Below are 57,671 nucleotides of genomic sequence, written 5' to 3'. Positions count from 1 at the left end.
GACTAAGTCTAAAGCTCGATCTGAATTAAAATTAGTTTTGATATGATTGGCTAGCTGTTGTGCTAATTCTTCTAAAGCAGCATCACCATTATTTGGTACTAGGTCAACATCGTATACATCACGACCCTGTTGCTTTAAGTAAGAACTCATTTTGCGGAAAACTTTACCCGTGTCCCAAATTCCATGCACAAGCAATACAGGATTGCGTTGCTTTTGTCCAGTATTCATTTAGATAATTACACTTACTTAAACAGAGTTAAAGTTAACTGCTTAACATCTTAATACTTAAGCAGTTTTAGACGAAATTGATGTTAATCCAAGAATTTAATATTTTTCTATTTGAATTGTACTTCTGCAGCTGTAACTCTGAAGCAGTTCGATTAAATTTTCATTGACAACTGAATGACTACTTTTAGACAACTGAATAAATATCAATACGGAGATAACAAAAGTAACAGTTAACTTTTGTTAAGGAACCTTTCATAATCTTGCTCAGAGCCACTAGGAAATTTAATAATTAAATCTGTATATGTACGGGTTATAAATTCCTAGACTGGGAAGTTTAGCAATTTTTACTCCATACTTAGATCGCTATCTACAGATGAACTCTGACTATTTTTTAATTAGTCAACAGTTGTCATCCAAGCTGGGTGTCGTAGAAAATGGGTTAGTGGGTGGATTCTTGATAAAAGGTAACATTGTTCCATAATTTTTTTCATAATTATGGTGGGTTCTTTAGGTTTAGAGGGTAGGAGAATCTCTGATGAGTAAAATTTTAGATTTAGTTACTGGAATTCTTCCAGGAAAAAATAAAGATAATGGTTACTACTTAGAATTGAAGGAAGATGAAGTAAAGTCTCCAGCAACTTCAAAGGTAGCTAAGTCACAGCCAGAGTCATCAAATGGTGTAGCACCTGTAAAACCAACTGCAGAAACTAGTGTAGCTCCAGACACATCTGCATCTAATGGCAACACTGCAGAAAAGAAAGAAGCTGAGCCAAAATCTAAGAAAGTATCAATTAAAGAGCGGAGAAAAGCAGAAAAGGCGAAAAAATCTCAGTCAGAAAATTCGCCACAGACTACTTCTACTGCACCTGCTCGAACTGTTAAGCCACAGGAACCTGTGGAAACTAACTTTTCAACAAAATATTTGATGCCAAATAGTACAAATGGTCGACGACGTCCTGGGGCAAATATGAATTCCTTTTTGGAAATGGCGCGTACCGTCAAAACTCCTATTGTTAAATAGTTGGGTTTATTGTTTGTAGAACTGAGTATATTTAATTCAGCTTTAAAAACTTAAATATTGATGGTAAAAAATCTGTATTTCATAGATTTAGAGCTGAAACCATCATTAAAAACAAAATTTATGATGAGGGAAGCCTGGTTACTTAAGTGACCGGGTTTTTATGTTTAGCCAAATAAATCTTTTTCCCAATACTCTGATGGTTTTTTATAAAACTTAGAAATATCAAGTCATACAATGTGTTACAATCGTAATTCAAAAGCTGATTGTAACTCTGTTGGTATTGAGATGACACGAATAGAGCTTGCCTATCCCAAAATTCCAGACAGTAAAAACTGTCCTCTAAAGAAATGTATAGCTTTTGAGAAATATGATGGTACTAATCTCCATTGGGTATGGGAAACTGAACTTGGGTGGTATGCTTTTGGTACCCGTCGTAACAGGTTTGACTTAGATGATATGGGTATTGCAGAATTCAATAATGCCCATCCAGGTTTAGAAGAAGCTCCTGACATATTCAAAAAAGACTTTGCGAGCCAGTTAGAAGATATATTTCGACAAAATCAGCAATATCGCTATCCTGAAATTACCGTATTTACAGAGTTTTTTGGTTCTAACTCATTTGCGGGAATGCACAGAAAGGAGGATCCAAAACAAATCATTCTCTTTGATGTACAAGTTGATAAAAATATTATTATGCCCGACCGATTTGTCCAGGACTTTAGTGAGCTAAAGATTCCACGAGTTATTTATCGTGGTAAGCTCACTGGCAAGTTTATTGATGATGTTCGCCAAGGAAAATATAGTGTTAATGAAGGTGTTGTGTGTAAGGGAGGTAGCGACCCAGATAATTTATGGATGGTAAAAGTCAAAACTAATGATTATATGCGGAGATTGCAACAAGCATTCAAGCACGATTGGGAAGCATATTGGGAATAAGAAAAATATAGTAAATATTAACTAACTATAAATTTATAGGAAAAATAATTTCATTTTTATTAATACTGGTTTTCGGTACTGTTGTTATAGTCAGATTAACTCGGCGGAGAATATTTATTAATCATAGCAAGTGCTTTCAAAGGATTTAATAACTAATTTGAAATAGTTGATGCTCCTGCTGACATTAAATCCTTAAATTAAATTAAATTAAATTAAATTAAATTGAATATTCAAGGCTAACCTTTGAAAATTATTTAAGTACGTTAGTAAGAAAAATCATAACTTGTTTGTAATAGCGCTTTAGCGCTAAAGCGCGACTACTAACCAAATACAGATATTTTATATTTATTTACATAGTTTACTTTTTTTTCGCCTACTTACTTATTTAGTAAAATATTTCTTCAGCAACATTTATATTACTGAGAGTTTTTAACAAAAGCTAATCCACTATATAACTGAAATGCTGCATCCCAATTAGTTTTTTCCCGCCTGATTAAATTTATGTGGGGCTGAATTTTATTTAGTAATTCTGCTCGGTCAAGTATATTTTCTGCAAAGGTATTAAAATCTGAACAAATTTGAATCTTCTGTAATTTTTTTTCCAGAGATGTAAGTAAATTATTCCAGTTGATTCTAATTGTATTTTGGCTGTTTTGAGGAGCTATATTTATGCCTTGTTGATATTCATAGCCATTATCATAAAGTCGCAAAATACAATTTCGGTTGGGAAGGTGTAAATCATAAAATTGAAAATAATCCTGAGTTTGAGTTTTGCGTTCCAATTTACCCCGCACATCTCGATCTACAACCTCTTCAAAGACTGGTAATAGCCCCTTAACACATTGTTTGACTTCTGACCAATCAAAACTAAGGGAACCAAGTTGATTTTCTCGATCACGACAAACAACAGTAGCTTTTGAATCTAATTGAGTAAAATAATTAACTTGAAAAACTTGTATTTTCTGAATATCTGTTAGTTTTGCCCAAAAACAAGGTATTGTGGCATTCAATAATTGTTGACCATAAAATTTTAATTCTCCCACCATCCCGCTACGGTATAAGCGCCATCCACGACTCGGTAATAATAATCTGGCACTATAAGCATCTATTTGCATGATTTGAGCAAATTTTTGCGCTGCTTGAGTTTTTATTTCGTTGCTGAGAGCTTCTAAGACTAATACTCCTTGTTCGGTGTTATCTGGCTTAGATGTAGCTTCAGCTATGGCTTCTTTTCTTTTTTGTTCCCGAATTTTTTCTAGCCTTTGTAAGGCTTCACGAGCAGCAATAACTATTTTCGCACCCACTGTATGTCTGAGTAATTGTCGATAAACCTTTTCTGCTTCTTGGTATTTCTCTGTGACTTCATACAGTTGTCCCAAGTGAAAAAGTACCCAAGGATCTTCTGGTGACTCTTTGAGAAGTTTTTTGATTAATTTAGCTGCGGTACGATAATCTTTGGTTTTGAATGCGTCAGTAACTTGCTTTATCATACTCTTAGCACCAAAATAGCTGGTTTATAGATAGATATTAGATGATATGCCTAAAATTTAACATCAACATTTTCTATTGCAATAGATTCTAATGCAGCAGCTACTACAGATAAAGCAAAAATTGGTGCAGTCACAGATCTTAAAATTCTTTTTCCCAAAGAAACTGTTTGAAAGCCAGCTTCAGTTGCTAATTCTATTTCTTTTTCTGTCCATCCCCCTTCTGGTCCAGTTGCAAGCCAGATTTGACAAGGTTTTTCTTGCTCAATGGCATATTTTTGACCGGAAATATAAGCTAGCAAGTGAGGAGAATCACTGCGGGCTGTACAAATATATTTTTTATGTTGAGCGGCAGAGTTTTCTGAATCTGGGAACAATGATAAGCTTTGGTCAAAGTTTACTGGCTCAAGAATATTAGGAACAAAAGTTCGTTCTGACTGTTCAGAAGCTTCCTGAGCTATTTTTTGCCAGCGTTGAAATTTTTGAGGGCTGGGTTTAAGTAAAGTTCTCTTACTGATTACTGGAGCAATACAGCTTACTCCCAATTCAGTACAACAACGTACTATCTCGTCAAATCCATTTTTTGGTAAAGCTGAGATGAGTGTAACTGAAATAGATAATTCTTGATTTTCGACCTCTAGTTTTTCTAATACCCGTGCTTCTTCGCCTCTAAGTTGTGTTAACCACCATTGACCCTCACCATCCATGGCGATGAATTTACTACCCTCTCCTAAGCGCAGCACGCGATAGAGATAATGTTTTTGTTTTGCTGTCAGTACAATCTGTTCTTGTTGTTTTTGGAATGGTGCGATCGCAATCCTTTGCAGTTGTCTCATGCAGTCTTGGGAGGGTATTTCAAGAGAGGGAAGTGTGGGTAGTTTAGGAGTGTGGAAAGAGGATTTGTGATTTTTAAGCGTATGATTTTCAATTTTAGGTTTAATTTTAGGGGCACACCGCAGTGCGCCCCTAGATAGTAATATTTTTTGCCAAAAAATCTAGTTAAAAATTTTAGCAGAAAGTTGTTAGCAAAAAGCTGTTAGCAAAGAGCTTTCAAGGGAGATATATCAACATTTAATGTTCAAATATTCTACGACTGCTTCATTGACTAAATCAGTCATTGACTTACCCTGAGAATTAGCAATCTCTTTGAGATGGGTGTAAATCTCATTGCGTACAGTTATTCTGTGACTGGGCTTGCGTTTATTATTACTTGTCTCAGGCTTGTAATTTTCTGAGAACTTGCGAATTTCATCAAAGCCTACTCGAGCACAAAAATCACCAAAACTTTCTTCTTGTTCCCGAGAGTTTCTAAAGTAGACAAAAATTGGTTCGAGGAAACTTTCTAATTCATTAATAGGGAGTTTATTAACGTATGGTTCTGCAAGACGAGTTTGATTCGGCGAACCTCCCAACCAAATTTGATAAGCTTCGGGAGCGCTACCCACAAAACCAAGTTCAGCCATGTAAGGACGGGCACAACCGTTAGGACAGCCTGTCATCCTAATCACAAAATGCTCGTTCTTTAAACCAACTTTATTCAGCAATTTTTCAATGCGTTGCAAAATACTGGGTATTGCTCTTTCTGATTCGGTAATAGCTAAACCACAGGTTGGTAATGCAGGACAAGCCATTGCGTAGCGTACTAAAGAATTAACTTTTTCTGGGTTGCTATTAACACCATTATCTTTGAGTATTTTCTCAATTGCGATTTGATTTTCTGGATCGATGTCGTAGAAAATTAAGTTATGATTTGGTGTGAGGCGAATCGGTAAGTTGAACTGCTCAACAATTTCTCGTACGGCTGTTTTTAATTGAAAACTACCTTCGTCTTTCACCCGTCCGTTATCAATGGAAATTCCAACAAATAACTTACCATCACCTTGTTCGTTCCAACCAAGAAAATCTTTGTATTTCCATTCCGGTAAGGGCTTAAATGCTTCTAATGGCTTGCCAAGATATTTTTCTACCATAGACTGGAATTTCTCTACACCCCAGTCATTAATTAGATATTTTAGTCTGGCATGACGGCGATTAACGCGATCGCCATAATCTCTTTGGGTTGCAACAACGGCTTTAACTAAATCGTATACATCTTCTTTCGCAACATAACCGATAGGATCTGCGGCTCTAGCAAATGTTTCTTCTTTATTATGAGTTCTTCCTAAGCCACCACCTGCAAAGATGTCAAAACCTTCTAATTCATCCTTATCGTTGGTTATGACGACCAAGGTTAAATCTTGGGTATACAAATCTACGGAATTATCACCGGGGACGGTAACACAAATTTTAAATTTGCGTGGCATGTAGTGGGTGCCGTAAATTGGTTCCGGATTGTCATGGAATACAGTACCATTACCGTTACGTTCTCTTGCTGCTTTGATTTCTGGATCTTCTTCCCCACTAATTGCTTTTTCCCCATCCAACCAAATTTCGTAATAAGCTCCTGTTTGGGGTGTCAACAAGTCAGCAATATTATTTGCATATTCCCAAGCGTACTGATACTCGGGTTGGTTTTTAAATGGAGCAGGTGGTGCCATAACATTACGGTTAAGGTCGCCGCAAGCACCTAAGGTAGAACCCATACTTTTAACAATGGCAGCGATTGTTGCTTTCAGGTTCTTCTTTAAGATTCCATGTAGCTGAAAACCTTGGCGAGTTGTGACCCGCATCGTATTGTTGCCATATTCATTAGATAATTTATCTAAAGTCAAATATAGCTGTGGTGGAATAAATCCTCCCGGACTGCGCGTCCGTAACATAAACTGGTAATCTTTCTCCTGCCCCTTAACTCGGTTATCGCGGTTATCCTGCTGATAAGAACCGTGAAACTTGAGGATTTGAATTGCCTTTTCGCTAAAACGGTTTGTATCTTCAAGTAATTCAGTTGCTACAGGTTCGCGTAAAAAATTACTATTTTCTTTGATACCTTCGATTTTGGAAGGTTTACGATTTGCAATCTCGGGAGGAGCGGATTTAACCATTGCTGTTTTATCGTCTTCTTAAATTAAGCACCACAGTAACCGAATTTAGGAACTGAGAATAAGAACCATTTCGGTTTAATAATTTCTTGTAATCTAATAGCAATAGCAAATTAGATAATATTCTTATCTTAACATGCGAAAAAGCTGGGTTTTTCAGTGATGCAACACTTAACAAACCCAGCAATAACTTTTACTTACCCATTAAGATTTATGAGTAAGCGAGAACAAATAATACTTCAAGACATTGAACATATCTAAGAGGAGTAGTAGAAAAAGTTTATCTCAAGGCCAAAAATAAACAATGAAAAGACCAAACGGCAACTTAGAGTCAACTAATTTCCGAGCATAAATAAATTGATAGTTATTCAGATATTTCTAATGTCTTGTGATGGGAATAATGTGATTATTAGGTATCTTTTGAAGTCAGATAAAAACTCAGGAATGATTTATTTGAAGCGATAACCTAAACCACCACCAACATTAATAGCAGAAGCGGGACTATTTTCATAAGCATCAACACCTACAGTTGCATTAGAGTAAATGAGGAAATTTTTGCCAACTTCGGTTTCTACACCAGCAGTAACTGCTACGGAATCTTTATTTCCTAAGGGTGTTGGCTGACCATTTTTTTCAACAAAAGAATAGCCTGCAGCAACGTAAGCATTGGTGTTTTTAGCAATTCCTGCATCTACGGAAACTTGAGGCACGATGGCAGTTGTGTCATCACTAAATAGAATTTGAGTTCGAGCAGAAAATGGAGATTCGCCTAGCTTTACCCGACCTGTTATGTTACCACCAAAAGTTGCTGCGCCTCCACTTTGCCCACCATTAGTTACTCCTGCTGCAAAACCCGCACCAACATAACTTGCATCAGTACCTTTTTTGGGTTGAGCAGATGCTTGTTCTGCTGACATAAATCCTGCGGTAATGGAAACGGCTGACAAAGCAGAAATTACGACAAAAGACTTGAATAATTTATGCATAATTCAAAATATTTTTTGTAGGAGTTGCCTTTAAGTACCATGTCGAAAAATAGACCAGAAGGTTCCACAAGTGTCCGATGATTTTCTGATTTTTGATTGATAATATTTATGCGGTTTTTATAGTGAATTTACTAGGTTTTAGATTTTTTATGATTCCTTACTTCAAATATCTTGATTTGCCCTCAGTCTGTAGACATTTTTTATACTTGCACAATGGTGTGATATCAAAAAAATCATGATGAATTTGATAAAAATCTATAATCATGAAATAAGATATATATTTGTCCTATTCTTGCAATAGAAATGTAGTTTAAAGCTTGATGTTTTACTCCTAATAGAGGAGGTAATTTGGAGCAAAAATATCGGGAAATTTTTCGGTAATACTACAAATGTGCGCTATTTTTTTAATAGTTCAAGTTTGAGAAGCTTTATTTTGCAATAAGGAAAGAATTGCTATATTACCAAAACTAGCTGATTGATAACAGGTTATTTTTAAGTTGAGGTGAATTAGGTTAATGTAGATTGGCAATGAGTTTAATTCACCACTGATAATTAGTCCCTTGTCAAGCTATCCGTGAATTAGCCCTCACGGTCGCTCTCAAGATCGGTGTCAAAAGGATTGGTCAACAGGTCTTTCTCAAAAATGTGAAGCGTTATTGAGCTATTTGATTTAACATCCACTGCAAATAAGCTTGAGACCCATCAACTATGGGTATAGCAATAATCTCCGGTACATCATAGGAATGAAGCTCTTGGATTTTTGCTTCTAATGCTGGAAATTGACTGAGCTTTGTCTTAATAATAAGCTGCCATTCTCGATCCTTACTTACCTTACCTTCCCAAATATAAATAGAACAGTGAATTGGTAGGATGTTAACGCAAGTAGCAAGTTTGAGTTCTACCAACGCAGTAGGAATATTTTCTGCTTCCTCTTGAGAACCTGCGGTTACCAGTACTACTGTGCAATTATTATCCCCATCCATTATTCCATCCTTAAAATTTGCAGCAACTAAACAGTTCGTAGTTAGTGATTCATTCCTTAACTGGGGTATTAAAAAACCTGGTACAACCTTAAATTTAATTTTTATTGTGACACTTGCCTAATTCTGGGTAATGCTACATCTACCAATTTGAGACGCGAAGCAACCTTGCGGTCACTCAACACATGTAGTGTATTTGTACTAAGTGCTATCGCGTCTCTACAACTAATGGTTAATGCGCCTAAATCATAGGAGCATAGATATACACCCTACCACTAAACGCTGACAGCTAAGGAATAAACTTGACCATCAATTAACAACCGAGTAATACCTTTAGCCTGCAAGTGATAGCGGGCTTTATGCAGCATTTTGCTGTCGGGGACCTTAATCACGCGATCGCGCTTGGTAGAAAACCGCTTGGCGATTCTGTGATTATCAAATATAGGTAAGGTTCTTTGTTGGTTTTCCAGGTTAGGAATTTCACCCAGGTCGCCAAATTCCTCTAAGGGGCGGGTAATTAATTCCGCAGAACGATCTATAACGATATAGCAGGTTCTAGGTAAACTAGCCGCAGAAAGTGGCAAAACTTTGATTAATGGATCTCCGCTAGAACGAGTCCTGGTAACAAAGGGACGATTCCAGTCATCTTCATCATCAAAGTCATCGTCGAAATCATCTTCGAGATCGTCGTCTAAATCATCTAATTCTTCAGACTCATCGAGCAAATCTTCACCGAGCATTTCAGCGATGATTTTCGGAGTGCGACGCTCATCATCATCATCATCATCTTCTTCTTCCAACAACGGTGAGGGAATATTAGCAATTTCTGCTTCTGGTTCATTATCGCCAAATATTTCTAACTGTTGTGAGTATGCTACCGGACTGGGGGTAGGAGTCGGAGCAGCAGTCGTCGCAGAAGAACGCCGCTTTACTCTTCTTTCCCCACTCGTAACAGCTTTTTTCTTTACCGGTGCGGGTTTTTCCCGTTTCTTTGGTTTTTCTGATTTCTTCGGCTCTTGCTCTTCTATTTCTTCTTTGGCGAATACAGGTATATTCTCATAATTTACCTGTGCTCTTCCTTCCGGAGTTCTAGCCGCTCGCTTTAAAGAAACGAGATATTCGTACTCGTCTTCAGGAAGAGTACTTTTGAGCAATCGACTAATGGTCGAATTACTCACACCATAACGCTCCGCCAGAGTTGAAGTTGTTTCAGCACTCTCCCGGTATAACTTAAGGATCTCTTTTTTGTCTGAATCAGTTAGTTTTCTCACCTGTAGACACCTGCTTGTTACGTTAAGCTCTTTTGCGCCCGCGCTCCCGTCGGGAACGACTTAATGATGCGTCATACTCTAAAGCTGCACCCATCCCAAATAAAACTCCACTCAAGACCCAAAATACTTCTAATATGTCACCACTTTGATAATCTGGTCTGTTACCAGCATATTTAAACCACATATCTGCAATGTAGAGAAAAAACGATGCAAATGCAATCATTCGCCAAGACATGGCTATTCTTCCACCCCAAAATGCCAGTAACAAAGTAGTAGCAATCATAATTAGTAAAACATCACTCACCACATAAAACCAATTTACAAATTGAAAGACATTTTGCTCCCATGGACTTAATTGGGCTGCTAGTTGTTGGTTTTCTGGCAAATTAGAAAGTAGCCAAACTAAGGCGCTACCAAAAGCGCCAATGGCTAAAACAATAATCCATTGCCATGCTTCTAGATTAATTCGTCGAGAAGCTACTGCCACAATCATACCTACACCCAGTAAAATATAAGTCAGCACAAAAAATATATCGCCTAGGGAAAGAGTGGGTTCTTTTTTTAAGACTATCTCCTGAAATCCAAAGAAGATTCCTCCTAGGAAATAAGAAAGCATTCCCATCCCAATCGCAAGCCAAACATTTCGACTGCTGACAATTTTACTACTTCGCCAATTGCGCAAGCATAAAATTCCTGCGAATAAATAAGCGAAGGCTTCAAGAACATTTGTTCCTAGTACATACCATTCGGCACGTCTAAGAATTCCTTCTGTATTTGGAACTTTAGCACTGAATAGTAAAAAATATAAAATTGCTAGCACTGCCCAAGCAATATTGGCTAATACAATGTTTTGTGTATTAAAAATAGATTTTTCTCTATATGAATTTTTGTAAACGTTAATCATCAGATCTTATTGTGCGAAACATCCTCTATTCCGTGTTTTAGCTTATATTTGAGCTGGTTCGCACCCTTTCTGAATGCATTGGTTTAAAGTGAATGTTTTTGGGATAAACACACAATTCTGACCTCAGAGATAATACCTGATTTTGATGCTAAAGTTAATGCCAAAGTTTCTTTAAAGAAGATTCATTCAACCATTGGGTAAACTGCGATCGCTCTTCTTGTGGCATGTCTTGTAATTTTTCTGCTACGGGATGTGCAAAGTTAGTGTTACCAAAGTAAGATTTTCCCAATCGATGTAATTCCTGTAAGAATGTCACGATATGTGTTTCCTGCCATATGGGAACCTGTACTGTTTGGAATGGATCGAAATTTAGTAATAATTTCACTCCTTGAGGTGCAGTTACCTGAGGAAATTTATGTTCGCCGAAAAATGCAGCAATATCTTTCTCGAATAATGAGGCTTGCTTGGAACCTAAGAATTCTTCAATATCGAGGTAAATTGCTTGTAATAGCAAAATACTACCTTGAACCAAGACCGCAATATTTTGGCGTTCCTCGGAATCATTACCTAAATTTTCGATACGGACTTTACCCCAAATACTATAGCGTTCGATTTCTTCTAATAATACGCATGCTTTACCCCGGTTATCAGTTAATTCTCGCCATAAAGATTTTGCTTCTTCTTCTTGGGAAGCTGGAAATACTTTAATTAGGCGAAAAGTTTGTTCTTGATAGTACAGGATTGGTACTTGCTGGTCTCGTTTGGGGTGTAGAACCGTGGAGATTTCAACATCCTCCCGTTTAAGAATAAACATGGCTTGAGGAAATTAAGTAATGAGTAATGTTAGCGTAGCGGGGCGCGACAGCGCACAGTAATAAGTAATGAGTAAGAAGTTGTAGAGACGCGACATGATGACCTTGCGGTCACGCTGTACTAACGCGTCTGTACAGGAGTAAAAATTCAAAACACCATATTTAAGTTGCAGGGTTGTTATTTGCAGTTAGTCTTTTGTTTTAAGGTGATTAATTACATTTTGTTTGATATCACAATATACATAAATTTCCTTATGAATAGAAAGCTTATAATGTATAAATTTTATTGACTGTCACTCATCATACTAACTGCGCTCGGGTATAGGATCCATACGTAAATTTCTGAATATTGCTTTTTGTTAGAAATAGATATATAATCCAAATGCTGAAATTATTGTCAGCATCTCATTGTCTGAATAACTAAGTAGAATATTTTTTCTGCACTAATTGGGCGCGTAGCTCAGCCGGATAGAGCAACTGCCTTCTAAGCAGTCGGTCGCAGGTTCGAGTCCTGCCGCGCCCGCTTTTTAATTCAATGTATTTCGTAGAGACGTGATACGTCGCGTCTTGATAATTTTTTCTACCGGGTAAGTAGGTAAGGATAAGTCACACAACGGATTATTTATTACTATTCCCCGTTCTCTGTTCCCTTCACAAATCTAAAATTACTCCATCTTTAGCCCGCATATAAAGTGTTGGTGTCGCAAAATCGCGTCGATCTAAGCCGAATTCTTGAGAGATAGCATTGCGGGTTTTCTGGATAGCTGTATCTACGGGATTACCCTGTGCTAAGTGACTATAAAATTCGTCTGCGAACAATTTGGCAGTATCATCAAGTATCTCATATTGCATGGCGATGACTGCGGGTATTCCTCTCTGTACTAAGTTTAGTACTGTACCTGCAAATGCTTGATTTGTGGATACTGTCCCACCTCTACAGCAATTTAGGACTATTAATCCGAGGTTTCTATTGCCTAAAAAGAAATTAGCGAAGTTTTCATCATTAAATGATTTAGCTTTACCATCTTCATCAACAAGGTAGATATAACCTTTATCACTTTTAAAATCACCATGACCGATAAAGTGAAATACGTTATAAGCTTTTTCATCAAGCTTACGTCTAATATTGCGCGTTGTAGCTTCTGCTAATACGTCTAATTCGATTAGACCTGCTTCTATATATTTTTTCAGTGCTTCTCGAATCAGGTTTTCTTCAGCAGTTGCGTCTAAATTTGCTAAGTCACTGGGAGTGGAGATGACTAACAGAATTTTGAGGGGTAGATTAGCGGCTTTGATTTCGCCTTTCTGTAGGGGAAGATCGATATAACGGGAGACTACGGTTTGTTTGTCGTTTGCTAAAAAAGTATTTGTTCCTTCGTAGTAGAGAAACTCCCAAGGAAGAGCGGCTAAGTCGGGAGATTGAAAGATTAAACGCAAGCGGACGCTGTAATTATTTGCTTGTGCGCCTGTAATTATAGCTCGGAATTGAGCGTTAACATCGTTGGGAAAAAGTGCTTGGTAAAGTTTCTTTCCTAATTTTTTAAGTAATTTGTCATTTTTATTGTTGTACTCAATCAGTTCTAACTCCAATTCAATGTCGTCCATTTTCAAGAGTAATTGACCTGATACCTCACCCTGGTCTGAGGACGCGCGAATATTCTTGTTGCGATCGACTATTATTTCAAAATCTTGATATTGAAAATCTTGATGCTTTATAATGAGTTGACTTGTCTTCAAAGATTGGTTTCTCTCGGTTTCTAGTTCTCGTTGCAATGGTGTACTTTGGACTTGAGATTCTCGATATTCTGGCTGAGTTGACAAATTCACGTCATCAATTAATCTCCGGACATCAACCATTTCAAAGCTGTTTTCACACTCAATTTCATATCTACCCCTATTTAAACGTTTACGCAAATTTTCTAAAGGATAAGCATAAGGATTTTCACTTCCCGCACATTCTCTACAGTTACAGGGAACCAAAGTTTGATATTTCAAGCGTTCAAAAGAATTATGGATTTTTTCTAACTCGTGGGTGACGACTGCGAGTAATTCTTTTTTCCGGTTTCCAGATACGCTGATTTTAATTTTTCCTTGATTATAGTTTTCTATGATTTCCGCACGAGTTTTGTCTTTATTAAGAACAACACCACTTCTCCAAACCAGTTTTTGTTCTTCAATCCAAGGGTGTGTTTCTACAATAAAGCGGGTAATAATACCTTTAGGGATAAACTCATATTTGTAGCGCAAGATCAGATTATAAGATTTATCCCAAGTGTAATTAGGTAAGTTCTCATTATCGAGTAATTGTGGTGCGATGTAATTACCAGGACGATTTGGAATTGGGTAGCAAAGTTTAAACCGCATCATCAATTGCAGCAATTCATCTTGCATATCAGCGTATTCGCTATCTTTCCAAATATCTGCGAGTTGTTCTTGAGTAAAACATCCCAGATTTTGCTTGACGGTTTTATTATCTAGAACTTTGTAAACTGCTGTTGTACCCCATTCTGGTTTGAGTATTACATAGTGTTTGAGGGTTGGATCGTCTTGGAAATGCAAACAAACACCGAGGTCATGTAAATAACTACTCAGTCGTAGCATGTCTTGACGGTCAGTTAATTTATTAATTTCGCAAAGTTGGTAATATTCGTAAATACTAATGTAATTGCGAGAATCGTTATCTAAAGCGGAACGGATTCTTACCCAGATTTTTGGTAAAGGTGATTTGTCCCCAACATGGGGAAGTCTGGTAATGTAGTTTTGAATTTCTGCTTTTATTTCTGCTAAACCACGATTTGTCTGTAAGTTCGTTGCTAAAACTTCTTTTAGATTACTAAACTCTTTCCGTAACTCCCCTGCATTTATTTCACAATCGCGGTCTTGTTTTTCATTTTTAATAATCAAAATCGGACTTTTATCGCTCAAAAGTTCTGCGACCTTCATCCACCAGTAAAAATTAGTGTTTTCTCTGCGGGTATCAGCAACTAAAACATAAAGGGAACGTTTGCTCAGAAAAAACTGATGGGTTTGATGGTAGATCTCTTGACCCCCAAAATCCCAGATATTAACCCGAAATTCTTTACCGTTGTCGAGTGGGAATTTCCATTGGATGACGTCAATTCCTTCTGTTGATTTTTCATCAGAGTCAAGTTTGTAGTTTTCATCTTCAATTTTTTTAGCTAAAGAAGTTTTACCTGCTCCTCCTTCCCCAATAATCAGTAATTTTGCTTCATAGAGGGGTTCTGTTTCATTGGGGTCTTGTACCCGGAAATAGAAATCAAGGATTTCTTTAACATCACCCGGATCTCCCCATGGTCCCTTTGGTCCTAAAATTTCCGGTGGAACGGGAACTGGATTCCCACGTAAATCGAGTCTTTTAAGTTTGGTGAGTTTTTTTATTTGTGCTGGTAAAGTACTGAGTTGATTACCCCTGAAGTCAAGGGATTGCAAGTTGGTAAGTTGTCCAATTTGTGCTGGTAAAGTACTGAGTTGATTACCCCCGAGGTCAAGGGATTGCAAGTTGGTGAGTTTTTTTATTTGTGCTGGTAAAGTACTGAGTTGATTACCCCCGAGGTCAAGGGATTGCAAGTTGGTGAGTTTTTTTATTTGTGCTGGTAAAGTACTGAGTTGATTATTGCTCAGATTGAGGGTCTGTAAGTTGGTGAGTTGTTCAATTTGTGCTGGTAAGCTATTGAGTTGATTACTGCTCAGATCGAGAGATTGCAAGTTGGTGAGTTGTCCAATTTGTGCTGGTAAGCTACTGAGTTGATTACTGCTGAGGTTGAGGGTTTGCAAATTGGTGAGTTGTTCAATTTGTGCTGGTAAGCTACTGAGTTGATTACTGCTCAGATCGAGAGATTGCAAGTTGGTGAGTTGTCCAATTTGTGCTGGTAAGCTACTGAGTTGATTACTGCTGAGGTTGAGGGTTTGCAAATTGGTGAGTTGTTCAATTTGTGCTGGTAAGCTACTGAGTTGATTACTGCTCAGATCGAGAGATTGCAAGTTGGTGAGTTGTCCAATTTGTGCTGGTAAGCTACTGAGTTGATTACTGCTGAGGTTGAGGGTTTGCAAATTGGTGAGTTGTTCAATTTGTGCTGGTAAGCTACTGAGTTGATTACTGCTCAGATCGAGAGATTGCAAGTTGGTGAGTTGTCCAATTTGTGCTGGTAAGCTACTGAGTTGATTACTGCTCAGATCGAGAGATTGCAAGTTGGTGAGTTGTCCAAATTCTGCTGGTAAACTACTGAGTTGATTATTGCTCAGATCGAGGGTTTGCAAGTTGGTGAGTTGTCCAAATTCTGCTGGTAAACTACTGAGTTGATTTCCGATGAGGTTGAGGGTTTGCAAGTTGGTGAGTTGTCCAAATTCTGCTGGTAAACTACTGAGTTGATTACTGACTATCTGAAGATATTCAAGTTGATTTAGCAATCCAATTTCTGTTGGTAAGGTAGTCAACTTGTTACTGATGGTAGTAACTACAACTATAAATTCTTGAAAGTCATACTCATATTTACCAATAATCAGCTTTTTGAGTTGAGTTAGCTTACCAATTTCAGGCGGTAATTCTGTCAATTTGTTGCCGGAGAGGTCTAATTCTGTCCACCCCTCTTTTGCTGCTCTTTCAATTACTTGTAGCAGTTCTTCTGTAGTCATTAGTACATATAACAATAAATCTATTCAGAATATATCGGATTTACCCATTTATTAGCTTGACTGTGTAAAAGTAAAAAGTTAAATTTCCATTCCTAATTCCTTTAAAGACGTAGCAGAGCCTACGGTGTCGGTGTTCACCGCAGGTGCGGCTCAGCCTCTGCTACATATCTACCACTTTTGAAATAAAAAAACCCACACTCATACGAGTACAGGTTTGGTTACACTTGCGTTAATTTGTCGTTTGGTCGTGTAAAATTCTCCTCAGAGCATTTTACTGATTCAAGGCAGTGCAATCCGGTTATTTTGAATTATATTGATGTATAGTTATATATCTTGCGATCGAATCGTGACTTCAAGGTAACTAAGTAGTTGGACTGAATTAATTACACAATGTCATTGCGTTAGCGTAGCGTGCGCAAAGCGCATATGGAGCAAAGCGAAATGACGCAATCGCAGGAGCTTGGGATTGCTGAGGACGCGCTCCGCGAACACGTTGTTCGCAATGACGGTAAATATTTTTGTCCACCTACTTATGATCTCAAACTAAACTTGCTTGCTTGCGCAAACTTTGAACTGTAGAGACAAAGTGTTCTCCTACTTGGTTGATTTCTTCAGTGGTATTGAATCTTCCAATCCCAAACCTGATGGAAGCATAAGCCAGTTTTTCTGAATGACCCAAAGCCATCAAGACATGGGAAGGTGCAGTATTAGTTGAAGAACAAGCAGCACCGGCAGATACCGCCATCACTGGTTGTAATCCTAATAGTAATGCGGCTCCGTCCACTCCCTCAACGCTGACATTTAGATTTCCTGGAAGTCTTTGGGTGGGATGTCCATTCAGATGAATTCCTTCGAGTTGGGAAAGCTTTTTCCATAAACTTTCTCTGAGGTGAGTTAAACGTTCGCATTCTGTAGTTTGTTCTTGTAAAGCAATCTCTACAGCTTTCGCAAAACCAACTATTTGGGGTGTATATAAAGTACCTGATCGCATTCCCCGTTCGTGTCCTCCACCATGTAATTGTGGTGCAACCTTAACTCTGGGGTTACGACGACGAACATACAGCGCACCAATACCTTTAGGTCCATATAACTTATGGGCTGTCATTGACATCAGATCAATATTCATTGACTCGACATCCAAAGCTATTTTACCAAGGGCTTGGGCGGCGTCAGTGTGAAATAATACGTTACGTTCCCTGCAGATTTTCCCAATTTCTGCTAATGCTTGTAATACTCCAATCTCATTATTTGCCGCCATAACGGACACCAAAACGGTATCATCGCGGAAAGCTTCTTCTAACTGCTTGAGATTAATTAATCCATCTGTTTGAACAGGAAGAAAAGTGATTTCAAATCCCAGAGATTTAAGGTAATTACAGGGATCAATTACTGCACTATGTTCTGTGGAGACAGTAATAATATGCTGACCCTTTTGAAAATATGTTTCTGCTACACCTTTAATAGCTAAATTATTTGCTTCCGTTGCACCACTGGTAAAAACAATCTCCTCTGGTGTAGCATTAATAGCTCCTGCTAAGACTTCCCGTGCTTTCTTGACAGCAGCTTCCGTCTCCCAACCATAGATATGATTGATACTAGAAGGATTACCAAAATGCTCCGTAAAATACGGTAACATCGCAGCAACTACCCGTTCATCAACTGGGGTAGTTGCGTGACAGTCGAGGTAGATAGGGCGTTTCATAATTTGACTGGGGATTTGGGGTTGGGGATTGGGGAGTGGGAATTAGGAATTTGGAGTTTGTTTCAAAGTCCCCCTTTCCAAGGATTTAGGGGTAATACGTTTCAGTTAAACTCTTTAGGCATATGCTAACGAGTAACACAGTATTACACAAAAATCAAAACACAAAACACAAAACTCAAAAGTTAACTAGGGCTTGCTGAATAAAATTGAAAGCCATAACAGGCAAGGGTTTTAAGGTTTTTTGTACTAAACAAGTGCAAGAAAATAACGTTTATAGTCTCAAAAACCTTGCACTTTAGTCCTTGATATCCCTGGGTAAATTAGAAACAAGCGGGATGAAACTAATATTTTGCAAGCTGTGTGGCTTCTGGATTCGCGAAACTCTACTTTTTTAGCTAACGCTACGCTATGCGAACAGCAAGCCCTAACTAGTGCTTTGTTCCATTCATTTTGGTAGCTTTTTTCCACAAAACCCTGTAGAGACGTTGCATGCAACGTCTCTACAACATGTCAAAACTAATGAAAATAACTAATAACATTAGTTTGAACCAAATCACCAATCGCTAGTCCCTAGTCCCCAGTCCCCAACTCAAACCAAACCCTGACTCAGTACGCGCCACATAATTTTCGGGTGATATAAAGCAAAGGGGGATTTCAACAACTGAGATACTTCTACAAATAAACACAGAATATCAGGATCTGAATGTGCAAGTTTCACTAAGCTATCAGAATACCATTTTAGTACTTTTGGTAACTTAGTTTGTTTACCGTAACCCATGGTTGTAACTGTAGTGGGAAAAAGCAAATCTTTATTTGTTGCAGAATTCCAATGTTGCGAGTTACTTTGAGCTAAACTTTTTTGGAAATTCGATTTTGGATTTTGCAACCATTTTTGCAATACCAATGCTGATAATGCACTAACTGTCATCCCTTGACCGTGAACTGGACACAAAGCGCAAACTGCATCACCCAAACATACAAAGCCTTTAGGCATTTTTATTTTTTCATAGTGACGTAACCGGTTAGCAGTGTCACGATAACCATGAATAGGTGATGTAGGTTCCGCATGTGCGATCGCTTGATAAAATTTGTCTGAAGGTAGACTGCGAGCAAAATCTAGAAAACCAGGTTCATCTGCAGGAGGGAAATCTTTTCCATAACCTCCCAAAGTTGCAATCCATTCGCCATTCTCGATTTTTGCTAAATACCCTAAGCGAGTTGCATTAGGAGGAGAATGGGAAATTAAGATTAATTTCCAGTCATCTGCAAAATTTTCAGGTTGTTTGTAACGACGCGTTGCATAACCCAAAAATGGGTTGATTACAGTTTCTGTTGGGGGGTTAAAGCCTAAACTTTCCAACCAAGAAGGTGTTTGAGAATGACGTCCGCTAGCATCTACTACTAGTTTTGCCATTAAACGCTGCTCTTGTTTAGCTCCATTAACTGATTGTAAAACTGTTACACCACAAATTTGAGTTTTACAAGGATTTGCGAGCAACCCAGTGACGCGAGATTCTTCTACAAACTTTATTTGGGAAAATTTTGCCAACCTGCGTCTAATTGTCCATTCTAATAATGGGCGAGAACAAGTGACGGAAGTTATATCAGTTGGAGAATCTACTGTTGTGCCCCATTCTCCATTCTTCATTAACAGATGAAATTCTCTTGGCCAGTCTATCGGTAATGCGCCAACATCTGCAAGGTCTTTGCCAATTCCAGGAAATAAAGTATCTAGAATTCTGAAACCTTTAGCAAATAAAATGTGTGGTTGCAAAGACTGTGTGACCCCGTTACGACGATCGGGTTTGTCGGGTAATTTGTCTGTTTCCAGGATTGTAACCGAACTGAAACTATCGGCAAGCACTCTTGCTGCTAGCATTCCAGCTATACTACCACCTATAACAATCGCATGATTTTCCTTCATTCCTACACCGACCGTCTTAACTTCTTAAACATATATATTCTTACACTAAATATTTTGAGATTTGCTTTTTTTTACGAGATTTATTCAAAATAGAAAGTATTATCAAAAGTGTAATTTTTATGAACTTAATTAGATTTGTATTAATTTTTGTATCTATAGATTTAACAGTAATTATTTAATCTGTTTAATTAACACCAATATTATCAAATTAATGATTATCAGATATATTGTTATTTTATCTAAAATATACTTCTTGAATATTGATTATTATTTGTTTTTTTAGAGAATAATTTTTACTATTTTAGCTAAATATTTCTCAAAATAAATAAACGAGTTAATTAAATTTTTTTGTGATAATAGTTTTTGCAAAAATATCATGTAAACCTTGTCTTTTTCGTGTGAAAGCAGTTATCAAAAATCCAATCATCAATAAAGATATAGATAATGATTTAGTCCAATACCGAATATTAGCTTGGACAAATGAAATTTTATTTTGACTTAAGTCAGTTATATGAATGTCTAAAGATTGCTTTCCCGGAGTGGCTTTTTTAGCAGACATTTCAAATGAAATAAAATAAAGCCAATTAATTATGATTCCAAATAAACTGGCAACGATATCTATTGTACCTATTTCCTCAGGAGATGTTATTAAACTAAAAAGAATAGGAAAAAATCCACAGACTGAACTTATCCATACGATTCCTCCGATATCAAATAAATTCTCCGACTCAGTTATAAATCCTGTTGAATATGCTAAATATGCCGCACAACCACCGAAAAATATACCAATAAAAAATAATATAATTAGATCGGTTAAATAAGCTAAAAACCGCATCCAAGCGTTAGCATATCTAATACCTTTTTTAATTTGAGATTCTTGCTTAACTGCTTTTTTAGTTAAACGCTTAACATTTATTGCTGAAGGTAAAGCTGTATCTATTGCATCCAATTTTTGTAAAATTATCTGGGTGTTTTTCGGGCGTTGATATGCAGAATGCGCCATCATTTCATCAAGGATATCTGCAAATTCCGGTGAAATTTCAGGCGTTAGATAGCGCCACTCTAATACGTTCGTACATGGTTCGTATAATTGACTTGGAGACTTACCTGTTAATAAATAAATAAATGTACGTCCCAAAGCAAAAAAGTCTGATTGTTGTACCGCTTGACCATTAATTTGTTCTATTGGAGTATAACCAGATGAAATAATTCCTGTAATATCTCCAGCAGCCTTTTTTGCAACATAAGTTTTAGTTACTTCTCGCACCGTACCAAAATCAATTAGCGCCAAACGTCCATCAGCTCGCAACATAATGTTGGAAGGTTTAATATCGCGATGAAAAAAGTGTTGGCTGTGTACTTCTTGTAAAATAAGTGTTAATTCTCTTAGCCATGTAAGAGCTAACTTGGGATGTATTGGCTTGTTTTCCTGTTGTTGAATATACTTAGATAAATTCAAGCCCTCAATCTTCTCCATAATCAAACAGTGCAAATGTTTTTGAGTGTTGCGGGGAAGATAGAGAAAATATCCGTTTTCTTCAACTTTGGGAATACCCGGATGATTTAAAACCTTTAGTACCTCAGCCTCCCGTTTAAATAACTCTATTGCTTTGGGACGCTCATCTATTAAGACTTTTAATACTTTACGTTTACCATTTTTGTCTGCCAATTCATAGGTTTCGCCAAAACCACCACCCCCTAGCTTAGTTTTGACCCGATAGGATCCCTGTAACAACAATTCCGAACCACAGGTTCGACAAAATAGCATGTCACGATGATTATTACGCTCGGAGCAATGCGGATTAATGCAGATGCTCATAAGGATACTTGATATTGCTAATTTTTTGTGTGTCTATAGTGTTACGACCTTTGTGTCAAAAGTAAATCAGTAACTTAAAGTATTAAATTAACAACATAACAAGTATAAAAAAACTCTTTGATCGTAAACTTATCTTTTTTTTATAATAAAAGTACTAGATATCTTATCATGTAAAGCTTGTTTTTGAAGGCTGAATGCAGCAAGAACATATCCTAACATCAGCGTAGCTGTAGATATAATGTTCGCAAAATATCGAATATTTGCTTGGAGTAAAGAAATTTTTTCTTGACTTGAGTTCGTGACATTAATATTTAGGATTTGTTTGCCGGGAGTAGCTTGTTTCGTAGAGCTTTCAAACAACGTAAAATAAAGCCAATTGATAACGATTCCAAAGATAGTGGCAATTGTCTTTTCTAGTTCATTATCGATTAATAAACCAATTGTTCCAGAAAACCATCCAACTGAACCCATCCATAGGGAAGTATGAATGTCATCATCTCTGACAGGAATACCAATGAAAGATAAAACAAAGGGTGATAGAACGCCAATAACATTACCAATGAAAAATAGAATAATTAAATCAATTGTAAATGCCCAAAAGCGTTCCAATAAACTAGCATATTTAACATTTACTATTACTGGACTAAATTGATGTATGAGGCTATTTGTTGAGGGTTTAACATTAACTTCTGGGGGAAAAACTCCATCAATTTCTCCCAGTGTCTGCAAAATTACCTGAGTATTTTGTGGACGTTTAACTGCTGAAACAGCCATCATCCAATCGAGAAGATCTGCAAACTTAAGTGATATACCAGGTACAACATCACGCCACTCTAATATATTTGTATATGGGTTATAAAATTTATTGGGATCTTTACCAGTTAATAAATAAATAAATGTGCGTCCCAGAGCAAAAAAATCTGATTGCTGTACTGCTTGACCGTTAATTTGTTCTAACGGGGTATAACCAGAAGAAATAATACCAGTAACATCACCAACAGCTTTTTTTGCAACGTAAGTTCTGGTAACTTGTCGAACTGTACCAAAGTCAATCAGTGTTAAATGTCCATCAGTCCGCAACATTATATTAGTAGGCTTAATATCGCGATGGAAAAAGTGTTGGTTATGTAGCTGCTGCAAAATGATTGTTAATTCTCGTAACCATTTGATAGCTAATTCTGGATCGATAGGTCTATTCCCCTGCTGCTTTAAATATTTATGCAAAGTTAAACCTTCAATTTTCTCCATTACCAAGCAGTGTAAATTTCTCTTGCTATTTCTTGGTACATAAAGAAAGTAACCATCTTTCTCCACTTTAGGGATACCTGGATGATCTAAAAGGCTTAGTACTTCTGCTTCTCGTTCAAATAACTCTACTGCTTTAGGACCGTTATCAATTAAAACTTTCAGTACCTTGATTTTACCAGTATTATCTATCAGTTCGTAAGTTTTACCAAAGCCACCACCCCCTAACTCGCGCACAACTCGGAAGCGTCCTTTTAGTAATAATTCCGAACCGCAAGCCTGACAAAACTGCATATTAAGATTGTTATCAGGAGCAAAGCAGCGTGGGTTGATGCAGAGGCTCATACAAACACCGAATAATTATGAATACTTTTGTATGTCTATCCAGTGTTACTAGTTTTGTGAAAAAAGTAAATAAGTGCTACGAGTATTAAATAAACAATATCAAAATTTTCTACTGCAGGTTTAATATGGGAAATATAGTAATTTTTCTCAAAAAAATCATTTTTTATTGCTTGTGACAAATTTTTTTAATTCTTTACTTCTCTCGATATTTTATTTTCTAACTTATTGTATCGGTAGCTTTGATTATCCTCAGCGAACAAAGAGTTGCAAATAGCTTGATAAAATTACCTCACCAGCGATTAAAGAAATAGTTGCACCAATTGCTAAGTGTGGACCAAATGGAAAAGCTTTACTTGTTTTTTGCTTTGTTGACGAAACAGAAAAAATCTTCCCCCCACCATAAATAGTGACTCCCGAACAACAAGCAAGAAAGCAAGCTAACAATAAATATTTCCATCCTAACCAAGCTCCCATCATTGCTGCTAGCTTTGCATCTCCCGCTCCCATTGCAGTTTTACCTAAAATAGCTGAACCAAGGTTTGCGATCGCATCAAATAACCACAAACCCAAAATTGCTCCTACAACTGAGAACATAATTTGATTAATAATTTCGGTAGAGTTTCCCGTTAACCAACCGATACATACATGAAATATTACTCCTAGGACTAAACCAGAGGTAGTTAAAGGATTGGGTAGGGTCATAGTATCAAGATCGATCAGTGACAAAGCTAATAACCAACTACAAAAAATCCAATAACCAATTGTTAAGGGAGAAAATTCAAATATGGAAAACACGAGTAAAAACATTAATCCTGTAACAGTTTCGACTACAGGATAACGAGCAGAAATCTTCGTTCGACAATAACGACAACGTCCTTTTAGGGTGATCCAACCAATTACGGGAACATTGTCATAGGGTTTTAGCTGATTCAAACACTTGGGACAGCGAGAAGGTGGAAAAAGTAAAGATAGTCCAGCAGGTATTCGATAAACTACAACATTAATAAAACTACCAATGGATGCTCCCAAGGCAAAGATAATTATATTTGCCGGAATTATAACTAAAATTTCATTCATATTCCCGCTTATTAGTCCATCTGCCAAAAGTATTATTTACAGGGTTATAACATTGGCGAATGGAAATTGGCGAGATGTTTGGAGTGTGGGGAGTGTGGGGAGTTTGGGGAGTCTGGGAAGTCTGGGAAGTCTGGGAAGACTCATTACTCATTACTCATTACTCATTACTTATTACTCATTACTCATTACTTATTACTGTGCGCTAACGCGCCCCGCTACGCTAATATTACTCATTACTCATTACCCATTATCCATTGCAAACACCAAAAAATTGTAGAGACCTAGCACCGCTAAATCTCTACCTTAGGAACCTGTTATAACCAAAAAGAAGATTGATATGACAAATCACCAAAACAACTAATACACGCAAGATTCTATTTGCTCAAGAGGTATAAAACGTTCTTCTGGTAACAGCACGGGTTGGTTTTTAAAAATTACTTTACCCCGATGATTCTCGCGGTGAATCGCGACTCCAGAAGCATATCCAGTGATTTCTGGATGAACCTCACAGTGAGTGTGATAAATATTACCAGCAGCTTTAATCAGAGCAGCGTCGATTAAAGTTGATGGGGGGTTCTGCTCCGGATAAATAGTCTGGTTTTGCTGAAAGTTATACACAACTGTTTGGGTTTTGTATTTTGAGTTTCTCTTAGTCTATCCAAAATTCATGACGTTATTTGTAAAATTTTCGAAATAAAACTTCAAAACAAAGCTTCGACATAAAGCTTTAATTATGAAGCTTTAATTATTAAGCTACGTCATCATAATTTTTCTAGAGTTTCGATCAGCACTTCACCCATCGCACTGCACCCTAAAAGCTTCATTCCTGGAGACATTATATCCCCTGTACGCATATCTTGTTGTAGGATTGAAGACACAGTATTTTCGACTGCATCTGCAGCCTGTGGTTGATTTAAACCATAACGTAGCATCATTGCAGCACTTAAAACTTGAGCTAAGGGATTAGCTTTATCTTGTCCTGCAATGTCAGGAGCAGAGCCATGAACGGGTTCGAATACTCCTGGTCCTGAAGCACCCAAGCTTGCAGAAGGTAACATACCTATACTTCCTGTAAGCATCGCTGCAGCATCAGAAAGAATATCACCAAATAAATTACCAGTAACAATAGTGTCAAATTGTTTTGGTGCGCGCACTAGCTGCATCGCAGCATTGTCAACATACATATGAGAAAGTTCTACATCAGGATAATCATTGGCTAGATCGGTTATACGATTGCGCCATACCTGGGAAACTTCTAAAACATTGGCCTTATCTACAGAGCATAGTCTACTTTGGCGTTTGCGAGCGGCTTCAAAAGCAACTTTACCAATACGTTCAATTTCTGATTCGGCATAAACCATTGTGTTAATACCGCGTTTTTCATTGGTTTCGCTAGAAAAAATACCTTTGGGTTTACCAAAGTAAATTCCACCAGTTAGTTCCCGAACTACCATGATATCTACACCTTCAACAATTTCTCGTTTGAGTGTGGAAGAATCGATTAATTCGGGCAAAATCTTCGCCGGACGCAAGTTTGCAAAGAGTTCTAAGCCAGCTCGCAGACCTAATAAACCAGCTTCTGGACGTAGATTAGAAGGTAAAGAATCCCATTTGTAACCGCCAATTGCAGCTAGTAAAACAGCATCACTATTGCGACACATATCTAAAGTTGTACTTGGTAGGGGTTCACCTGCTTCATCAATTGCAGCACCACCAATTAATGCTTCTTGGAATTCAAATTGCAGATCGAATTTTTTCCCAACGACCTTAAGCACTTCTACCGCTACGGTCATGATTTCAGGTCCAATCCCATCGCCAGGTAAAAGAGTAATGCGGTATTGTTGCGCCATAAGTTTGCTTTCTTGTGGGTAGATGTTTGGCAAGAAATCGAAAGTTCTCGCGACTATATATCATAACCACCCAGGTATACCCGCGATCAATCTGTTTATCAAAAGCTGTCCCAATAAAATCTAAACTCTAAATTATTTTTCTCACCAATATGCCTTTTTCTCACAGATACTATCTTCTTTGATTTCTAATTAAAGTAATATTTTTACTAAGTCTTAATTCAGAAATATCGCTGTTGTAAATAATTAACTTTATATATTTTTTACTTTTATTTTTCAATTATTTCACACCTAAAGTTCGGAAACAGGCTTGTCTTGACTGGAATACATAGATGTGCAAATATTTTTTCATACTATTAAATACTAACAGTATAGTTGTATCATAAATTACTATTCGCAATATAAATTCTTAAATAAAATCCTAGATATTCATTCCTTCATTGTTAATATTACTCACATAATTTTCCATGATTCGACAAACTGCTGTAGGGTTAGCCATAGGTTCGGTGATATTTGCCAGTGGATTAGCATCAGAGCCTTTGCCAAGTCATAGTTCTACACAAATCGGGACTCACAAACATAAGTCTTTGTCGCTTTCATCGCAGGAACACAGCTATAATAATTTCAACTTAAGTGTCCTAGAAAAGTCAGTTTTTCAAAAAATAAATCAATATCGAGCTTCAAAGGGTTTACCAACACTGAAGTTAGATAACAAGATATCTCAACAAGCAAGAATTCATAGTCAGAATATGGCTAAGTGGAAAGTACCCTTTAGTCATAGTGGATTTGAAAAGCGAGTTAAAGCTATTCCCCTTACTTACACTAGCGCAGCAGAAAATCTTGCCTTTAACCAAGGGTATGACGATCCCGCAGTGGAAGCTATGGATGGTTGGATAAAGAGTCCTTCACATTTGAAGAATATAGTGGGAAATTATGACCTTACCGGTATTGGTGTTGCTGTAAATGATGATGGTGAAGTGTACTTAACACAGATTTTTCTGCGCAGCTATTAATTACTTATACTTAGTTTGCGTGATTCCTATAGAATAATATTTTTATTACTTTCAGATTTATGGATTTGCAGGACTTTCAGGTTTGCGAACGCGATCTTGATGAAGCGACTTTATCGAATTATTTACAGAGTGAAGCTTTAGCTGTAGATACGGAAACAATGGGACTTTTACCCCACCGCGATCGCTTATGTTTAGTGCAACTATGCAACGAACAAGGAAAAGTTAGTGTAGTTCGGATTGCAAAAGGACAAACTACAGCTCCCAACCTCAAAAAACTTTTAGAAGCAACAAATATAGTTAAGATATTCCACTTTGCTCGTTTTGATCTTGCAACATTGCGTCATTATTTGAATATTCAGGTGCAACCCGTATTTTGCACCAAGATTGCAAGTAAATTAGTCCGTACCTACACACCACGTCATGGGCTAAAAGAGTTAGTAATGGAATTGGAACAAGTTGAATTGGATAAAAGTTCCCAAAGTTCTGATTGGGGTAATGCTGATAATCTATCGGAAGCACAGTTAAGTTATGCTGCGAATGATGTCCGCTATTTGGTTAGTCTGCGCCAAAAACTTATAACTAGGTTGCAAAGAGAGGAAAGATTGGAGCTTGCTCAAAAATGTTTTGAATGTTTACCTACCATAGTTACTTTAGATTTATTACAGTTTAAAGATTTGTTTGAGCATTGAGTTGGGGATTGGAGATCGGGGATTAGGGATTAGGGATTGGGGATTAGGGATTAGGGATTGGGGATTGGGGATTGGGGATTAGGGATTGGATTACATCCTTAGCATTCCTTGTTACTCGTAGATCCCTTTTATAAACTAAGCATTCGCAATTTGTAAGATTTTACCTTGAAATTTAGGAATGCAATTTCTTAGATTGTATTCACTATTAGCGTGCATATTGATTGATACTTCACTCAGCAACAGCAGGTATGTCAATTATTAAAAATATTCAAGGAAGCTTGCAAAATTTCACGCGGTACAGAATAGAAAAATATATTCTGAGTGGATTTGGAGTCTTTATTTTTCTTTCTATCGTTATAGTTGGTTTTGTAGAGGTTCAACGCAACCTTTTACCTTACAAAATTATTTTAACTGCAGGGAAAAAAACAGGAGAAAGTTATATTCTCAGCTCGGCGATCGCGAGAGTTGCTCGACAAAATAGCAATATCAAAATTGATGTTTGTGAAACAGACGGAACAGGGGATAACATTAAAAGCCTTAGAGGTGAGAGGTTAACAACAAAATCTACATGCTTATCAGGAGTATCAACAAAATATCTCAAAGCCCACTTAGGAACTGCTCAAGCTGATATTTATCCTGGTTCGGATGCACGGGTTTTAACTAATCTTTATCAAGACCATTTTCATTTACTTGTTAATCCTCAAAAAGTTCCCTTACCTCAACAAATAGAAAATTTTCAGATTGGTACCCTCAGAAGTAAAACAGTTGAAACACCTCAAGGAGGAGGACAACGTAAATCTTTTGAAAACATTGCAAATAAGCACTACAAAATTAATTTTAACTTTATAGATTCCAATCCAGAAAAAGCAGATGCTGTCTTTCGCGTCCGCGTTCTTGGTAACGAGCAAATTCGTAAGCTGATCGCTACTGGTTGGAGATTAGTACCGATCGGACAAGTGAATGCTATTCAGCAAACAAAATATCCTGCTTATTCACCTTCTACAATTCCTGAGGGAGTTTATCGAGGTTCACCTGCTGCTCCAGAAGTGGACTTAGAAACAATTGCGGTGCAAAGAACTTTATTGTCCAGAAGAGATGTACCTGACTGGGTTGTTGAAAAGATAGTAACTATTTTGAGTGAGTATCGTCAGGAGATAAAAAAAGAAATTCAAGCGATCGCTCAAGAGCGTTATGGTTCCCCCCAAATTTTCGATCCAGAAACCATTTATCCTTTAGTTAATCGCTTCGAACGACCAGAAGATAATAGCAATGTGCAAATTCATAAAGGTGCACTCATTTATTATGACCGTAACGACCCTTCCTTTATTCAAGAAAATGCTGATTTTTTGGGATTGTTATTAACCATTGTTTTGTTGGTTGGTTCGTGGTTGTTAAGGATAAAAGTGTGGCGCGATCGACGGATAGAATGTGAAGCAAATGAAAAAGTCGATCGCTACATTGAAAACGTTGTTCAGTTAATGAAGCTTAATGCCAAAAATCAAGCAATTTATTCTACAGTTGTTGAGATAACCCGATCCCTAGAGGACTTATTCGGACGTCAAGAAAAACTCAATCAGGAATTTCAAAGAGCTAGTCATTCCCTTGATATTGAAGAGATATCCCAGTCGGGTTTCCGGGTATTTAGTGAAGCTTATAAATCTGCTCGGGAGACTATCGAGCAAGCTGTTGAGGAACGTCAACGAAAAGTTGTTTCGAGTTATGTAAATCAGCTTAAAGAATTACTAAATCGATTGGATAGTGGAGAAAAACCTGATTTACTTTTAATTGAATTAGATCAAATTCGTAATGAAGCTGCAGATACCTTACTTCAAGAACGAATTTTCTCACGTCAATCCTTTAGAACTTTTGTTGATGCATATAACTTTATTAGAGATGCAATTGAACGTTCCTGTAAAGGTTTGAAATAATAATTGATAATTGGTAATTGATAATTGGTAATCGGTAATTGGTAATTGGTAACTGATAAAAGGGAAAGGAATGATTTACCTTCCCCATAGTGGAGAATTAAGAGTAATAACTGTATTCGCGATTAAAAGTAACCCACTTACAGTTAAATATTAGCCGCGAACTTAGTCACATTCCAGAGACTTGCGAGTTGAAACACCTGTTTTAGAATTAACTCCACTTGCAACCGCGCAGAGTTTTTTAATTTGAAAACCATCTAAAACAGCATTTGTGAAATCAGCACCTGTGATATCTACATCATCAAAGGTGGAATATAACATCATTGCTTCTGTTAAGTTTGCATCGCTGAGATCCGCACCTTTAAAATCTACTAAGTAAGCGATACCATCACTCAAATCTGCACCATGAAGATTTGCTCCTGCTAGTGTTGAACCGTTGAAAACAGCACCCCGTAAATCGGAATTACTAAAATTACTATTCTCTAAATTCAACTTGGTGAATTCAGAAGCGATTAAAGTTTTATTTGAGAAATCTTTATTTACTACTGCACGTTTACCCGCTACACGCTTATTTGCAGCTTCTGCTGATAAAGGATGGAACAAAACAGCCAAAGCTAAAACAAAAGCAAAAAACACCCGCCAGTATTTCATCATGTTAGTTTGTTGAGTTTCAATACTTCCACAATTAATTATTAAACTTATTGGTGATCGATTGTCGATTTTTAGTCAGAGAGCCATAATTTGAGGAGAATAAAATCTCCGGCGTCCCCCATAATTGGGGAATTTAGGGAGCTACACTGGCGACTATAAATTTTAAAGATTCATCCCTCAATTCTGCAACGCCAAATTTCTCTCTTAGTCCATGTTAGGGTTCTAGTTCTTTTCTTCTTTGCTAAGAGGGATTCAACAATTTCCCACTGCTTATCTGTTAAACTCCTTGAATATAAAATTTTTCCCTAATCATACATCTTTTGTAAAGATACCAAATGGGGTTCTATATAACGATGAATTACAAACAAAATCGTCTCCGAAAACTCTTCACATGTAGTTTTCTTACATTAATTAGTACGCCAGTTCATGCTCAAATAATTCCGGACAAAACTCTACCGAAGAACTCTGAGATTAAATTAGAAGGTAATAGAAGCATTATTAAAGGAGGAACAAGAGCAGGAAGTAATTTATTTCACAGCTTTGAAGAATTTTCTGTTCCAACAGGTGGAGAAGCTTACTTCAGTAATGGTGCTGATGTCAGTAACATTATCAGTCGAGTCACAGGTAAATCAATTTCTAATATTGATGGTTTAATAAAAGCAAATGGTAATGCAAACTTATTTTTAATTAATCCCAATGGAATAGTATTCGGTAAAAATGCTTCGTTGGATATTGGTGGTTCCTTTGTGGGGAGCACAGCTAATAGTTTTAAGTTTGCTGATGGCAAAGAATTTAGTGCTGCTGAGACACAAACAACAGGTTTATTGAGTATAAATGTTCCTTCGGGATTGCAATATGCTTCCAATTCAGGAAAAATTAGCAATCAATCTCAAGTAACAGACAGTGAAGGTGAAGTTGTTGGTTTGCGAGTAAAACCAGGAAAAACATTGGGGTTAATAGGTGGTGATGTCAGCTTTGACAATGGAACAGTAGATGCTCCTGATGGAAGAGTGGAGTTAGGAGGGCTCAAGGATGAAGGAACAGTTGGATTGAGTCGGGATGGAAGTAATCTCAGTTTTAATTTTCCTCAGGGGATAGAAAGAAGTGATGTTTCTTTAAGTAATGGTTCGCAAGTCGATGTGGCTGGGAATCGCGGTGGGGAAATAGCTATTAATAGCCGTAATGTTCAAATTATAGAAAAAAGTTCTTTGGAGGCAGGTATAAAAGAAGAACTAGACTCAATTGATACTAAAGCTGGAAATATTGATATTAATGCAACTGAAGCGATCGATTTGGAGGGAGGAGGTATAATCAGCGACTCAATAGGACTTGGTGCAACAGCACAGGGAGGGGATATTAACATCAAAACTGGCAATTTATTAGTTAAAGATGCAAAGGTGAGTACTTTGATTTTTGGTGGGGGTAAGGGAGGTAATTTGAATATTGATGCTAAAGATATTCAACTTATTGGTACAAGCGGAGATGGTGACTCTCCTAGTGGATTGTTCGCTCAAACAGATTCTGACTTAAAAGGAGATGGGGGAAATTTGAAAATAAAAACTAATACATTGCTAGTTCAAGATGGAGCAAAGGTAAGTACTAGAACATTTGGTGCTGGTCAAGCAGGTGATTTGACAGTTGATGCTAAAGACATTCAAATTATTGGTACAAGCAAAAATGGTAATTTTCGTAGTGGATTGTTTACCGAGCCAGTTTTTGACCCAAAAGGAGATGGGGGAGATTTGAAAATAAAAACCAATACATTAGTAGTTAAAGATGGAGCAAAGGTGAGTACTAGCACATTTGCTGGAAGTAAGGGAGGTAATTTGACCATTGATGCCAAAGATATTCAACTTATTGGTACAAGCAAAGATGGTGTTTTTCTTAGTGGATTGTTTGCCGAACCATTTTCTGAAGACTCAAAAGGGGGTGGAGGAGACTTGACCATAAAAACTAATACATTATTAGTTAAAGATGGAGCACAGGTGAGTACTAACACGTTTGGTGCTAGTCAGGGAGGTAATTTGACTATTGATGCCAAAGATATTCAGCTTATTGGTACGAGCAAAGATGGTGATTCTCCTAGTGGATTGTTTGCCGAACCATTTTCTGAAAACTCAAAAACAGATGGAGGAGATTTGACCATAAAAACTAATACATTATTAGTTAAAGGTGGAGCAAAAGTAAGTACTAGAGCATTTCTTGAAAGTAAGGGAGGTAATTTGACCATTGATGCTAAAGATATTCAGCTTATTGGTACAAGCAAAGATGGTAGTTTTCGTAGTGGATTGTATACTGAACCATTTTCTGAAGACTTAAAAGGAACTGGGGGAGATTTGACCATAAACACTAATACATTGTTAGTTAAAGATGGAGCACAGGTGAGTGGTAGCACATTTGGTGCTAGTCAAGCAAGTAATTTAACTATTGATGCTAAAGACATCCAACTTATTGGTGAAGGCAAAAATGATAGATTCACTGGCTTGTTTACTAAGGCAGAATCCGGAACAACAGGAGATGCAAAAAATCTGTTCATTACCACCGATAGGTTATTAATTTCCAATGGAGCAACCATTTCAGTTACTAACGATGGAACAGGGGCACCAGGTGATATTAATATCAACGCTAGTTCCGTACAACTTGACAATGGCAAGATTGAAGCTGACACCAATTCTAACAAGAAGGTTGGCAATATTAAACTCGACATTGCAGATTTATTGCTGATGAGCAATGGTAGCCGGATTTCTACAAATGCGGGTGTAACTGAAACAAAGGGAAACGGAGGTAACATCACAATCAATATTCCCGATGGCTTTATTATTGCTACTCCAAATCAAAATAGTGACATTACTGCTAATGCATCTGAGGGTAATGGTGGAAGAGTTAATATCAACGCTACTGGTATTTTTGGCATCGCTCCACTAAGTTTAAAACAACTCTCCAGTTTACGTCCAGAGGATTTAGAACCAGGCGAATTACCAACAAACGATATCACAGCAGTTTCTCAACAAAACCCCAACTTGAGCGGCACTATTGAAATAGATGTACCAGAAAACCCTACTCAAGAACAGGAAGAATTACAAACAGATATTGTTGATGTGTCGCGGCTAATTGAGCAAAACCTCTGTCAAGCCAGTCAAAACAGTGAATTTGTTATTACAGGGCGTGGTGGTATACCTCAATCTCCCAAAGAGACTCTGGAAACTGATGCAGGTTGGGAAGATTGGCGGCTAATCCCTTTCAAAGAAAAAACCACAGCAGAAATAATACAGAAAGTAAATAAATCTGAAGTAAAAATCAAGGAAGAACGACCCAAAAAAATTGTTCAAGCTCAAGGTGTGACATTTAACTCCAATGGTGAGGTAGTCTTAACGGCAACTCCTAATAGTTCTGAACCATTAAATTCTGGCTTAAATGCTTTGAATTGTCATAATTTCGCAGGATGATGAATTTATTAAAACCTCTAGTTATACTATTGGCTCATCTTCAGAAATTATGCGGCGAAGCGTTCTAAAAAAGAGATTGCTTCTCTTAACGCCGAAATTGAAAAACGCTTGGTATCTTTTCAACCAGTTATGTTGCAAAAATAGGATTCAAATATTGAGGAGTATAAAATTCCTTGCTCAAAATTTCTTTTTTAAGCAGCAACCCCAAACAAATAATTAGTAAACAATATTATATTCAGCAACGCCTCAGCAACGCCATCGAGATTATGATTTGTTAACTTACCATTTCCATACATCACTATCAGAGAAAGATGCCCCAAAAAACTCTCTATACAAGTTACATCGTAATGTCACCTTATTACCAGAAATGTTGACTAATCCCATACTGTGCAACTGATAAGCTAACATCATTTTCAATTGCACTGGATTTTGAGCTGTAACAATCTGCTTAAGAGCCTTTGCTAAATCCAGATTTTGTTGTATGTTTAACCAGTGTTTTCGTAAATGATGACCATAAATCCCGGCTTCTGTAGTCGCTTCCGTTAAAATTTGTTCCAGGGAAATATCTGGATAAATTTTCAGGTGAGCGAAGGCTAACTCCAATAGATAGGGATGACCTCCTACAAGTTCCATTAGTTTTTCTAGCTTATCTAGATCCAGTAGAACTTCATGTTGTCTAGCAAAATTTATTACCTGCTCCCGGTTAAACTCCATTAACTCAATAGGTAAACCAACATTAAATGGAGATTGTTCAATATTGAGCCGGATGTAAACGTCTGTAGAATGAACGATAATTAATCGCAACTTTTTCCAAATTTTACGACTTCTTGCTTTTTCATACCAAGAGCGTAATAAGCCAAAAAAGTCTTCGTAAATTTGTGGATGAGGAAAGAGCAAATCTAAATTATCCAAACATAAAACCAGAGGATTTTCTGACTGAGCTAATAAATATTCTTCAAAATAAGTGGTGCTACTAACCTTCGCCCCCATTCCTTCTTCATCCCAGTATTCATCTAATTTATTGCCTAATCTCAGTTCTCGACCTAAGTTAATACAAAACCAACGCAAAAATTTATTAATATCTGTAAAATGAGTGCGAATATCTGCTAGTTCCAAGCTTAAGTTAACAGTGGAATAATTCTCCTGTGACAACTGATTCAGTATTCTTGTAACAAGATATGTTTTCCCCATAAAGCTAGGAGCTTTTATCCTGATTAGAGAGCCAGGTTGCTTGATTGTTTCATAACAAATTGATTCGATGGGAGGGCGCTCTACATATATATCCAATTTGGAAGTAAAATTTGTTGTTTTTTTCTCAACTAAAAGCTGTTTTTCTCCTAAGTTATGTTTTACTGAATCTGAATTTATAGAATCCAAATCTAGATTTATTTGCGAGACTGTATGATTTTGATTTTTATTAGCAATACTTTCTATAAAACTTGAAGTTTCTCTACAAGTAGATTGTTGTGACCAATATTTTTCTAAAACTTGTTTAAAATTACTTTTTTTAACCTTTTCATCTAGAGACTCTGTCAGAGATTTCCAAAGTTTTGGAGCTACATCTTGACTGATATAGCTTGTAGCATATTGATGCTGTGCCGCGATTGTGTCATACTCTTCTTTGTTCCATGCTCCTTCAATAATAATAATCTCAACTTTTGTCAAATATCTTTGGAGGTTGACATATAATAATTTATTTACTATTTTGATTGCTTCATCTAAGGTAAAATCACTCACGATTGGACCTCAAGCTAATAGTTTATGGTTATATAACCAGTAGCACAAAAATGCAATAAATTATAAAATTTCAAAGGATTTGGCAGCGGATGGGAACAACACGAAGGCTTAGAGGAGAAACTGAAGATGCAGTTGAAAAAATACCAGAACTGCTACTTCAAATCAAAAGTATATTTTTCATTGGCTTAAGCATTGGTATTTTAATTAACTATCCTACACTCGTACGGGCGAAATCTAATAATCCAATCAATAGTAAATTAAAAGAAGCAGCCTCAAAGCAGAAAGAACCACCCAATAGAGGAACCCCTATAACTAATGATGGGACAGGAAGTAGAGGTGATTGTCTACACAAACACAATAAACCACCACTAACTCGTTTGGTCGGTAGTAGAAATCTAAACTTAACTGTCAGTCAATATCCAACTTTTTGGATATATGTACCTTATACACGTGAAGAAGTCTCTGAGGCAGTATTTACCTTACAAAATGAAGATTCGGAAGTGTATCGGACAGATTTCGAACTACCTGAAAAACCAGGAATTGTCAGTATCAATCTCCCATCTACAGCCTCAATCGCAGTAGGGAAACAATATCGCTGGTATTTTGATATCAAATGTTCTGTTTCAGAGGTATCCGAGAAGTCGTCGATTCCTATTTCTTTAACAGGAGTAGTCAAACGGGTTGCAAAATCTTCTGCTTTTCAAAGCAAGTTAAAAAATGCTAAAACATCATTAGAACGCATGAAGATTTACGCAAATTATGGCATCTGGTATGAAACGTTAACAGAAATAGCTCAAATAAAGCAAAATAAACCACACAACAGTGCTTTAAATAAAATATGGTTTGAACTATTAAGTCAACCTCAAGTTGGCTTAGAAAAAATCGCTTCAGAGCCAATTTTGGGAAACGTAAAATCTAATTCTATAACCAATTTCCGACTAAAATAAAAGCTGCCCAATGATAAGGACGATTGTAGTCTGTATCCGGATAGTTTTTGAGAAAAGCAAGCTGAATATTTCGTAGTGCTTCCGCTTTTGTTATTTGGGGATTCTTAAACTGTTTGTATAATTTAACCATAAATTCAGCTGTGGAAGCATCATTAACCTGCCAAAGACTACCCAAAGTACTTTTTGCTCCTGCACGAATTGCAATTCCAGCCAATCCTAAAGCTGCTCGTTTGTCGCCAGTGGCTGTTTCACAAGCACTCAGAACTAATAGTTCAATCGGACTTATTATACTCTGGTTTTTTACCTGTACCAAAGTATCAAAATCTTTGACTTTGATCGGCTTATTCCAGTCTAGAATAAAAGTTTGCTTGGGGTTAGAACTAAATTGACCGTGGGTAGCAATGTGGAGGACATTAAATTTTTCTTTTTCAAGCTGATTTTGGATCTTCTCTTGAAGAAAATCTTGATTTTCCAGCTTTCGACTCTGATTAACCTCACGGCTAATTCCCAATAATTCATCGTCAATATTTTTTAAGGGAGAGAAGCCCTTTTGTTCAAAGCTCGGAGCGTTATTTGCTCCAGCAGCTAATAAATTTAGCTGTTTTTTTAATAAAGGTTTGGGAGCTAATAATTGTAAACCAGGGGTTACAGCAACAGCATATCTCTCTATCAGATACTTTTCTCCATCAAATAGTATTGATATAGGAATATTTTGTAATGAACCATCCAAGACAAAAACTAAAGTTTTGATTTTACTTTTATCTCGAACAATAGACTTTTCGAGTTCGGTTTCGAAGGGTTTAATTAGCCAATCGTAAACTGTTTTAGATAATTGTTTAATTTTGCTGGGATGGGTGCTTCTAATTCTCACAAGTTCTTGTAATTCTGTGATGACTTCATCAATTTGACTTAGAGATATATTTTTATTTGTAAAATTACGGAGGTTATCTTCACCGGGTAGTTTTAATATCACCTCTAAGCGATTTTTGAGAAACATTGGATATATTACTGCTGTATTAGGATCCAAATTATCAATATTTACTACCTCCGGTTTAGCACAAGCATCTCCAAAAAAGTTATCTAATTCTGCTAACTGAAGTTTTTCAATAACATCACGAGCTTTGATTAAATTTTCCTTCTTAGGATCAGGAGAATCTAATAACAGATTAACTAATTCTCTATATATTGGTTCTACGTTATCACGAAAAGAAAACTGAATATCTGGGGTCAGAACAGCCAAATCACTTCGTAAATCTGTGATGATATTAAAAGCTTGAGTATAATATTTAATTGCTTCGGGAATCGCATGTTCAAATTTCAAAATTCTTCCCATTTGCCATTGCCACTGATAGGCTATATCCCATGCACTAATCCCTTGAGCAATAAGTATCCCACGCTCAGTCATTTTCTTCGCCTTTGACCATTCATGATTTTTTTCATATAAACTTCCTAGAGTTCCAGTAGCATAGGATTCTGCTCTTTGGTCATTTAATTTTTTTGCATGATGGATGGCAGTATCTAATATTTGAGAAATACTTTGATAAGTATTAAAATAATTATCAATTGATTTTTTTTGCTCATTGTCCAGCTTCATTAGATTTTCTGCTAAATTTACACATGCATATATTGAAGAGCGACTCACAGGTAACTGCTTGAGTGATTTAAATATTTCGGGTAATAAACTCCAAGCTAGTTCATTTTTCTTCGTTTTAACTAGCAGACTTAACTGATTTAACTTTGCTTGAACTTCAATAGTTGGCAAATTAGTTTTTATAGCTGCTTGTTGATATAAACTTAAAGCTGATTGAATATATTTTTCTGCACCTTGTGGATTTTTTAATTCTTTTTCTTTCATTGCCAAGGCTAAATTTGTATTGCCTAAACTAAGCAAAATTTTACTTTCATTTTGTGGTGAATTTTGTAATGATGATTCCTTGGTATCATCTATTTTTCTTATTATTTCTAAACTTTCTTCTAAAAGTTTTTGAGAAGAATCTAATTCTCCCTTTTGTCTGAAAATATTACTGAGATTATGCAAACCAGCTACCTTTACTGGAGATTCTGGTAATGCTTGCAGCTTTTCTTGTATCGAATTTAATAAGTTATAACTGCGCCGGTAAAATCCTAAAGTTTGTAAAGCTTGAGCTTGATTAATTTGACTGCCGATCGCGCCTTCAGAGTCACTCGCAGAAGTATAAAGCAATTCAGCTACTTGAAAACTTTCTAGAGCCTTTTGAGGATCGCCAATCTTCCACTGTAAACGTCCTTGACTGTTGAGAACCTGAGCACGAACCCGCTTAAAATCTTTACCTTGAATGTCTAGTTGATCTAACAAAGATAAACTTGTGTTGATTGCTGTCTTAGCTTCTTGAGTGCGTCCTAACTCCTGATAAACTAAAGATATGAAGCCCAAGGTTTGTGCTTCCCCAAGTACATTTCTTCTTGCCTTGTAAACTTTGGCAACTTTTTGCAATACCTTTGCAGCTTGAGAAAATTGTCCTGCATCATAATATTTTTTGCCTGTTTGCACTGAAGCCAGTAGAGAATTCTGAGTTGGAGTCGCTGGTAGTGCCGTAATTTGAGGAAAGAATTGGATACTGAAATTAAGAACAAATCCTAAAACAGCAATAAATGTAAATTTAATCAAGCGTTTCATACAAAAATAGGGGTAGTTTGAAAACTCAGTGAATTTATATCATGTCAAGTAGTTGGGATTGACACTTCCCTGACTCTTTAAACCTCGCTAATTCTTGGTTTATCAAGTAAGTCGAGGGATATTTGAACGCAGCAAGCTATTCACCATAGATGGGTACTAACGATTCACTATCGCCACTTGCTCCACCAGACTTGCACCCTTACGGGTTCGGCAAGTCGCTCATGGGGGAGACCCCCAAGACCGCGCTGTCTCACCAAACAGAGTATAGGTTGCAACTCCCCGAACATTAGCTCTTGCTTGCCCAACAGTACCTTTTAAGGTTTCTCCATAATCCTTAATAATGTTATGGATCTATAAGACTGGATAAAAAATATTTGATTTTCTAAATGTATTCAAAATTATGATTTAGTAATTGTTTTTTTAATCAATATGAATTTCAATTATATATATTCAATTATCTAATGCAGTCACAAAGCAGACTGGTAATAATATCATCAAAAACTTTTAAAATAGTTATTACAAATCATTACACTGGCAACGCTACCCACCAACACTAAAGCTGAGGGAACTAAAGGTAACCAAGCAGCATTTACTACCAACAACACCCAACAGCTACCATATAAAATCCCTAGAGCCACACACCCAGCAAATCTAATTTTCAGTGGCGTTCGCAAACTCCAAACCAGTAAACCTCCTATAAATGACCAGGAGTAAATCCAGATGATTTCACCTGCTTCTGATAAAGACCAAATCAAAGGTCGATTATCCAGTACTGCACTGAGAATATGACTCACCATATGCGCCTGATTTTCTACACCACTCATTGTTTTGACCGACCACCCACCACTATAGGGTGTGCGCCAATTATGGTCATTGAAACTCTGAGCGACTGTACCAATAAGGACTATACGATTTTTTACTAAATTGGTATCAAACTGATTATTGAGGACTTGTTGTAGGTTAAGTTTCTCAGCAATTCTTGAATTCGCTCGGTAATTAAGTAATACTTGGTGACCCTGGTTATCAATCTTGTGGTAACCTCCCGTATTTGTTTCCAAAACTTTGAAGACAGTATTACCTAACTTCAAATAATTATCTGGAGTAAATTCAAGTTGTATCCCCTTATCATTCAAGTACTTCATTGCTAATTGCCAACTAAAAGCGTATTTACTTTGACAAGGTGATGCTTCATTTACAGCTAATAAATGGCGACGAATTACATCATCGGAATCCAATAAAATGTTGTTAAATCCTTGACGTTCTCCAGGGACTTCTGGAGGAGGGGGAACACCAGGACTTCCGTATTTGCAAATAGAAAATAATTTATTACTATTTCGCATTCTTTTAATTAATTCCTGGTAGTTCCCTTTTACAGGACGATCGCGGAAAATATCTAAGCCAATAACTTTCGCTCCATAGTTTTCTAATTTTGTCAATAGTTGCTCTAAAGAACGGTTAGATAATGAGCCTTCTCTATCGTCATCTTTAAGTTGGGATTTAACATCCTCTTCTGTGATAGTAACTAATAAAAGCCTTTGATCCGATTCTTCGATGGGTCTAAGTTGCATTAGATGATCGAAAGCATTTAATTCCCATGCTTGCAATAAACCCAGAAATCGCATACCTACCACTAAGCTAGCAGTTACCATACTTGCAGCAACTGCAGTCCAAGGTGATACTGAAGTAGGTCGGGATTTTTCTGAAGCTTTGAGGTTTTCCCTAACCCAATCAAGATTAAAGATAGTTGCATAGATCTGGTTTTTAACGACTAAGCTTCCCCTCTCTTGACTAACTAAACCAGATAGACACAATTTCACATACTCTTGAGATTTTTTGTCAGTGATTTTCTTCTCTGTAAGTATTTTTCTATATAGTTGCAGCAATTTTTCACTGGAACAATTATTCCTATGTGTTAAAATCCCATCAACTTTACGGGTATCGCCTCTGTTGTGACAAAGCCGATCGCGAATTGTTCTAAGATGTTCTGGTTCATCTTGAAATTCCCAATCTGTAACTATTCTTTGTTGTACTAACTGCTTGATCCATTCTTTCTCAGCACCAGCAGGGATAACAGTTTGACTGTTTTGAACTAAGGAACAAAGTTTCTGAGTCAAAAATGGTTGTCCTTGTGTCCAATACAAAATTTCTTTTAAGATAACTTGGGGATTTTCAACTTTGTGTGTCAATCCTTGAGCTAAAACACTGCTTTCATTTAATTGAAAACCCTTGAGTTCAATTCCTCGACCGATATTAAAGGGAGTAGAATATTTATCTTGAATCAGATTGTTAGGTGCGACAACACCTAACAATGCAAAAGTAAGTCTTCTATATTCTGGTTTAGTTGCTCGCTTATCGTAGCAATTACGAATTAAGGCAAAAAAATCATCAGTAGGAAAACTTAAGCTCAGAACACTATCAGTTTCATCAATGAATACAACAATATCTTGACTAATCTGCACCAACAATACTGTTTCAATAAATTTCCCCAACTGCTGGATAGGTGATAAGTCTTCTTGTTCGCGCAACCAACTACGGCGATTTACCTTTAAGTTAAAACCACTGATTAATTCCTGAATGATACCGCCATACCATTGTTGTGGCGTAATTTTCCGAAAACCAATTCCGGTCAATTCAATCTCTGTACAAGTAATACCTTGAGATTGTAACTTATGCATAGTCTGTATCCGTAAGCTAGACTTGCCCATCTGTCGGGAATTAAGAACATAACAATATTCCCTTGCTAACAAAGCATTGTAGAGTTCATTATCTGCTTGGCGTACGACGTAGGTATGAGCATCAGGAGGTAAACTTCCTCCGACTTGATATTGATAGGGGGCATTGAGTGAAGTTTTCATAATTAATGTTTTATACCATATCCCTCTATGAGGGTGGGATTTTGAAGTTCGAGCTTACTACATTAGCTATATTTATCTTAATTATTTCGCCGATCATCAGATTAGCAAAATAAAAAAATTGAATAAATTACTTTTTCAAGATAAATGTTTACTTGTCAACAATGAGTCAATTATTGATTAATATAATCACTTTTACTATAAAAATATATATCTGAGGGGATATAAAATTTCAAAAACCTTTAGATTTGCTGCGATCAAATATAAGTCGAAAACTTAGTAAAGTTAGCATTGTAGCAGTAAAAAAGACGGTATTTTTACCTGAATTTATTTGAATTACCTGAATTTAAATTCAGTAATATCAGGCTGAACTTAAGTCAATATTACTGAATTCACCCTGAACTATTAAGTTGGATAGTCAATCATAATTAATTTATAGAAAGCAAGAAAAGCTTTTTAGCTTTTAGACTTATAACCTTATTTTCTCAATACTGGCTAACGGGACTCGGACAAAAAAGGAGTGGGAAACAGCCTTAAAGCCAATCATGACAAGGGGTTAACTTCAAAGTGCTAAAAATCGCTCTTAGCGTTGTGTGGCGTTAGCCATAACCTAGATGTATTTATAAATAAAACAACCAATTCTATGTAAAAGTATTGACTTATAAAGCTTTGAAGCTATTTTTTGAATTAAAAAATGTCTAAGTTCTGTTAGTCAGTTTAACTCATCTACAAAATTACCCTATAGGCATAGGTGCGATATATGAGAATATTAGAGGCAGAAAGTTCTTCTATGAATCCAAAAGAAGTGCTTCAATTTACTGATACCTTAGTTTTTACCAAGCTAGGAGTACATTTGAATGACTTACAGAGACTTATAATTGAATCTACTTGCTCTGGTTCTCGTCAAGGTTACGAACAGATAGCCAAAACACATGGCTATTCACCAAATTACTTGAAGCAAGATGTTGGACCGAAATTATGGCAACTTCTTTCTAGTGTCTTTGGGGAAAAAGTTAAAAAGAACACTTTTAAAAGTGCGATTGAGAGACAGTTAGGTATTGTAAATCGCTTTTCTTCTTCATCTCCTGACCCAGCGAACACAAATATAAGAGAACAGCAAGAGACTTCAAAACAAACAAATTTTGCTAGTTCACTCAATCAAGATACATTAACTTTAGATGTTCATAAAAACTTGGTAAATAATTATTGCCATGATTGGGGAGAAGCTCCTGATGTTTCTGTATTTTATGGGCGTAATAAGGAGCAAAATACTCTTGAAGAATGGATAAATACCTATAATTCTCGAATCATCGGTATTGTGGGAATGGGTGGAATTGGTAAGACCCATTTATCCGTAAAATTAGCAAAAAGGATGCAGAATCAATTTGATTTTCTCATTTGGCGTTCGTTACAAAATGAACCCTCTTTAGAAGATATTTTAAACAGTTTACTGCAATCTATTCGTAAAAAAGAGAGAGTAGAATTACCTGAAAGTGTAGATGGGAAAATATCTCTTCTACTTGAATTTTTACGTAAACATCGTTGTTTGTTGATATTGGATAATATAGAAACTATTCTGTGTAATGGAGAAAATACAGGTTGCTACAAGCCAGGTTTTGAAGATTATGGTAACTTCTTCAAACTTTTAGGAGAATGTCATCACACTAGTCACTTGATCATCACTGGTCGTGAAAAACCAAAAGAACTTGCTCTGATGGAAGGGGAAAATTCATCAGTTCAATGTATACATTTAAGTGGTTTGAGTACTTCAGCAGGACAAAAGCTATTGCAATTTAAAGGTTGCTATTCTTCTGGCGAAGATGGATATGAATACCTGGTAGAGCAGTATTCAGGAAATCCTTTAGCGCTCAAAATAGCAGCAGTTGCAATTAAAGAATTATTCCAAGGAGATATAAAAGAATTTATTCAATATAAAACCTTGTTACTTGATGAAATTTGTAACCTTTTAGGACAGCATTTTTATAGAATATCTAGCTTGGCAAAATCTATTTTATACTGGTTAGCAATTCATCGCGAACCAGTATCCATAGCTCAATTATTATTAGAAATCTATCCCTCAGTTCCGCGACAAAAGGTAATGGAGACACTGAAATATTTGGTTCAATCTTCCTTAGTTGAAAATAGGGGTAATAAATTTACATTAAAACAGATCGTTATGGAATATGTTATAAACTCGTTAATTGATAGAGTTTGTGAAGAAGTTGTAACAGGGGAATTAGATTTACTCAAAACCCACGTTTTGTTGAAAATTGAAATTCATTGTTCAACCAAAAAAGCTCATATTAATCTTATAACTAAAACAGTAATAGAAAAACTAATTACTATATTTAAAAACCAAAGTGATTTAGGAAAAAATCTAAAAAATCTTCACTTAGAAATTGAGAAATATTATGAGGATAAATGTGGATATTTATATGAAAATATTTTCAATTTAATTTGTCACATACCAAATAATTTAATTGGAAGTTCACTTTATAATTACAAATTTCTCAATGACAAAGAAGCTAGTTAGTAGTACAGTAGGTCTACTTGACTTTAAGCTGGTTCAAACTCAAATAATTCACTCAGGATTGCTGATAAATAGACAATAACTTTCAAAATTATTTAAATCCTAGGGACACAAAATTAACTACAAATATTGAAGAGGTTGTTTAAATTATGCCTAGAATAATTTCTATTCATTCATACAGAGGTGGTACAGGTAAGTCGAATTTAACAGCAAATATAGCTGCAATAGTTGCTCGTAAAGGATATCGAGTTGGTGTCATAGATACGGATATTCAGTCACCTGGGATTCATATTCTCTTCGGTTTAAATGACAACACTATAAAACACACCCTGAATAACTATCTCTGGGGTCAATGTCCTATCCGCGATGCAGTTTACGATGTTACATCTGTTCTTCAAGAGAAAGTAAACAATCACGGCAGTATTTATTTGGTTCCTTGTAGCACAAAATTGAACGATATTTCCCGTGTATTACGCGAAAGGTTTGATGTTGAACTGCTGCTAGAAGGTTTTAAAGACTTAATTAAAGACATCAAGCTTGACTATTTATTTGTAGACACCCATCCTGGTCTGACCCAAGAAACCCTGATTTCACTTACAACTTCAGATATTGTTATGTTAATACTTCGACCAGATCAACAAGATTTTCAAGGTACTGCAGTCACAGTTGATGTTGCTCGCAGGCTAAAAACACCACTACTATTACTTACGATTAATAAAGTCTTAACTGATTACGACTTTAACGATTTGAAAAAGAAAGTTGAATCAACTTATGAAGCTCCAGTCGCAGGGATAATTCCTGAATCAAAAGATATCTTGCGACTTGGTAGTAGCAGTATATTTTGCCTAACCTATCCAAATCATCCAATTTCTCAAGCCATAGATGGAATAGTTAAACATATTATTTCATAAAAAAATTCATTCACAGCTAAGTTTAATTAATTTATGCCTTATACACGAATAGTAACTGGTAAAAAAACCACTTTATCTAAAAGTTTCACTTTATTGATGTTGCTAATTTTTGTTGTTGGAATTAGTTTGAGTGGTATAACTTTAGCTCGTGTTTTAAATTCAAAAGCACAACATGAAGTTGCTTCGACTGCAAATGTAGTTATGGATATTTTGAGTTCTGCTCGTGATTATACAAACAATGAACTTGCTTCTCAACTTCAAGAACGTATAAAAGCTAATGAATTTGTACCTCAAGTAATTCCTTCTTATAACGCAAAAAGTATTTTTAAAATTCTACATCAAAACCATTCATCCTATGCAGAATATAAATATAAAGAAGCAATGCTCAATCCCACTAATCCTGAGGATAAGGCAAATGAATTTGAAAGGAAAATAATTAAGCATTTTACTCTCAAACCAGATATTCCACAGATTGAAGATTTTACTTTTCTTAAATCTGGAGAAAAATTTTTTTATACTGCTTCTCCTATAATTATTAAAGACTCTAGCTGTCTTAAATGCCATAGTATTCCTGCTGAAGCTCCAGAAGAAATGATTCGCTTATATGGGGCTAATAATGGTTTTGGCTGGAAATTAAATGAAGTTTTAGGAACTCAAATAGTTTATATTCCAGCTAATATTGTTATGCGAAAGGCTATTCAAGCATTGTTATGGGTATTAGGAAGCATAGCCCTTATTTTTGCAATTACTATTTTTGCAGCTAATTTTTGGCTAAAAAGATATGTTGTTAACCCTGTTAGGGAGGTTGTTGAAGTTGCAGAAGCTGTGAGTATAGGTAATATGGATGCTGAGTTCAAAAGTGCATCGAACAATGAAGTTGGTATTCTTGTAGAAGCTTTTACAAGAATGAAAGTTAGCTTAGTAATGGCTCTTGAAAGATTAGAAGAATATCGTTTAGGAAATCGTCGAAAAGATGATTCCAATCGTAGATAAATTAAATAATATACAGCATTATAGATTTATGAATAGGCAACAATTACGCGCTCGTATTTTAGCTGAATTTGGTGCAAGTGATTCAGAAGTTACAGAACTATTGAATTACAACGAAAATATTTTTGAAAGTCATAAATGTAAACTTCCCCAAACTTTTCCTCCAGTACCAGAAGCTCATATTGCAGCTTGGGAAAAATATGTGATAGAGGCTGAAGAAATAGGGTCACACGAAGTCTTAAAAAATACTTTTGTACAATTACAATTTCCCATACTATCGGGTATTAGCAAAACAGAAGAATATCGTGCTGCAACTCGTCAAGGAGGATTTGCGAGTATTAGTAAAAACGTTGTAAATATAGTTTTTAAAGAACCAGAAAAATTACAAATAAAAATACACGAAACCCTTGCAGGCTTTATTCCCGTAATAATTGCTGGAAACCGTCAAGATTTTGTAACTTTAGTGCAAGCAATTACCAAACAGAATGAACCGCAACCGGTACCTGACTCAATGGGGGCTTGTATTGTTAGTGGCTACAATAACTGGAATCGTATTTACCAATATCAAAAACAATGGAAAGCACAACAAAATAATGACTCTGAATCGGAGTGGTCGAATGAATTTAAACGTTTGATCCCACGCAAAGAATTATATCAAGATAAATTTATTATTCTTAGCACTGGTCCCTACAGCAATGTACCAGCGAACAAATTAGGATTAACCAAAATGCAATGGCAGCAAATGTCTTTAAAAATTCGCTTAGAGCATGAATGCACCCATTACTTTACTCGCCGCTTTTTTGGATCTATGCGTAATAACTTATTAGATGAATTAATAGCTGATTATCGAGGTATTGTAGCTGCTATTGGTAGCTATCGTTCTGACTGGTTTCTCCATTTCATTGGTTTAGAATCATTCCCCAATTATCGCGAAGGAGGTAGATTACAAAATTACCGGGGAGAACCTCCACTCAGTGAAGGTGCGTTCAAAATTCTTCAAACTTTAGTCGTATGTGCAGCAAAAAATTTGGAGAATTTTGATAAACAGTTTTTTGCTCAGTCAAGAACATTAGCCAACGAACTTTCTATGCTATTAACATTATCAAAATTAACACTAGAAGAATTAGCAAGTTCACAAATCACCCACACCCTTCTATGATGAGGGTTTTGCTCGAAGTCTATCAAAACAATATCTTAAAAAGAAAGGCATATGATAGAAACTCTACTGAAAAAATTAAATGATAGTGATATTAATTGGATAATCTCTAATAGTCGGAAACAAAGACTTAGTCCTGATGATATACTCATCCATCAGCGACACCAAGCTGAATGTTTATACATAGTTTTAGAAGGTACTTTTAGCGCTATTATCAATAGGAATCCTAACAGTACTTTAGCTGGAGTTTTCGCTACTCTGGAAAGTAACGACGAGTTAGAAGAAGAAATAGGGCGTTTTTTTGCTGGCGAGGTTTTAGGTGAGGCTTCTTTGCTAAATTTTAGCCCCTCAGCAACTACGGTTAAAGCTATAGAAGATTCTGTTGTTTTATCCATATCTAGTCGTGACTTACGAGCAAAACTACGGCAAGATATTGGTTTTGCTTCTCGCTTTTACCAAGCAATTGCCATTTTACTTTTAGAGCGCTTTGAACGCTTGGTTAAAAAATTTACAAGTCGTCGTAACGTCAAAATTCCAGCACTGCAAGATGGTCCGATGCTTTTCGGGGAACTCAGCGACAGTGATGTAGATTGGATTATCGAACACAGTTACTTAGAGACTATATCTCCTGGTACTGTTTTAATTCGTGCGGGTAGAGCAGTGGAAAATATATACATATTAATACAAGGGAGTATGTCTGTATATTTTAAAGAAGAAAATACGCGAACCCTTACTAATGTTTTTTCATTATTAGAAACCTCTCCTGAAGAAGAGTCACCAGGATATGAAATAGCCACATCTTCTGTTAGCGAGATTATTGGCGAAACGACCCTTGTTGACAATCGGTTACCAAATTATACGTTTACAGCCCTCGAAACTTCCAAAGTTTTAGTAATTAAAAAACAACTATTATTTGTAAAACTTCAGCAAAATTCGGCGATTGGCGCTCGTTTTTACCGACTAATTTCAATACTAATTTCTGTTAGGTTACAAAGCTTAATTAATCGTCTTGGATACGGTAGAAGTTCTTACGGAGTAGGGCACAGACTATCAGAAAACTTGCAATATGACGATGAAATTGATGTGAACTTAATGGATAACCTTTTTACAGGAGGTGCAAGATTTGACTGGATGCTCAAACGCTTAAAAGTTTTATCTTAGTTAAAACATAAAAATACATAATTAATAGTCATGGTATCTCAAAGCAAACAACTTTTTCGTCAGGAATCACTCGAACGCTTATCTTCTCCAGAGAAACTTGACCAAATGATGCAAGTGGTTAGTCCCAAAGCCTGGCTACCACTAACGACAATGGGATTTTTAGTTACTTCTGCTTCTATCTGGAGTGTTGTTGGTCGTATCCCGATGAATGTTAATGGTCAAGCTGTACTAATTCGACCCCGGAATGTAGTACCTTTTAAAGTCATAAATGAAGGTCGAATTTTAACGTTGAATATTAAGCCGGGAGATAGAATTAAAAAAGGAGATGTTATCGGCACAATTGACGTACCACGAATCAGACAACAACTACGTCAAGAAGAGTTTAAGCTGAGTGAACTGCTTACTCAAAATAAACAAACTGCCGAACTGGATAAACAAAAACTTGTTTTACAACGTAATAACTTACTGAAACAGCGACAAGATTTAATGAACAACTTGGAAGCTACTCAAAAATTCAGACCTATCCTACGAGAGAAAAGTCTTGAATCTATAGCTCAAAGACGTTCAAGTCTCCAATTGACTTTAAAACAAGCGAGAAAATTAACACCCAAACTCAAGCGACGCATCGAGATTCGTCAAGCTCTCAGAAAAGAAAAAGCAATTAGTGAAGATATATTATTGCAAGCAGAGCAACAATTGGACGAAAATCTTACTAAAATCGCTGAGTTAAAAGCTCAAATTAAAGAGAACGATCGTCAAGAAACTGATGCAGAATCTCAAAACTTACAAAATCTCAACTCTATTCGACAAATTAATACTCAAATTGACCAGCTTGACGTCCAACAAGCTCAATTAAATCAACAACAATTAGAAAAAAGTATTCAAAGAAAAAACCAAGTTAAAGAAACTAGACAAAAAATAGAACAACTGCGTTTAGAACTCAAAAAGAAAAGCAAAATTGTTAGCGGATACGATGGTCGAGTTTTAGAAGTTCCCATTGCTTCGGGTCAAGCAATTGCTCCTGGTTCACGTCTTGCATCCATCGAAATTGTTGATCCCAACGCTAAACTGATGAGCGTTATGTATTTTGCTGACAAAGATGGTAAACAAGTTAAACGCGGGATGAATGTACAAGTTACTCCCAGTACAGTTAAACGCGAGCGTTATGGTGGAATACTTGGCAAAGTAAAAGAAGTAACTCCGTTTCCCGTTACAAATCAAGACATGACAGCAGTCATAGGAAATGAAAATATTGCTAACAATATTGCCCAAACCCTTTCTAATAGTGGTGGTTCTGCTGTACAAATTTTTGCAGAACTGGAGAGGGATTCCAGCAACCCTAGTCGTTTTCAATGGTCTTCTTCTGAAGGACCTGAATTAAATATATCACCTGGTACCACCGCACAAGTACGGGTGCAAATTGGAGAAGTTGCTCCTATTTCTTATGTAATTCCTATCTTCCGTTCTTTAACTGGTCTTCAGTAGCACCAAACTCACAAAAACATACTTTAATATTGCATGAATATATAATTCTTATGAATATTAGTAGTGCTTTCGAATCTGTTAAATCTTTTTTTAAAAATCAACCGAATCGCGTTCGTACTCCTGCTATCCTCCAAATGGAAGCAGTGGAATGTGGTGCTGCTTCATTAGCAATTATACTGGCTTATTACGGTCGCATTGTTCCCTTAGCCGAACTACGGAGCGAGTGCGGTGTTTCACGGGATGGTAGTAAAGCCTCAAAGGTGCTTAAGGCCGCAAGATTTTATGGCTTAGAGGCTAAAGGATTTAAAAAGTCTTTGCAAGACTTGAAAAATTATAAGCCACCCTACATTGTTTTTTGGAACTTTAACCACTTTTTGGTTGTAGAAGGTTTTGCTCAAGATTACGTTTATCTTAGCGATCCAGCGACTGGTCGTCGTAAAATCACTTGGAATGAATTTGACCAAGCTTATACGGGTGTTGTTCTCTTCATGGAACCAGGTTCCCAGTTTAAAAAAGGTGGTCGAAAAAAGAGTATTATGGCTGCTTTGGCTTCTCGTCTTCAAACCTCCCAAACTGCAATTATATTTTGTTTAATTGCAGGGGTTGTATTGACTATACCAAGGTTAGCTGTACCTGCTTTTTCTCAAGTGTTTGTCGACGAAATTCTTGTAGCAAATCGTCAAGAATGGTTACGACCAATGCTTTGGGCAATGTTGTTTACAGCTTTAACCCAAGGATTGCTCGCACGTATGCGGTTTGTTTACTTGCGGCGATTAATGGTTAAGCTATCGGTTGCAATGTCTGGTAATTTTCTTTGGCACACCTTGCGATTACCTATTGGATTTTACGCACAGCGCTTTACGGGGGAAATCAGCAGTCGAAATGAACTCAACGATAAAGTTGCTGAGGTACTTTCAGGAAGTTTGGCAACTACTATTATTGATTCTTTAATGATAATTTTTTACGCTCTGATTATGAGCGTTTATGATTGGCAATTGACATTATTGGCTATTTTTTTTGCAGCCTTAAACTTTTTTGCACTGCAAACATTATCACGCAGTCGTGTTGATGCCAACATGAGGGTTGCTCAAGAAACTGGAAAAGTTGCAGGTGTTGCCATTGGTGGTATCCAATCAATAGAAACAATCAAAGCCAGTGGTTTGGAGTCGGACTTGTTTGCTAAGTTTGGTGGCTATTACGCGAAAATGTTGAACGCTCAACAAGAATTAGGCCTACCTAGCCAAATTCTTTCAAATTTACCAGTCTTTTTAACATCATTAGCAACAACTTCTATTTTAGTCGTTGGTGGTTTCAAGGTAATGGGTGGTGGTTTGAGTATTGGGATGTTAGTTGCTTACCAAACCCTTACCCAAGAATTTCTCACACCAGTTAATAATTTAGTAAATTTCGGTAGCACACTTCAAGAACTAGAAGCAGATCTAAACAGACTTGACGACGTGCTGGAAAATCCTCTCGATCCAGAGTCAGAACGTACTGTTAGCAAAGAGATTGATAATCAAGGTTTTATTATTCAAAAAGATTCATTTCAGCTACAAGGTTATGTAGAACTACAAAATGTCAACTTTGGTTATAGTAGTTTGGAACCACCACTAATCGAAAATTTAAACTTAACTATTAGACCGGGTCAACGAGTTGCATTTGTTGGAGGTAGTGGTTCTGGGAAGTCCACCGTTGCCAAACTCGTTACCGGTCTTTATCCAGTTTGGGATGGAAAAATTCTCTTAGATGGTACACCTAGAAACCAAATTCCTCGTTCAATTCTGGCAAATTCACTGGCAATGGTAGAACAAGATATCTTTGTATTTGCGGGAACAGTCCGAGAGAATCTTACACTTTGGGACCCAACAGTACCAGAAGAAGACATAATGCGCGCTTGTCAAGATGCAGTAATTCATGACCTTATATTAAATATGCCTGGAGGCTATGACACTCAACTAGCAGAAGGTGGTGCAAATATGAGTGGGGGACAACGTCAACGATTAGAGATTGCCAGAGCTCTAGTGAGAAATCCAGCAATCCTAGTACTAGATGAAGCTACAAGTGCCCTCGACGCAGAAACAGAATTAATCATTGACCGCAACCTAAGACGACGGGGTTGTTCCTGTATTGTCGTTGCCCACCGTCTAAGTACCATTCGCGACTGCGATGAAATTATTGTTCTAGAACGTGGCAAAGTTATACAAAGAGGCACCCACGAAGAACTACGTCATCAAGGTGGAGGATATGCTCGCTTGATCCGCAGTGAAGAAGCTTAATTTTCTCCTTACTAAAAGTATTCGCTTCTATCCAGAAAATTTGAGAATCATTATTGATGTTTTGCTTTCATAAAACTTAAAAGTTAAGCTTAAAATTAATAACTCATGGTTGAATTAAATTACTGTAAATTAACTCAACAACTTAAAGGCAATCAACCTTTACTATTAGATGACCCCCAAAAAATATGGTTAGTCAAATCAGGTACATTAGCTCTATTCGCCACAAAAGTTACTGATGGAGAAGCAAGAGGTAACCGCCATTACTTATTTAGCGTTGCTGAAGGCGAAGTTTTATTTGGTACCCAATTATTTAATGAATGGGGTATTTTAGCAGTAGCTATCGAAGAAACCGAATTTTTACCATTACCAATCAGCGATTTTTTTGCTGAAGTAGCAAAGGCTGACCCACGAGCATTAACTTCTTTAGAAGATTGGATTAAACATTTGGCAGATGCTATCAATGACAATTTGCTACAGTTGCCTATGAATTTGGTACAACCTGATAAGTCGCGCTACTTATCATTACAAAATCAACAGATGCTTTCTCCTCCGACCAATCAAGTTCTTTGGGTGTATTTAGCAGATAATAACGCTAAATGGATGAGTATTGATAACTTGGAATTAAAAGATAGTTCCGGGATTTTTCCGTTAGCCTACCCAATGTGGATAGAGGCAGAAGATTTGCTGGAGGTAAAAATTTTTCGCACCTCAGAGTTGGATGATTTTGAGCAGTTGTCCAGCAGTTTAATGAAGTTACATCGCTATTTTTTGAACTACCTAGATCTAAGAATCGATCAAAAAATAGAGGAGGATTTTCAACGTTTTCAACAACGACGAAAACTTAATCGTCAGGTAGCACAAGTAGCTTTAGGTCAGTTAACAGATGTATTAAATCCTCAAAAATCTGGCTTCTTCCAAGAAGGGACAGCATTATTGATTGCTGCAGGAGCAGTGGGTCGAGCGATGGGAATAAATGTTAACCCTCCTGCTCAGTCGGAAGATATGGGTAGAGTTAGCGACCCTTTAGAAGCAATTGCTCGGGCATCACGATTTCGTACTCGTCGCATTTTGCTGCAAGGAAATTGGTGGCAACAAGAACAAGGACCATTACTGGCTTATACTCAAACTGACAAAAACCCTGTAGCATTGCTGCCGCACAAGGGAAATCATTATTTTTTATTTGACCCAGAAACCCAGACTCGTAGATTAGTAACTAGAGCGATCGCGCAAACCCTGTCACCGGAAGCGCAAATGTTCTATAGACCTCTCCCTCTAATAGTTCGTAATGCTCTAGAGCTATTTAAGTTTGGTACCTGGGGAAATACAAAGTCGATTATAGGGGTTGTGGCGCTTGGCGTGCTAGGAACTTTAATGGGTATGATTACCCCCCAAGCAACTGCAATGTTGGTTAATGATGCGATTCCTGATGGCAATCGAACCCAGTTATTACAAATTGGTTTGGGTCTATTTGCAGCAGCCATCGGAAAATCTGCATTTCAGATTGCTCAAGGTATTTTGTCTCTGCGGGTAGAAAATTCAGCCGATGCAAGCTTACAACCGGCTGTTTGGGATAGATTGCTTAATCTCAAGCCAGCTTTTTTCCGCAGTTTCTCTTCTGGCGATCTGCTAAGTCGCTTGTTAGCAGTTAATAACATTCGCAGTAAGCTCAGTGGAGCTACACAACGTAGCCTTTTAAGTGGAGTTTTCTCGCTGTTAAATTTGGCACTAATGTTTGTTTACAGCCTACAACTAGCTTTAGTGGGTATTGGCTTAACCCTTATTGCAGTAATAGTTACTGTTTCATCAAGCTTTTTGCTTATCCGTAAAAATCGTAAGGTAGAAGCCGCAGATGGTCAGATCAGCGGACTAGTAGTGGAATTAATCAACGGTGTATCAAAATTAAGAGTAGCAGCAGCAGAGGAGCGTGCATTTGCTGCTTGGGCAAAAAGTTATAGTAAACGAGTCAAACTCACGGCAGGTATTGCAAGGATTAATGACAGCGTATCAGTATTTAACGAAGCCCTACCTTTAGTCAGTTCGATGCTGCTGTATTGGTTCGCTATTATGTTTATCCAAATTGCTCAAGGTAGTGGAAATGGGTTGAATATGGGTACATTTCTAGCTTTTAATTCAGCTTTTGGAACTTTTATAGGTGGTGTTACTGACTTAAGTAACACATTAACTGACATTTTAGATATTGTGCCATTATGGGAACGAGCCAAACCAATTGTACAAGGAGTCGTAGAAGCTGATTCTTCAAGTGCAGATCCCGGTCGCTTAACAGGGAGAATTTACTTGGACCACCTCACTTTCCGTTACCGTGAAGATGGACCAATGACCCTTGATGACGTCAGCATTAGAATAGAACCGGGAGAATTTGTTGCTTTTGTTGGTCCTAGTGGTAGTGGGAAATCAACTATATTTAGATTGCTGTTAGGATTTGAGACACCTTTAAGCGGTACAGTTTATTACGATGGTCAGGACTTGTCGGGGTTAGATGTTCAAGCTATAAGGCGACAGTTAGGGGTAGTGTTGCAAAATGGTCGGATCAATTCTGGTTCAATATTTGACAACATTACCAGTGGAGCTTTAATAACTTTAGATGAAGCCTGGGAAGCAGCGCGTATGGCTGGATTTGCAGAAGATGTTGAGCAAATGCCAATGGGAATGCATACGGTTGTTAGTGAAGGTGGTACAAATCTTTCTGGGGGACAACGACAAAGGTTACTGATTGCTCGCTCAATAGTACTAAAGCCAAAAATTATTCTCATGGATGAAGCTACCAGCGCCCTCGATAACCGTACACAAGCAATAGTAACTGAGAGTTTAGATAAATTAAATGCTACCCGGGTAGTTATTGCTCATCGTTTGAGTACCGTTCGCAATGCTGATCGAATATACGTGATTGAAGCTGGTCGCTTGGTGGAATCGGGTACTTTTGAAGAACTACTTGAACAAGGAGGATTATTTGCTCGACTTGCAGCACGCCAGATAGAGTAGAGAGAAGTTTATAAGCATTGGTAGTGCCAACCAATGTACATTGGCAATTCGTAATTCGTTACTCTCTTCCATAAATAACCTAAACTCCTGTTTTACTCTGTGGCTTGTTTGAATAAATCTTTGTGCTGCTTTTTCTGCTTTCTGGGGTTTATTTTTTTCTTGTTGATATGTTTCGCTCTGACTTACGCATTAACTCTATTCTGACTTACGCATTAACTCTATATAGATAAATGCTTCATTTGAGCAAGCATTATATAATTGTATAGCAGACTGAAACCTTGCATTAAGCTTACTTTCTAGTCTGCTATAAACTTTTAGGGATATTTCCGCAATGAATGATGGTGCTATACTCCATGCCATTTGTATCACCTGCGGCGACATTATCCTAAAGACCTTTAAATGTCTGTAAAAGTGAGTTAAGAAACTACTGCAATTTCTGTTAATACCTTTTCAGAAAAATAACAAAATTTGAGGAAAGAAAATATGGTAGTAGTAAACGAGTAGTGATTTTTGGGCTATTTCTACTTATACACAACAGCCTACACCAACTCACATCACTACTTCTACTGGACTACCAAAAATATTAAACCGACATCTGGATAAACAGATAATCGGTTTAAGGAGATATGAAGTATAGAAAGAGAAACTTAAGTCAGTTATAAATTACAGCTTAATCACCACTAATAATATCTGGTAACCACAAAAGTATTAATAACATTAAAGAAACTACAACTAAGCCAACACTAAATTGTATTGAATTATCCATATCTAATATTCCTGGTATAAAACGACTAAAGTAAATATTCAGAAGTTATGAATATTTACTTTTTTGGAAAAAACTTTTTGATTCGCTGCTTTTTATTTGGTGTTATTTTAAATCAATCAGGGCTAACAATCTTTTTGGAAAAAGTTTCCATTCTGGTACATCCTGTGCAACTTCTCGAATTATTAATTCTGCACAAGGAAAATCGAACTTTTTGCATAAACTAACCAAATCCACAACAGTTGCATACCAAAGAAAAGGTGTATCGACACGCCCTGAAGCCAGAAAGCAAGAAGTCTTTTCCAAAAATGATGCAGGATTATTATTTGCGATCGCTTGTTTTAATCGAAACCATTGATAAGATCTCTGGTGAAGACAATTTTTATTGCTAGCTGATAACTGTAGATGATGCAAAGTTATCGCCAACAGATCGTTAATAGTTTGAGTTTCCTTTCCCGCCAAAATCAGAGCAATTTCGCTAGTTATTTGGGAAAATGTCGCGGCTAGCACTTTTTCTGATTGAGATTTCAAGCGTTCTCTACCCCACGAACCAGAAAAAGGTAAAACTTCTAATGTTCCTGATAAATAACCTAGTAAAGTCGAAGCGATCTCCATAGCTCGCCTAAAGTCTCCACGACAGGCTTCGGTACGCACGAGATTATGTAATAACTGAATACGATGAATAACCATAATCTCGTAATCATATTCTTCTTCTAAAACTAGATCTATTCGTAAAGCATTAAACATGCGGATATAAACCTGTTCGAAATTACCTCGGCGATAGTCTAAATAGGCTTGTGCTTGTTCTAGAAAAGTTTCATGTAACAGCTTACCTTCACATGAAAGTGAATTAGCTTTAAGGGGTGTACGTGCTTCTGCAAATAATCGTTCAGCTATGCCAAATTCTCCACGACGAACAGCCATCAATGCATTTTCGCGAACATGGGCTGTTTGTTGTAAATGTGACCATTCTGGATGTGACAGACGACTTTCGATTTTTGTATATAGGGGATGAGTAAAAGAGTCTCCATATTTACTTAAAACCAATTCTATCGGTTTAACACGTCCAATTCGATACTTTTTCAGTGCAGTCTCAAAATGTTGATGATTTACCTTAAGATTATCTTTATTATGTTTGGATAGTTGTGTTTTAAACATGCTTTTCTCTACAATTTATTTAGGTATATAGGACTAGTATTTGATTTCTGAAAAAACTCCGTACATCTGGAGAGATAGAAAATCAAAGGTAGTATTTCGAAGAAACCACT

At 36.8% G+C, this 57,671-nt stretch carries 37 protein-coding genes, 1 tRNA gene and 2 pseudogenes (1 of these 40 running past the window's edge); 16 read left to right on the top strand and 24 right to left on the bottom strand.

The window, feature by feature from the left end:
- Nucleotides 1-228: the 5' portion of an esterase/lipase family protein gene (locus tag BC008_RS39005; RefSeq protein WP_058184556.1), read on the bottom strand. It extends 399 nt beyond the left edge of the window; 228 of the gene's 627 nt are visible here — the first part of the coding sequence; it begins with the start codon at nucleotides 226-228; its stop codon lies off the left edge, out of view.
- Between the two features lie 535 nt (nucleotides 229-763).
- On the opposite strand from BC008_RS39005, the gene BC008_RS39000 reads away from it, so the two are divergent.
- Both BC008_RS39000 and BC008_RS38995 read left to right on the top strand, forming a co-directional pair.
- Nucleotides 764-1,249, top strand: a complete 486-nt coding sequence (locus tag BC008_RS39000; protein WP_036268914.1) for a hypothetical protein — start codon at nucleotides 764-766, stop codon at nucleotides 1,247-1,249.
- A gap of 285 nt (nucleotides 1,250-1,534) precedes the next feature.
- Nucleotides 1,535-2,185 carry an RNA ligase family protein gene (locus BC008_RS38995; RefSeq protein ID WP_027846797.1) on the top strand — a complete coding sequence of 217 codons (651 nt, stop codon included), beginning with the start codon at nucleotides 1,535-1,537 and terminating at the stop codon, nucleotides 2,183-2,185.
- 416 nt (nucleotides 2,186-2,601) lie between these two features.
- Here the strand turns inward: BC008_RS38995 and BC008_RS38990 are convergent, their stop codons facing one another.
- The 8 genes from BC008_RS38990 to BC008_RS38955 form a co-directional block, all read right to left on the bottom strand.
- A complete protein-coding gene (locus BC008_RS38990; protein ID WP_027845513.1) occupies nucleotides 2,602-3,675 on the bottom strand; it encodes a tetratricopeptide repeat protein in 1,074 nt (357 codons plus the stop codon).
- Between the two features lie 50 nt (nucleotides 3,676-3,725).
- Nucleotides 3,726-4,508 carry a 16S rRNA (uracil(1498)-N(3))-methyltransferase gene (locus BC008_RS38985; protein WP_027845512.1) on the bottom strand — a complete coding sequence of 261 codons (783 nt, stop codon included), beginning with the start codon at nucleotides 4,506-4,508 and terminating at the stop codon, nucleotides 3,726-3,728.
- Nucleotides 4,509-4,736: 228 nt separating this feature from the next.
- Entirely contained in the window at nucleotides 4,737-6,653 is a 1,917-nt protein-coding gene (sir, locus tag BC008_RS38980) for a sulfite reductase, ferredoxin dependent (protein ID WP_027845511.1), read from the bottom strand.
- 446 nt (nucleotides 6,654-7,099) lie between these two features.
- Nucleotides 7,100-7,636, bottom strand: coding sequence for a histidine kinase (locus BC008_RS38975; RefSeq protein ID WP_027845510.1), 537 nt, complete (start codon nucleotides 7,634-7,636; stop codon nucleotides 7,100-7,102).
- A 653-nt stretch (nucleotides 7,637-8,289) separates the two neighbouring features.
- Nucleotides 8,290-8,619 (bottom strand): divalent-cation tolerance protein CutA, encoded by a 330-nt coding sequence (cutA, locus tag BC008_RS38970; RefSeq protein WP_027845509.1) that lies wholly within the window; start codon nucleotides 8,617-8,619, stop codon nucleotides 8,290-8,292.
- A gap of 272 nt (nucleotides 8,620-8,891) precedes the next feature.
- Nucleotides 8,892-9,887, bottom strand: coding sequence for a helix-turn-helix domain-containing protein (locus BC008_RS38965; RefSeq protein WP_027845508.1), 996 nt, complete (start codon nucleotides 9,885-9,887; stop codon nucleotides 8,892-8,894).
- Nucleotides 9,888-9,909: 22 nt separating this feature from the next.
- Complete coding sequence (locus BC008_RS38960; RefSeq protein WP_027845507.1) at nucleotides 9,910-10,791, bottom strand: hypothetical protein; 882 nt, start codon at nucleotides 10,789-10,791, stop codon at nucleotides 9,910-9,912.
- 154 nt (nucleotides 10,792-10,945) lie between these two features.
- Nucleotides 10,946-11,605 carry an Npun_F0813 family protein gene (locus BC008_RS38955; RefSeq protein WP_027845506.1) on the bottom strand — a complete coding sequence of 220 codons (660 nt, stop codon included), beginning with the start codon at nucleotides 11,603-11,605 and terminating at the stop codon, nucleotides 10,946-10,948.
- A 447-nt stretch (nucleotides 11,606-12,052) separates the two neighbouring features.
- Between BC008_RS38955 and BC008_RS38950 the strand changes: the two genes are divergently transcribed.
- Nucleotides 12,053-12,126, top strand: a tRNA-Arg gene (locus BC008_RS38950).
- A gap of 128 nt (nucleotides 12,127-12,254) precedes the next feature.
- Here the strand turns inward: BC008_RS38950 and BC008_RS52945 are convergent.
- From BC008_RS52945 to leuB, 10 genes and pseudogenes are all read right to left on the bottom strand, one after another.
- Nucleotides 12,255-13,130: pseudogene (locus tag BC008_RS52945) on the bottom strand (CHAT domain-containing protein); the annotation flags it as partial.
- Nucleotides 13,131-13,334: 204 nt separating this feature from the next.
- Nucleotides 13,335-16,256 (bottom strand): annotated as a pseudogene (locus tag BC008_RS38945) (leucine-rich repeat domain-containing protein); the annotation flags it as partial.
- Nucleotides 16,257-16,794: 538 nt separating this feature from the next.
- On the bottom strand, nucleotides 16,795-17,961 hold the full coding sequence (locus BC008_RS38940) for a cysteine desulfurase family protein (protein ID WP_027845752.1): 1,167 nt from the start codon (nucleotides 17,959-17,961) through the stop codon (nucleotides 16,795-16,797).
- A 586-nt stretch (nucleotides 17,962-18,547) separates the two neighbouring features.
- The gene (locus BC008_RS38935; RefSeq protein WP_027845753.1) at nucleotides 18,548-19,882 is read right to left on the bottom strand and encodes an FAD-dependent oxidoreductase; all 1,335 of its coding nucleotides are present in this window, start codon (nucleotides 19,880-19,882) and stop codon (nucleotides 18,548-18,550) included.
- Nucleotides 19,883-20,216: 334 nt separating this feature from the next.
- Nucleotides 20,217-21,701, bottom strand: coding sequence for a protein kinase domain-containing protein (locus tag BC008_RS38930; RefSeq protein ID WP_027845754.1), 1,485 nt, complete (start codon nucleotides 21,699-21,701; stop codon nucleotides 20,217-20,219).
- A gap of 129 nt (nucleotides 21,702-21,830) precedes the next feature.
- The gene (locus BC008_RS38925; RefSeq protein WP_027845755.1) at nucleotides 21,831-23,291 is read right to left on the bottom strand and encodes a protein kinase domain-containing protein; all 1,461 of its coding nucleotides are present in this window, start codon (nucleotides 23,289-23,291) and stop codon (nucleotides 21,831-21,833) included.
- A 249-nt stretch (nucleotides 23,292-23,540) separates the two neighbouring features.
- Complete coding sequence (locus BC008_RS38920; protein ID WP_027845756.1) at nucleotides 23,541-24,368, bottom strand: prepilin peptidase; 828 nt, start codon at nucleotides 24,366-24,368, stop codon at nucleotides 23,541-23,543.
- Nucleotides 24,361-24,519 (bottom strand): hypothetical protein, encoded by a 159-nt coding sequence (locus BC008_RS50050; RefSeq protein WP_161938215.1) that lies wholly within the window; start codon nucleotides 24,517-24,519, stop codon nucleotides 24,361-24,363. Before BC008_RS50050 ends, BC008_RS38920 begins: the two co-directional genes overlap by 8 nt.
- Before the next feature lie 206 nt (nucleotides 24,520-24,725).
- A complete protein-coding gene (locus BC008_RS38915; protein WP_058184554.1) occupies nucleotides 24,726-24,986 on the bottom strand; it encodes a hypothetical protein in 261 nt (86 codons plus the stop codon).
- Between the two features lie 143 nt (nucleotides 24,987-25,129).
- Entirely contained in the window at nucleotides 25,130-26,218 is a 1,089-nt protein-coding gene (gene leuB, locus BC008_RS38910) for a 3-isopropylmalate dehydrogenase (RefSeq protein WP_027845920.1), read from the bottom strand.
- A gap of 464 nt (nucleotides 26,219-26,682) precedes the next feature.
- On the opposite strand from leuB, the gene BC008_RS38905 reads away from it, so the two are divergent.
- From BC008_RS38905 to BC008_RS38895, 3 genes are all read left to right on the top strand, one after another.
- Nucleotides 26,683-27,228 (top strand): CAP domain-containing protein, encoded by a 546-nt coding sequence (locus tag BC008_RS38905; protein WP_027845919.1) that lies wholly within the window; start codon nucleotides 26,683-26,685, stop codon nucleotides 27,226-27,228.
- A 59-nt stretch (nucleotides 27,229-27,287) separates the two neighbouring features.
- Nucleotides 27,288-27,917, top strand: coding sequence for a ribonuclease H-like domain-containing protein (locus tag BC008_RS38900; RefSeq protein WP_027845918.1), 630 nt, complete (start codon nucleotides 27,288-27,290; stop codon nucleotides 27,915-27,917).
- 248 nt (nucleotides 27,918-28,165) lie between these two features.
- Complete coding sequence (locus BC008_RS38895) at nucleotides 28,166-29,845, top strand: TAXI family TRAP transporter solute-binding subunit (RefSeq protein ID WP_027845917.1); 1,680 nt, start codon at nucleotides 28,166-28,168, stop codon at nucleotides 29,843-29,845.
- A 162-nt stretch (nucleotides 29,846-30,007) separates the two neighbouring features.
- Here the strand turns inward: BC008_RS38895 and BC008_RS38890 are convergent, their stop codons facing one another.
- Nucleotides 30,008-30,493, bottom strand: coding sequence for a pentapeptide repeat-containing protein (locus BC008_RS38890; protein ID WP_027845916.1), 486 nt, complete (start codon nucleotides 30,491-30,493; stop codon nucleotides 30,008-30,010).
- A 353-nt stretch (nucleotides 30,494-30,846) separates the two neighbouring features.
- Between BC008_RS38890 and BC008_RS38885 the strand changes: the two genes are divergently transcribed.
- Complete coding sequence (locus tag BC008_RS38885) at nucleotides 30,847-33,939, top strand: two-partner secretion domain-containing protein (RefSeq protein WP_058184552.1); 3,093 nt, start codon at nucleotides 30,847-30,849, stop codon at nucleotides 33,937-33,939.
- Between the two features lie 279 nt (nucleotides 33,940-34,218).
- Here the strand turns inward: BC008_RS38885 and BC008_RS38880 are convergent, their stop codons facing one another.
- Nucleotides 34,219-35,676, bottom strand: coding sequence for an AAA-like domain-containing protein (locus tag BC008_RS38880; protein WP_063800852.1), 1,458 nt, complete (start codon nucleotides 35,674-35,676; stop codon nucleotides 34,219-34,221).
- An 89-nt stretch (nucleotides 35,677-35,765) separates the two neighbouring features.
- Here BC008_RS38880 and BC008_RS38875 point away from each other — a divergent pair, with 89 nt between their 5' ends.
- On the top strand, nucleotides 35,766-36,623 hold the full coding sequence (locus BC008_RS38875; protein ID WP_058184550.1) for a DUF928 domain-containing protein: 858 nt from the start codon (nucleotides 35,766-35,768) through the stop codon (nucleotides 36,621-36,623).
- Here the strand turns inward: BC008_RS38875 and BC008_RS38870 are convergent.
- Together BC008_RS38870 and BC008_RS38865 are read right to left on the bottom strand one after the other, a co-directional pair.
- Nucleotides 36,598-39,279, bottom strand: a complete 2,682-nt coding sequence (locus BC008_RS38870; RefSeq protein WP_027843188.1) for a CHAT domain-containing protein — start codon at nucleotides 39,277-39,279, stop codon at nucleotides 36,598-36,600. The genes BC008_RS38875 and BC008_RS38870 overlap by 26 nt on opposite strands.
- 494 nt (nucleotides 39,280-39,773) lie before the next feature.
- Nucleotides 39,774-42,134 (bottom strand): CHASE2 domain-containing protein, encoded by a 2,361-nt coding sequence (locus tag BC008_RS38865; RefSeq protein WP_027843187.1) that lies wholly within the window; start codon nucleotides 42,132-42,134, stop codon nucleotides 39,774-39,776.
- 757 nt (nucleotides 42,135-42,891) lie between these two features.
- On the opposite strand from BC008_RS38865, the gene BC008_RS38860 reads away from it, so the two are divergent.
- The 8 genes from BC008_RS38860 (at nucleotide 42,892) to BC008_RS38825 (ending at nucleotide 55,640) form a co-directional block, all read left to right on the top strand.
- Nucleotides 42,892-44,664, top strand: coding sequence for an NB-ARC domain-containing protein (locus tag BC008_RS38860; protein WP_058184549.1), 1,773 nt, complete (start codon nucleotides 42,892-42,894; stop codon nucleotides 44,662-44,664).
- A 146-nt stretch (nucleotides 44,665-44,810) separates the two neighbouring features.
- A complete protein-coding gene (locus BC008_RS38855) occupies nucleotides 44,811-45,572 on the top strand; it encodes a MinD/ParA family ATP-binding protein (protein WP_027843186.1) in 762 nt (253 codons plus the stop codon).
- Nucleotides 45,573-45,605: 33 nt separating this feature from the next.
- The gene (locus tag BC008_RS38850) at nucleotides 45,606-46,565 is read left to right on the top strand and encodes a Tll0287-like domain-containing protein (protein WP_058184547.1); all 960 of its coding nucleotides are present in this window, start codon (nucleotides 45,606-45,608) and stop codon (nucleotides 46,563-46,565) included.
- Nucleotides 46,566-46,593: 28 nt separating this feature from the next.
- The gene (locus tag BC008_RS38845; RefSeq protein ID WP_027843184.1) at nucleotides 46,594-47,721 is read left to right on the top strand and encodes a DUF7005 family protein; all 1,128 of its coding nucleotides are present in this window, start codon (nucleotides 46,594-46,596) and stop codon (nucleotides 47,719-47,721) included.
- Nucleotides 47,722-47,772: 51 nt separating this feature from the next.
- Entirely contained in the window at nucleotides 47,773-48,879 is a 1,107-nt protein-coding gene (locus BC008_RS38840) for a cyclic nucleotide-binding domain-containing protein (protein ID WP_027843183.1), read from the top strand.
- A 30-nt stretch (nucleotides 48,880-48,909) separates the two neighbouring features.
- On the top strand, nucleotides 48,910-50,364 hold the full coding sequence (locus BC008_RS38835; protein WP_027843182.1) for an NHLP bacteriocin system secretion protein: 1,455 nt from the start codon (nucleotides 48,910-48,912) through the stop codon (nucleotides 50,362-50,364).
- Nucleotides 50,365-50,414: 50 nt separating this feature from the next.
- A complete protein-coding gene (locus BC008_RS38830; protein ID WP_027843181.1) occupies nucleotides 50,415-52,640 on the top strand; it encodes an NHLP family bacteriocin export ABC transporter peptidase/permease/ATPase subunit in 2,226 nt (741 codons plus the stop codon).
- Nucleotides 52,641-52,745: 105 nt separating this feature from the next.
- Complete coding sequence (locus BC008_RS38825; RefSeq protein ID WP_027843180.1) at nucleotides 52,746-55,640, top strand: NHLP bacteriocin export ABC transporter permease/ATPase subunit; 2,895 nt, start codon at nucleotides 52,746-52,748, stop codon at nucleotides 55,638-55,640.
- Between the two features lie 868 nt (nucleotides 55,641-56,508).
- Here BC008_RS38825 and BC008_RS38820 read toward each other — a convergent pair.
- Nucleotides 56,509-57,561 (bottom strand): hypothetical protein, encoded by a 1,053-nt coding sequence (locus tag BC008_RS38820; RefSeq protein WP_058184544.1) that lies wholly within the window; start codon nucleotides 57,559-57,561, stop codon nucleotides 56,509-56,511.
- Between the last annotated feature and the right edge of the window lie 110 nt (nucleotides 57,562-57,671).

The sequence above is a fragment of the Mastigocoleus testarum BC008 genome (assembly GCF_001456025.1).
GTDB classification, from domain to species: domain Bacteria; phylum Cyanobacteriota; class Cyanobacteriia; order Cyanobacteriales; family Nostocaceae; genus Mastigocoleus; species Mastigocoleus testarum.
The sequence above is the reverse complement of the archived record's forward strand: the minus strand, read 5'-3'. Positions and strand labels throughout refer to the sequence as shown.

Coding starts and splice junctions, on each gene's coding strand:
- BC008_RS39000 (WP_036268914.1), top strand. CDS start 764: ATGAGTAAAATTTTAGATTTAGTTACTGGAATTCTTCCAGGAAAAAAT.
- BC008_RS38995 (WP_027846797.1), top strand. CDS start 1,535: ATGACACGAATAGAGCTTGCCTATCCCAAAATTCCAGACAGTAAAAAC.
- BC008_RS38990 (WP_027845513.1), bottom strand. CDS start 3,675: ATGATAAAGCAAGTTACTGACGCATTCAAAACCAAAGATTATCGTACC.
- BC008_RS38985 (WP_027845512.1), bottom strand. CDS start 4,508: ATGAGACAACTGCAAAGGATTGCGATCGCACCATTCCAAAAACAACAA.
- sir (WP_027845511.1), bottom strand. CDS start 6,653: ATGGTTAAATCCGCTCCTCCCGAGATTGCAAATCGTAAACCTTCCAAA.
- BC008_RS38975 (WP_027845510.1), bottom strand. CDS start 7,636: ATGCATAAATTATTCAAGTCTTTTGTCGTAATTTCTGCTTTGTCAGCC.
- cutA (WP_027845509.1), bottom strand. CDS start 8,619: ATGGATGGGGATAATAATTGCACAGTAGTACTGGTAACCGCAGGTTCT.
- BC008_RS38960 (WP_027845507.1), bottom strand. CDS start 10,791: ATGATTAACGTTTACAAAAATTCATATAGAGAAAAATCTATTTTTAAT.
- BC008_RS38955 (WP_027845506.1), bottom strand. CDS start 11,605: ATGTTTATTCTTAAACGGGAGGATGTTGAAATCTCCACGGTTCTACAC.
- BC008_RS38935 (WP_027845753.1), bottom strand. CDS start 19,882: ATGAAGGAAAATCATGCGATTGTTATAGGTGGTAGTATAGCTGGAATG.
- BC008_RS38930 (WP_027845754.1), bottom strand. CDS start 21,701: ATGAGCATCTGCATTAATCCGCATTGCTCCGAGCGTAATAATCATCGT.
- BC008_RS38925 (WP_027845755.1), bottom strand. CDS start 23,291: ATGAGCCTCTGCATCAACCCACGCTGCTTTGCTCCTGATAACAATCTT.
- BC008_RS38920 (WP_027845756.1), bottom strand. CDS start 24,368: ATGAATGAAATTTTAGTTATAATTCCGGCAAATATAATTATCTTTGCC.
- BC008_RS50050 (WP_161938215.1), bottom strand. CDS start 24,519: ATGAGTAATGAGTCTTCCCAGACTTCCCAGACTTCCCAGACTCCCCAA.
- leuB (WP_027845920.1), bottom strand. CDS start 26,218: ATGGCGCAACAATACCGCATTACTCTTTTACCTGGCGATGGGATTGGA.
- BC008_RS38905 (WP_027845919.1), top strand. CDS start 26,683: ATGATTCGACAAACTGCTGTAGGGTTAGCCATAGGTTCGGTGATATTT.
- BC008_RS38900 (WP_027845918.1), top strand. CDS start 27,288: ATGGATTTGCAGGACTTTCAGGTTTGCGAACGCGATCTTGATGAAGCG.
- BC008_RS38895 (WP_027845917.1), top strand. CDS start 28,166: ATGTCAATTATTAAAAATATTCAAGGAAGCTTGCAAAATTTCACGCGG.
- BC008_RS38890 (WP_027845916.1), bottom strand. CDS start 30,493: ATGAAATACTGGCGGGTGTTTTTTGCTTTTGTTTTAGCTTTGGCTGTT.
- BC008_RS38885 (WP_058184552.1), top strand. CDS start 30,847: ATGAATTACAAACAAAATCGTCTCCGAAAACTCTTCACATGTAGTTTT.
- BC008_RS38875 (WP_058184550.1), top strand. CDS start 35,766: ATGGGAACAACACGAAGGCTTAGAGGAGAAACTGAAGATGCAGTTGAA.
- BC008_RS38870 (WP_027843188.1), bottom strand. CDS start 39,279: ATGAAACGCTTGATTAAATTTACATTTATTGCTGTTTTAGGATTTGTT.
- BC008_RS38865 (WP_027843187.1), bottom strand. CDS start 42,134: ATGAAAACTTCACTCAATGCCCCCTATCAATATCAAGTCGGAGGAAGT.
- BC008_RS38860 (WP_058184549.1), top strand. CDS start 42,892: ATGAGAATATTAGAGGCAGAAAGTTCTTCTATGAATCCAAAAGAAGTG.
- BC008_RS38855 (WP_027843186.1), top strand. CDS start 44,811: ATGCCTAGAATAATTTCTATTCATTCATACAGAGGTGGTACAGGTAAG.
- BC008_RS38850 (WP_058184547.1), top strand. CDS start 45,606: ATGCCTTATACACGAATAGTAACTGGTAAAAAAACCACTTTATCTAAA.
- BC008_RS38845 (WP_027843184.1), top strand. CDS start 46,594: ATGAATAGGCAACAATTACGCGCTCGTATTTTAGCTGAATTTGGTGCA.
- BC008_RS38840 (WP_027843183.1), top strand. CDS start 47,773: ATGATAGAAACTCTACTGAAAAAATTAAATGATAGTGATATTAATTGG.
- BC008_RS38835 (WP_027843182.1), top strand. CDS start 48,910: ATGGTATCTCAAAGCAAACAACTTTTTCGTCAGGAATCACTCGAACGC.
- BC008_RS38830 (WP_027843181.1), top strand. CDS start 50,415: ATGAATATTAGTAGTGCTTTCGAATCTGTTAAATCTTTTTTTAAAAAT.
- BC008_RS38825 (WP_027843180.1), top strand. CDS start 52,746: ATGGTTGAATTAAATTACTGTAAATTAACTCAACAACTTAAAGGCAAT.
- BC008_RS38820 (WP_058184544.1), bottom strand. CDS start 57,561: ATGTTTAAAACACAACTATCCAAACATAATAAAGATAATCTTAAGGTA.